Raw genomic sequence first — 50,974 nt, 5'->3', positions numbered from 1 at the left:
GGCGACGTCCGCGGCGCCGATCGGCGTGGTCGCCGCCCTGCCGGTCACCGCCAGCGGCGCGCGCCTGGGCCCCGCCGAGACCCTGCCCCCGGCCGAGCTCGAGGCCTTCGTCGATGGCGTTGTGCGCAGCGCCATGGCCCGCGACCACATCGCCGGCGTCACCGTCTCGGTGGTGCAGAACGGCCAGGTGGTGCTGAAGAAGGGTTACGGCTTCGCCAGCCTCAGCCCCGCCCGCAAGGTCGATCCCGACGCGACGCTGTTCCGCATCGGTTCGATCTCCAAGACCTTCACCTGGATCGCCCTGATGAAGGAGATCGAGGCCGGCCGCATCCGCAAGGACGCCCCGGTCAATCTCTACCTGCCCGAACAGCTGCAGATCCGCGACCAGGGCTTCCGCACGCCGGTGCGAATCGTCAACCTCATGGACCACTCGCCGGGCTTCGAGGACCGCGCCCTGGGCCATCTGTTCGAGCGAAGCTTCGCCCGCGAACGGTCGATGGACGAGTACCTGCGGCAGGAACGTCCGCGCCGGGTCCGCGCGCCGGGCGAGGTCTCCAGCTATTCCAACTACGGCGCGGCCCTGGCCGGCGAGGCGGTGTCCTACGTCTCGGGCAAGCCCTTCGAGCGACTGATCGAGGAATCCATCCTGCTGCCGGCCGCCATGCGCAACACCAGCTTCCGTGAGCCGCACGAGCCGAAGGCCGGCATTGCCGGCGCCATCCCCGATCGCCTGGCCGGCCAGATCTCCCAGGGCTACCGCTGGACGCCTAGCGGCTTCGAGGCGCGGCCGTTCGAATATATCGGCCACATCGCCCCCGCCGGCTCGGCCTCGTCCACGGCCGGCGACATGGCCCGCTACATGCAACTCCTGCTGAACGGCGGCGTGATCGACGGCGCGACCATCTATGGCCCCGGCGCGGCGCAGGCCTTCCGCACCCCGCTGCGCAAGACCCCGGCCGGGATCAACGGCTGGCGCCACGGATTCATCGACTACAACCTGCAGGGAGGCCGCCGCGGTTTCGGCCACGACGGCGGCACCCTGTCGTTCCACTCGAACATGGTGGTGGTCCCCGACCTCAGGCTCGGCATCTTCGTCAGCACCAACACCGACACCGGCGGCGACCTCGCCCACGGGCTCGCCGACCAGGTGGTCGGCCAGTTCTACACACCGCCGCAGGTTTATCCGCGCCCGGGCTCCGAAGCGTTGAAGGATCGGGCGCGGGACTTCGAGGGCTACTTCGTCGGCACGCGCCGGGCCTATCGCGGCCTTGAGTCCATCGTCGGCCTAGTGACCACCGGCATGACCGTGCGGGTGGACAACAGCGGACGGCTGGTGACGTCCGGCTTCAACGGCGCGCACACTTGGGTTCCGGACGGCGATCTCGCCGGGGGCCGCTTCATCTCCACGACCGATGCGAACCGGCTGGCCTTCTCCATGTCCGACGGCCGGGCGCAGAGCTTCCAGACCGGCGGCGGCGGCCAGACCTTCGAGCGGGCCGGATTCTGGAAAAATCCTTCCACGGCCTTGACCCTGGCGATCCTCACCGGCGTCGCGGCGGCCGCGACCCTGGCCGGCATCTTCCTGCGCAACCGCCGGGAGTTCCGCGAGACCCCGGTGCAGAGCCGCGCCAGCCTGATCCAGAACATCCAGGCCGCCCTGTGGCTGACCATGCTGATCCTGTTCGGCCTCTGGCTCTCGCGGACCGGCGACGTGGCCAATGTGATGTACGGCTGGCCGGGACCGTTCCTGTTCATCGCCTCGGCCTGCGCCCTGGTCGCCGCGGCCCTGACCCTGGCGACCCTGCTCCTGCTGCCGGCCATCTGGCGCGGCGGCCGGCGGGTGGACTCCTGGACGCCACTGCGCAAACTCGCCTTCTCGGTGACGGTGCTGCTCTATTCCGCCTTCGCCGTGGTGCTGTGGTTCTGGGGTGTCCTCAGTCCCTGGAGCGGCTGATTCGGGCCCACGGGCTGGAATTCATGAACGCCGGCCCGCTCCGCCCGAGGCGAAAATAAAGGTTACTGAATAAATTCAGTACGATTTGCCGCAGCCTTCACCACGACCTTAAACGCGTCGTTTACCAAGCACTGGGTAAATCCTGCCTAGCGGCGGGCGGCTTTCAGCGTTCGTCCCGCGTATCTCGGGAAGGACGCCCGCGTTGAATAGCTTCGTCGCCGCCCTGCAGAAGTTCGGAATCGGACGGCTGGCGGCCATCCTGGGGATCGGAGCGGGCGTCGCCGCGGCGCTGTTCGCCCTGACCATGGGATTGGGCGAGCCCAAGGCGCTGCTCTATTCGAACCTCGACCTGAAGGAAGCCGGCTCGATCACCGCGGCCCTCGACCAGGGCGGCGTGAAGTACGAGGTCAAGGGCGACGGCTCCACCATCATGGTCCCGCGCGACGAGGTCGCCGCGACGCGCCTGATGCTGTCGGGCAAGGGCCTGCCGACCTCCGGCTCGGTGGGCTACGAGATATTCGACGGCGGCAACACCATGGGCCAGACGGACTTCGTCCAGCAGCTCAACCGCCAGCGCGCCCTGGAAGGGGAACTCGCCCGCACCATCCAGAGCCTGGACGGCGTGGCCTCGGCCCGCGTTCACCTGGTCCTGCCCAAGCGCCAGCTCTTCGAAGAGGAGGCCGAGCAGCCTTCGGCCTCGGTCACCCTGGGCGTGGGCGGGCGCGAGCCCAGCCAGGACCAGGTCCAGGCCATCCAGAACCTGATCGCCAGCGCCGTGCCGAACCTGAAGCCCGGCCGCGTCACCGTGGTCGACCAGCACGCCAAGCAGCTCTCGGCGGGCGAGGACGGCTTCGCGGGCCAGGCCGCCGACGGCCGCCGCAGCGAGGTCGAGCAGCGCATCGCCAAGACCGTCAAGGGTCTGGTCGAGGGCGTGGTCGGGACCGGCAAGGCCCGGGTCAACGTCACCGCCGATCTCGATCTCGCCCGGGTCACCGTCCAGCAGGAGACCTTCGATCCGGACGGCCAGGTGATCCGCTCGGAATCGACCAATGAGGAGAGCGCCAAGGAGAACGCGGCCGACGCCAACGGCGGCGTCTCGGCCAGCGCCAATATCCCCAGCGGCGCCGGCGCCAATGACGAGGGCCTGACGGGCTCCACCAGCGCCACCACGACCTCCACCACCAATTACGAGATCTCCAAGACCACGCGAACCGAGGTCAACGAGCCCGGCCAGGTGAAGCGCCTGTCGGTCGCCGTGGCCATTGACGGCGCCACGGCCGCCGGCGCCGACGGCAAGCCCGGCGCCTACACCCCGCGTTCGGCCCAGGAGATGGCCCGTATCGAGCAGCTGGTCCGCACCGCCGTCGGCTACAACGCCGACCGTGGCGACCAAGTCACGGTGGTCAATGTCCGCTTCCCCACCGTCGCCGACGCCGGCGGCACCGAAGCGGCCAATCCGCTGATGGGCTTCGACAAGAACGACATCATGCGCGCCGTGGAGCTGGCGATCCTGGCCCTCGTCGCCATCCTGATGATGCTGTTCGTGGTCCGCCCGCTGTTGCGCAACAGCGGCGGGGGCGGTGGCGGCGGCCGCTCCCTGTCCCATCTGACCGCGGCCGGCCCGGGCATGACCCGGGTGGTGACCACCACTGACGGCCAGCAGATGCAGGTCCAGGTCGATCCCAACACCGGCCAGCCCCTGGCCCTGCCCGGCCCCGGCAACGAACTGGAGCAGCGCATCGACATCGCCCGCATCGAGGGCCAGGTGAAGGCCTCCTCGGTCAAGCGGGTCGCCGAGTTCGTCGACAACCATCCGGAGGAGTCGGTCTCGCTCCTGCGCACCTGGCTGCATGAGACCACATGAACGCCAGGCTCAAAACCATCAGCGATCCAGCCCGGCTGAGCGGCCCCGAAAAGGCCGCGGTGATCCTGCTCGCGCTCGGCGAGGATCACGGCACCATCTGGCAACAGCTCGACGAGGAGGAGATCAAGGAGATTTCCCAGGCCATGGCGGGCCTCGGGAACGTCTCGGCATCGGTGGTCGAGCAGCTCCTGGTGGACTTCATCTCCGGCATGTCGGGCGCAGGCGCGATCATGGGGTCGTTCGAACAGACCCAACGCCTGTTGGCCGCCTTCCTGCCGGCGGACAAGGTCGACACCCTCATGGAGGAGATCCGCGGTCCGGCGGGCCGCACCATGTGGGACAAGCTCGGCAACGTGAACGAGGCCGTGCTCGCCAACTATCTGAAGAACGAATACCCGCAGACCGTCGCGGTGGTGCTGAGCAAGGTGAAGTCCGAGCACGCCGCCCGCGTCCTGGCCGCCCTGCCAGAGGATTTCGCGCTGGAATGCGTCACCCGCATGCTGCGCATGGAGCCGGTGCAGCGCGAGATCCTGGACAAGATCGAACAGACCTTGCGGACCGAGTTCATGTCCAACCTGGCGCGCACCTCCAAGCGCGACAGCCACGAGATGATGGCCGACATCTTCAACGCCTTCGACCGCCAGACCGAGGCGCGCTTCATCGCCGCCCTGGAGGAACGCAACCGCGAGAGCGCCGAGCGCATCCGCGCCCTGATGTTCGTCTTCGAGGACCTCAGCAAGCTCGATCCCGGCGGGGTCCAGACCCTGCTGCGCGGCTGCGAGAAGGACCAGCTGGCCCTGGCGCTCAAGGGCGCCTCGGACGGCCTGCGCGAGATGTTCTTCTCCAACATGTCCGAACGGGCCGCCAAGATCATGCGCGAGGACATGGAGAGCATGGGCCCCGTGCGCCTGCGCGACGTCGACCAGGCCCAGATGGCCATGGTCCAGGTCGCCAAGGACCTCGCCGCCAAGGGCGAGATCATGCTGGCCGGCTCCGGCGGCGACGATGAGTTGATCTACTGATGGCCGACGCACCCCACCAGAGGTTCGGCTTCGACACCGTGTTCGACGGCGCGGGCGACGTCGCCTACGCCCCGCCGCGGCCCAAGCGCCTGTTCACGATCGAAGAGGTCGAGCAGGTCCGCGCCCTGGCCTTCGGCGAGGGCGAGGCCCAGGCGCTGGCCTCCATGGCCGCCCTCCAGGCCCAGGCGCTCTCCAGTGTCGCCGCATCGGTCAGCGCCGCCTTACCCAAGCTGGCGGGCGTGGCCCATGACCACCGGGTAGGCTCGGCCGAGCTGGCGCTCGCCTGCGGCAAGGCCATCGCCGACGCGGCGCTCGCCAAGTTCCCCGAGGCCCCGATCCGAGCCGCCATGGAGAACCTCGCCCGCGAGATCGAGGCCGCGCCGCGCCTGATGGTCGCCGCCGCCCCCGACCTGGCCGAGAACCTCCAGGCCGTGCTCGAAGAGGCCGCCCAGGCCATCGGCTACGGCGGCGCGATCCAGGTGCGCTCGGCGCCCGGCATGGCGCCCGCCGCCTTCACCCTCGATTTCGGCGACGGCGCGGCGGCGTTCGACCCCGCTGCGGCCGCCGCCCGCGTGGCCGCCGCTCTCGACGCGGCGCTCGCCGCCGAGGGCCTGCACGCCGAACCCCTCATTCCCGGAAGCGAGAGCTGACAGCCATGTCCGACACCGAACTCAAGCTCGACGAATTCGCGCCTTCCGAAGCCCCGATGGCCGAGATGTCCATCGAGATGGAGGAGAAGACCGGCACCGATCTGCAGGCCGTCTACGACGTTCCGGTCTCGATCTCCGCCGTGCTCGGCCGCGCCAGCATGTCGGTCGCCCAGCTCCTCCAGCTCCAGTCCGGCAGCGTGCTCGACCTGGACCGCAAGGTCGGCGAGGCCATCGACATCTATGTCAACAACCGCCTGGTCGCCCGGGGCGAGGTCGTCATCGTCGACGACCGCCTGGGCGTGACCATGACGGAAATCATCAAGGACGGCGACGCCCAGGCCTGAAGCCTGAGCGTCGAAGGGAGATACGAGTATGCGGCTTCTGGTCGTCGGTAAATTGAACGGACAGCTCTCCACCGCCGTGAAGATGGCGATGGCGGCGGGCGCCAAGGTGAGTCACGTCGAGACCATCGCCGCGGCCACCCACGCCCTGCGCGCCGGTCAGGGCGCCGACCTGCTGCTGGTCGACTATGAGCTGGACATCGCCGCCCTGATCGAGGCCAACGAGGCCGAACGCATCCGGGTGCCGGTGGTGGCCTGCGGCGTCGACGCCGACGCCAAGAAGGCCGGCGACGCGATCCGCGCGGGCGCCAAGGAATTCATTCCCCTGCCGCCGGACGCCGAGATGATCGCCGCCGTCCTGGCCGCGGTGTCTGATGACGACAAGCCGATGATCGTGCGCGATCCGGCCATGACCGCCATCCTCGCGGTCGCCGACCAGGTCGCCCCGTCCGAGGCCTCCATCCTGATCACCGGCGAGAGCGGGTCGGGTAAGGAAGTCGTCGCCCGCTACGTCCACCAGAAGTCCCGGCGCGCCAGCCGGCCGTTCATCTCGGTCAACTGCGCCGCCATCCCCGAGAACCTCCTGGAGAGCGAACTTTTCGGCCACGAGAAAGGCGCCTTCACCGGCGCCGTGGCCCGCCGGATCGGCAAGTTCGAGGAGGCCTCGGGGGGGACCCTGCTGCTGGACGAAATCTCGGAGATGGACGCGCGCCTGCAGGCCAAGCTGCTGCGCGCCATCCAGGAACGCGAGATCGATCGCGTGGGCGGCTCGCGGCCGGTCAAGGTCGACATCCGCATCCTGGCCACCTCCAACCGCGACCTGGCCCAGGCCGTGAAGGACGGGACGTTCCGGGAAGACCTGCTCTACCGCCTGAACGTCGTGAACCTGCGCCTGCCGCCCCTGCGCGAGCGCCCCGGCGACGTGGTCGCGCTGGCCGAGTTCTTCGTGAAGAAGTACGCCAAGGCCAACGCCGCGCCCGAGCGGCCGCTCTCGGCCGAGGCCAAGCGCCGCCTGGCCGGACATCGCTGGCCCGGCAACGTCCGCGAGCTGGAGAACGCCATGCACCGCGCGGTGCTGATGGCGTCGGGTCCGGAGATCGAGGAGACCGCCATCCGCCTGCCCGACGGCCAGCCCCTGGCCCCGCCGGACATGGCCAGCCGCGCGGCGTCCCACGCCGCCGTGGCCGCCGAAGCCGTCACCCGCGCCTTCGTCGGCCAGACCGTGGCTCAGATGGAGCAGCAGCTGATCATCGACACCCTCAGCCATTGCCTGGGCAACCGCACCCATGCGGCCAATATCCTGGGGATCTCGATCCGCACCCTGCGCAACAAGCTGAAGGAATACACCGAGGCCGGCGTCTCCGTGCCCGCCCCGCAGATGGGCGCGAGCGCGGCCTAATCCATGGCCAACGCAGGATCATACGTCGCCGAACGGCCCAGCCCGCGCCAGATGCTGGGTTGGCTGATGAAGGGCGAGGTGGCGATGGCCGTCGGCGTCATCGGCATCGTCATCCTGCTGATCCTGCCGATCCCGCCGTTCCTGCTGGACATGCTGCTGGCCATCTCGATCATCACCTCGGTGCTGATCCTGATGACCTCGCTGCTCATCAAGAAACCGCTGGAGTTCACCGCCTTCCCGACGGTGCTGCTGGTCACCACCCTCTACCGGCTGGGGCTGAACATCGCCTCGACCCGGCTGATCCTCGGCCACGGCCACGAAGGCGCCCACGGGGCCGGCAAGATCATCGAGGGCTTCGGCAACCTGATGATGGGGGGCAACTTCGTCATCGGGGTGATCGTCTTCGCCATCCTGGTGATCGTGAACTTCGTGGTCATCACCAAGGGTTCGGGCCGGATCGCCGAAGTCGCCGCCCGCTTCACCCTCGACTCCATGCCCGGCAAGCAGATGGCCATCGACGCCGACCTGTCGGCGGGACTGATCGAGGAAGACGAAGCCAAGACGCGCCGCAAGGAGCTGGAGCAGGAATCGACCTTCTTCGGCGCCATGGACGGCGCCTCGAAGTTCGTGCGCGGCGACGCCGTCGCCGGCCTGATCATCGTGGCCATCAACATCATCGGCGGCATCCTGATCGGGGTCGTCCAGCACAAGGTTCCGCTCGGCCAGGCCGCGGCCACCTACACCCTGATGACCATCGGCGACGGCTTGGTCAGCCAGATTCCCGCCCTGATCATCTCGATCGCCGCGGGCTTCCTGGTCTCCAAGGCGGGCGTCGACGGCTCGGCCGACAAGGCCCTGGTCACCCAGCTGGCCATGAACCCCATCGCGCTGGGCATGGTCGCCGCCTCGGCGGGCGTCATCGCCTTCATCCCCGGCATGCCGATCATCCCCTTCGCGGCGCTGGCCGCCGGCGCGGGCTACCTCTCCTGGCGCCGATCGCAGGACGCGCAGGAGGCGGCCTACAACGCCGTCGAACTGGTGCCGACCACCGCCCCGGTCGCGCCGGAGGACGAGCCGATCAGCCAGTCCCTGGCCATCGACGAGATCAAGATCGAACTGGGCTACGGCCTGCTGCCGCTGATCAACGACATGGAGGGCCGCCGGCTCACCGACCAGATCAAGGCGCTGCGCCGGACGCTGGCCGCCGACTTCGGCTTCGTCATGCCGGCGGTGCGCATCCTCGACAACATGCGCCTGCCCTCCCAGGGCTACATGATCCGCATCAAGGAGATGGAGGGCGGCCAGGGCGAGGTGCGCCTGGGAGCGCTCATGGCCATGGACCCTTCGGGCGGCCAAGTGGAGCTTCCGGGCGAGCACATGCGCGAGCCGGCCTTCGGCCTGCCCGCCACCTGGATCGACGACAACCTGCGCGAGGAGGCCACCTTCCGCGGCTACACCATCGTCGACCCGGCCACGGTGCTGACCACCCACCTGACCGAGATCCTCAAGGAGAACATGCCCGACCTGCTCTCCTACGCCGAGGTGCAGAAGCTGCTGAAGGACCTGCCGGGCGAACAGAAGAAGCTGGTCGAGGACCTGATCCCCAGCGTGGTCACCGCCACCACCCTGCAGCGCGTCCTGCAGGCCTTGCTGCGCGAGCGGGTCTCGATCCGCGACCTGCCGGCCATCCTGGAAGGGGTCGGCGAAGCCGCCCCGCACACCCAGTCGATCGTTCTGCTGGTGGAGCAGGTCCGTTCCCGCCTGGCCCGCCAGATCTCCTTCGCCCATCGCGGCGATGACGGCGCCCTGCCGATCATCACCATGTCGGCCGAGTGGGAGAACGCCTTCGCCGACGCCTTGATCGGGACTGGCGACGAGAAGCAGCTGGCGCTCGCTCCGTCACGTCTGCAGGACTTCATCCGCGGGGTTCGCGAGAGCTTCGAGCGCGCGGCCCTGGCCGGCGAGAGCGCGGTGCTGCTGACCAGCCCGCAGATCCGCCCCTATGTCCGCTCGATCATCGAGCGCTTCCGCGGCCAGACCCCGGTGCTCAGCCAGAACGAAATCCATCCCAAGGCCCGGCTGAAGACCGTGGGCTCGATCTAGGCCGGCTCAGGCCAGCGGCTTGACGAAGATGAACTGGGCGCTGTCGCCTTCCTCGTGTCGCTGGCCGGTGTCGACGAAGCCGATCTTCCGGTAGGCGGCGATGGCAGCCTCGTTGCGTGCGTTCACCGCCAGCATGAGCTTGGGCTGGACGGGCCGCTCACGGGCGAACCAGTCTTCCAGCAGGGCGATGCAGCGGCGCCCGACCCCCTGGCGCTGCATTCCGGGTCGGACCCGGAAGCTGTGCAGGCTGACCGTGCCGGGCGGCGCCCAGGGCGGGCGGCGCAGGCCTTCGCGCAGCACGAAGAAGCCCACCACGCCCCGGTCGTCGGGCGCGACCACCGCGAAGCCCTGCTCCAGGCCCACGGCGTCGGGCTCGTTCAGCCGACCGAACACCTCGTCCAGCGAGCCTGCGAACTCCTCCTGCTCAGGCGGCAGGCTGATCTGTTCGACAAGCTCGCGATCCGAGCCGGAGATGGGTTCCAGGCGCCAGTCGGCGATGTCTATGGTTCTTGTTTCTTCTCCCATGACGCGGAGGCTAACACGCAATGGGCGACAAATGTCAGGTCGCCCGCGACGTCTGCCCCGTTGCAGCCCGGCGTGGCGGCTGGTAGCGGTTTGGCCCCAGGGTGACGATCGTCCGTCGCCGAGCGTTGGATGACGAATGCGGCCACCTGCTTTCAAGAACCGGAACGGCCCGGGCGGGACCATTTTCTGGGACCTGCTGACCTTCGAGAAGCTGATGACCAACCAGGTCATCCACCTGATCTATTGGTCGGGCTTGGGGGTGATCGCCCTGGTGGCCTTCGGCATGGTGGGCGCCGCGGTCGGCGTGGCCCTGCGCGAGGAAAGCTGGATCGGCGTGATCCTGGCCGTCCCGGTCCTGGTGGCCGGTCTGCTGGTGGTGGCCGCCCTGGTGCTGCTGTGGCGCTCGTTCTGCGAGCTCTATGTGGCCCTGTTCCGTCTCAGCGACGACCTGCACGCCATCCGCCAGGCCACCGAGGCCGAGCAGGCCCGCACCCCTAGGCCCTGAGCCCGCCGATCCAGGCGGTCGTGGCCGCCTTGGGCCGGCCCGCATCGTCGAACAATAGCGGCGCGTCCGCCGGGTTCTCCCGCTTCAGCCACGAATCCTTGTCGCGCAGCCCCCAGTGGGTGAAGGCGAACCGCTGGGCCGCCGGCAGGCCGGAAAAGGCCTCCGCCGCCTCGGCGTATAGTCTCGCTTGGCCGGTCAGCAGCTTGGCGCGGTCCTTCAGCACCCCGCGCGAACGAGTCAGCGACACATCCATCTCCGACAGATGGACGGCCAGGCCCAGGCTCGCCAAATCCTTCAGGGCCTTGGTGAGCTCGCCGGGCGCCAGGTCGGCCGCCAGGTGGGTCTGGGTTCCCACCCCGCCGATCGGGGCGCCGGCCTTCAGCAGGGCCTCGACCAGCTTCATGAAGGTGGCGCGCTTCCTCGGGATGTTCTCGAGATTGTAGTCGTTGAGGAACAGCACTGCGTCGGGATCGGCCTCGCGGGCGTGCTGGAAGGCCAGCACCATGTGCTGCAGCTTGCCCAGCTTCTGGGACCACAGGCTGTCGCGCCAGCCGTTCCCGTCCTCGGCCACGGCCTCATTGACCACGTCCCAGCCCACCGCCTGGCCGCGATAGCGCCCGGCCACGGCCAGGATGTAGTTGCGATAGGCGTCGCCGAATTTGATCCGCTTGCCGTCCAGCCGCTCGAAGGCGCCGGGGACCTGGGCGTACCAGATCAGGGTATGGCCGAAGAGCCGCATGCCGTTGGCCTTGGCGAAGGCGGCGATGCGGTCGGGGGCCTCGAAGCGGAAGGAACCGTCGTCCTTGACGATGTACTCCATCTTCATCTCCCACTCGGGCGTGAGCTGGGAGATCTGGGAGGCGATCAGCGGCACGAGGCTCGGATCGCCCAGCTGTTCCTCCTGCACGCAGACCCCCACCGGGAAGGCCGCGGCGCTGCGCAGGGACGGGATCGCGATCGGAGTTTGGGCGTCGGCGCGGCGGTCGCAGGCGGCGAGCGCCAGCCCGCCTCCCAGCACGATCCGCCGATCGAGGGTCACCGCCCGCCTGCCGCGGCCCGGCGCAGGCCGAGCTCGTCCATGGCGGCGGTTTCCAGCCGGGCGCGTTCCTTGAGGTCGGCCAGGCGCATGCGCTCGGCCACCTGCTCGTATTTCTTCTGTTCCTCGAAGGCCAAGGCCAGCGCGTCGCGGGCCCCCTCCTCCTCGATGGCGATGCGGTCGATCTCGGCCTGGGCCAGGGCCTTGCGGGTGCGCAGCCCTTCCAGGAAGCCCAGCTGGTACCAGCCGTGCTCGGCGTCCTGCCGGCCCTTCTCGGCCTCGGCCTCGCCCTCGGCCTCGAGCAGGACCAGCTTCATCTCCGCCTGCAGTCGCCGGTCGGCGATCTCCGCCAGGCGCTTCTGCAGCACCTCCACCTCATAGGTCGAAAGCTTGATCAGGGATTGGGCCCAGCTCATGTCGCTTCACTCATCAGGATCTGCGACAGGGCCTCGAAGCTCTCGTCGATGGTCGAGCTCTCGTCCTTGTCCTGGGCCAGGAAGGCTTCCAGCGCCGGGTTGAGCTGGATCGCGCGGTCCACCTGCGGATCGGCCCCGGCGCGGTAGGCGCCGATGCGGATCAGCTCCTCCATGTTGGCGTAGGCCGAGAGCGACTGGCGAGCCAGCTTCACGATCTCGCGCTCGTTGGGGGCGTGGCAGCCCGGCATGGTCCGGCTGATCGATTTCAGCACATTGATCGCCGGGAAGCGGCCGCGCTCGGCGATGGCCCGCTCCATGACGATGTGGCCGTCGAGGATACCGCGCACGGCGTCGGCGATGGGTTCGTTGTGGTCGTCTCCGTCCACCAGCACGGTGAAGAGGCCGGTGATCGGCGCGGCCGTGGTGCCGTCGGGGCGCACCGGCCCCGGTCCGGCCCGCTCCAGCAGCTTGGGCAGCTCGGTGAAGACCGTGGGGGTGTAGCCCTTGGTGGTCGGCGGCTCGCCGGCGGCCAGGCCGATCTCGCGCTGGGCCATGGCGAAGCGGGTGACCGAGTCCATCAGGCAGAGGACCTCCAGGTCCTGGTCGCGCAGGAACTCGGCGATGGCCAAGGTCATATAGGCGGCCTGGCGGCGCTTCAGGGCCGGTTCGTCGGAGGTGGCGACCACCACGATGGCGCGCTTCAGGCCCTCCTCGCCCAGGGTCTCCTCGATGAACTCCCGAACCTCGCGGCCCCGCTCGCCGATCAGGCCCACGACGACGGCGTCGCAGTCGGCCTCCTTGGCCAGCATGGACAGCAGCACCGACTTGCCGACCCCGGAGCCGGCGAACACGCCCAGGCGCTGGCCGCGGCAGCAGGTGGTGAAGACATTCATCGAGCGCACGCCCAGGTCCAGGCGCGCGCCGACCCGTCCGCGCGCGTGGGCGGCCGGCGGGGCCGCGCGCAGGGCGTAGGGGACGATGCCCTGCGGCAGGGGCCCCTTGCCGTCGATGGGCTCGCCGAAGGCGTCGATGATGCGGCCGAGCCAGGCGGTGGTCGGACGCACGGCCGAACCCATGGGCTCGATGCGGATCTCGGCGCCGGGCGCCACGCCCTCGACCGGACCGAAGGGCATCAGCAGGGCGCGGGTTTCGCGGAAGCCCACCACCTCGGCGGCCAGCGGCTTGTCGGCGCGGCGTTCGATCTCGGCGCGGGCGCCCACGGCCAGTCGGGTCAATCCGCCGCGGGCCTCGATCAACAGGCCGTTCACGGCCGCCACGCGGCCGGAGACGGTCAGGGGATCGATCCGCTCGACGGCGGCGACGAGGCTACGCAAAGGCTGGAATCCCAGGGCGGAGTTGAGCAAGTCGAGAATCCGCCCAACGCCGTTAACCCGCGATGAAGATTGCCTCGCCGCGGGCCCGTACAACCCCGCGCACGCGTTAAAATCGCAAGCTTTGCCGGAAGGCTCATTCGTTAACGATGTCCAATCACGAAAGATTCAACGCCCCTGCGACTCCCTGTCCAACGCCCGCCCTTGCTGGCGATTCCCAAAACGAGTTAACGATTCTGGCAGAGGCCTTTCACTATTAACCGGTCTTAAATTAACTCGCTGGCAAGTTAACGGCGAGGGTCGAGGCGGATTCCCAGATTCCCAGGGAAACTAGCGCTACCGTTCGAGGAGGAACAGATGCGCGTACTATTGATTGAGGACGACAGCGCCACGGCGCAGAGCATCGAGCTGATGCTGAAGTCCGAAGGCTTCAATGTTTACACGACGGATTTGGGCGAAGAGGGCGTCGATCTCGGAAAGATCTACGACTACGACCTGATCCTGCTCGACCTGAACCTGCCCGACATGAGCGGCATGGACGTGCTGCGCACCCTGCGGGTGGCGAAGATCAACACCCCCATCATGATCCTGTCCGGCACCGCCGAGATCGACACCAAGGTGAAGACCTTCGGGGCCGGCGGCGACGACTACATGACCAAGCCCTTCCACAAGGATGAGCTGGTCGCCCGGATCCATGCGGTGGTCCGTCGCTCCAAGGGCCACGCCCAATCGGTCATCAAGACCGGCGACATCACCGTCAACCTCGACGCCAAGACCGTCGAAGTGAACAACAGCCGCGTCCACCTGACCGGCAAGGAATACCAGATGCTGGAGCTGCTCTCGCTCCGCAAGGGCACGACGCTCACCAAGGAAATGTTCCTGAACCACCTCTATGGCGGCATGGACGAGCCCGAGCTGAAGATCATCGACGTGTTCATCTGCAAGCTGCGCAAGAAGCTGGCCGCGGCCGCCGACGGCAAGCACCACATCGAAACCGTCTGGGGCCGCGGCTACGTGCTGCGCGACCCGCAAGAGGGCCAGGTCGCGGCCTGAGAGCCCCGCCCACACCTCTGAAAGACCCGAACGCCCGCCGCTCCTTCCGGCGGGCGTTTTCTTTTGCCAGTCCGCGCCCTGAGGCGGCGAGCATTCGCCTCCTCTCCCCCCGAAAGGCGGGTGGAGAGGAGGAAGCTGAACCGCATCGCCTCACACTCCGCCCTCCCGCTTCGCTTAGCCGCAAGGACCGGCTAGGTTGCGCCCCACTGATATCGCTGGGGAGGCGGGGCCGTGGGAAGACTGATCGCGCTGGCCGTCTGCCTGGCCGTCGCCCTGGGCCTGGCCTGGCGTTTCGAGCAGACGCCGCCGCCCGCCCCGATCACCGCGCCCCAGGCCGAGTTTTCAGCCGCCCGCGCCCTGCCCGACGTGGTCGCCATCGCCCGGACGCCGCACCCCATCGGCTCGGAAGCGAACGCCAAGGCGCGCGACTACCTGCTCCGCCGCATGACCGCGCTCGGCCTGGAGACCCAGGTCCAGGTCGCGGACGCCGCGGCCCGCCACGAATTCGGCGAGGAGGTCTATGTCGTCGGCGGCCGGGTGGAGAACCTGATCGGCGTCCTGCCCGGCGCCGACCGCACCGCCCCGGCCCTGGCGATCATGGCCCACTATGACAGCGTCCCGGGCTCCCCCGGCGCGGCCGACGACGCCACCGGCGTGGCCACAGCCCTGGAGATCGTTCGCGCCCTGAAGACCAGGGGCCGGCCCGCCCGCGACGTGGTCCTGCTGATCACCGACGGCGAGGAGGCGGGCCTGCTGGGCGCCGAGGCCTTCTTCGCCGACCACCCGTTGGCCAAGCGCATCGGCTTCGTCATCAACATGGAGGCGCGTGGCGGCGGCGGCCGGGCGCAGATGTTCCAGACCGGCCCCCAGAACGGCCAGGTGATCGACCTCTTCCGCAGGACGGCGGTCTCTCCGGCCTCCTCGTCCCTGACCGTGTTCCTGTACGAACAGATGCCCAACGACACCGACTTCACGGTGTCGAAGGCCGCCGGCGTACCGGGGCTGAACTACGCCTTCATCGGCCGCCAGTTCGACTACCACTCTCCCACCTCCACGCCGGCGAACCTCGACAAGGGCTCGCTGCAGCACATGGGCGTGCAGACCCTTTCGGCGGCCCGCGAACTCGCCTTCGCCGAGACCCTGCCCGGCAAGGCGCCTGACCTGGTCTACGCCAACACCTTCGGCGACCACATCCTGGCCTATCCCCAGCCCGCCGGCTGGGCGGTCCTGGCCCTGGCCGTCATCCTGCTCGGCCTAGGCGTCTGGCAGGCGCGGCGCGCCGGGGCCCTGCCCTGGCTCGACGTGGCCAAGGGCCTTGGCGCGGCCCTCTACCTGATCGCGATCTCCGCGGCGCTGTTGCGCCTGGGTCGCCGGGCGACCGGCGCCGATTTCGGCTTCATGGAGCAACGGGTGTTGCTGGCCCAGATCAACCGCTGGGAGATCGCCGTCCTGATCTTGGGCGTCGGCGCCCTGGTCACCGCCGCGGCGGCGGCCGGACGCGGACGCATGCGACTGGCCGCCGCGGTGCTGGCTCTGGCCGCGGGCCTGGGATGCTCGATCTTCGCCGGCTGGGACCCGATCGGCGCGGGCCTGGGCGCCGCGGGCGCGGTGCTGGCCCTGGCGAGCTTCGGCCGACCGACCGGCGTGGCCGGCGCCTGGACCGGCCTGCTGATCAGCGGTCTGCTCGCCGCCGCCGGGCTGCAGGTTGTCGCCGCCCCCGCCGGCTTCCTGGTCGCCTGGCCCCTGACAATCGGCGCCGCGGCCGCCGCGCTGAGCGCGCTCGGCGCCCGCCGGTCGGGGGCGGGCCTGACGCTCATCGCGGCGCTCGGGGCCTTCGCCCTCAGCTGGCTGCTGGGCTTCGGCCACGGCATCTTCCAGGGTCTGGACCTGCCCGAGCTGCTGGCCCTGATCGTCTGGCTGGCGGCCATGGTGATCTGGCCCCTGGTCCAGCCCCTGGAGAACGAGAAGAACGCCCGCACCTTGGGCCTGGCGATCCTGCTGTTGGGTTTCGTGGTGGTCGCCGTGGTGCGCCACGATCCGCCGTGGAGCACGCGCCATCCACGGGCGAGCCAGGTGCTCTACTATGTGGACCTCGACGCCAACCGCGCCCTGCGGGTCAGCCGTACGCCGGACATCACGCCCTGGGCCAGCCAGGTCCTGACCGCCGACGGCGGCGAAATCAGCAGGGAGAAGCTGCCGCTCATCTATCGGCGCGAGCTGCGGGTCGCGCCGGCCAAGCCCGTCAAGGTGGCCGGTCCCACCCTGGCCTTCACGGCCGGACCCGACGGCGCCAAGAGCCTGAGCCTCACCCTGCCGCCCGGCGCTCGGATCGCCGCACTGGATCTGAAACCCTCGACGGCGCTGACCAGCGTGAGCGTGAACGGCCGGCCAGTGAAGGCGTTGGACAAGGCCGGCCAATGGACCCGGGTCCGGTGGCAGAGCGCGCCGCAGGGCGTGACCGTCGCCTTCCGCGCCGGCGGCCCGGGCGGTGTGGAGGTCCGCTACGCCACGACCACCGAGACCTGGCCGGCGGACGCCAAGCCGCCGCCGCCCAGACCGGCGGACGTGATGGCCTTCGACACGGACAGCGCGACGGTCGCGGCGGCGTCTCGGCGGTTCACCTGGTAGGCCGGGCGGGCTAGAAGGGTCGGATGAGCGACATCGTCATCTATCACAACCCCGACTGCGGGACCTCGCGCAACACCCTGGCCCTGCTGCGCGACAAGGGCTTGGAGCCCACCGTCGTCGAGTACCTGACCACGGGCTGGAGCCGCCAGCAGCTGGAAGCCTTGACCCTGAAGATGGGGGTCAGCGCCCGCGAGATCCTGCGCGAGCGCGGCACGCGAGCCGTGGAGATGGGGCTCACCGATCCCTCGACCTCGGACGAGGCGATCATCGCGGCGATGATCATGGACCCGATCCTGGTGAACCGCCCGATCGTCACCACGCCCAAGGGTGCGGCGCTGTGCCGTCCTGCCGAACTGGTCCTGGGTCTGCTCTAACGGCCGTGCGAATCCGTCGCGCCAATCACGGAAAAGACTTACCCGGGATTAACCAAACCCGTTGACGATGTGGAGGCCCGGGACACGCTACCCTGCCGCCGGACGCATCGTTTTCGACACCCGTCTAGAAGGCTCGCGATCCGGGCCGGGGGCGTCGTCAGTATTGTGGGGGCTTAGATTGCAAGAGTTCGATCCGCGACGTCCGACCTTCCGCGTCACGCCTCGCCTGATGGTCGGCGTGGCCGGCCTGGCCGCCCTGGCCCTGGGCTGGCGCCTGACCGCCACGGAAAGCCTGGCCCCCGCCAAGCCGCCGCTCGACCCCGCCGCCATCGCGGCCCTGCAGCATGCCGCCTTCACCCAGGCCGAGGCCCAGCCGGGCTTCACCCGGCCCGAGAGCATCCCGGTCAAGATCCAGCGCGGCGAAACCTTCGAGGACGCCGTCCAGCGCGCCGGGGTCGCCCCGGATGAAGCCCGCCAGGCCGTCGAGGCGCTCGGCGAGGCCATGGACACCGTTCACATCAAGGCCGGCATGGCCTTCGACGCCGCCGTCGCCCACCCGCGCGGCCAGCGTGGCCCCGCCCGCCTGGTCGGTCTGTCGCTGCGCACGGGCCCCGCCAACTCCATCACCCTGTCTCGCACCTTCGACGGCGCCATGCGCCTGCGCGAGATGGAGGAGAAGATCCGCGACGAGCAGATGGTCGCCCGCGGCGAGATCACCGGCTCGCTCTACGAGAGCGCCTCGCGGCTGGGCGCCAACCCCTCGATGGTCGGCAGCATGGTCAAGCTTTTCGCCCACAAGGTGGACTTCGACCGCGACCTGAAGCCCGGCGACGACTTCACCCTGGTCTTCGACCGCACGGTCACCGAGAGCGGCCGCACCATCGGCACCGGCGAGCTGGAATACGCCTCGATCAAGGGCATCGAATTCTACCGCTTCAACCGGGCCGGCGGCGAGGTCCAGTACTTCGACGCGACGGGCAAGAACATCAAAGGCTTCCTGCTGCGCACCCCGGTCGACGGGGCGCGGATGACCAGCCGCTTCGGCATGCGCCGCCACCCGATCCTGGGCTTCAATCGCATGCACCAGGGCATCGACTTCGGGGCCGGCTCCGGCACCCCCATCGTCGCCTCGGGCGACGGGGTGGTGGTCGAGGCGCGCCGCTGGGGTGGCTACGGAAACTGGCTGCGCATCCGCCACTCGGGCGGCTGGGAGACCGGCTACGCCCACCTCTCGCGCTACGGCAAGGGCGTGCGGCCCGGCACGCGGGTCCGCCAGGGCCAGGTCGTCGCCTATGTCGGCTCCACGGGCGCCTCCACCGGCCCTCACCTGCACTATGAGATCTGGAAGGGCGGCAAGCGGGTGAACCCCGTCGGCGCCAAGGTGCCTCAGGGTACGGTCCTGGCCGGCTCCGAACTCGCCGCCTTCCGCGCCCAGAAGAACCGCATCGACCGCATGGTGCGCGGCGAGGAAGCCGAGCAGGAAGCCGACACCCAGAAGCTGGCCCTGGCCGAGACCGACCGCGTGGGCCTGCGCCGCTAGGGCGCGACTTCGGCGTGCGCCCGGCGGCGCCTGGCCAAGCCGATCATTTCCACGTCCTCATGAAGGCGCTGTGCGGCCTTCTCCCAGGCGACCGCCTGGGTTCAGCCTCCGCTGCGGGTGTCCGCGAGGCGATGGCGCGCTCCACGCGTGATGACCAGCGCCGCGTGCACGCAATCAAATTTGGGCGCCCGGCCATCTCCAATAGGCGCCAGCCGTTACTGTGATACGCTCTGGAGTTGTCGAACTTCACCATTGCAGTGTCCACGTGTTCCGGCCGCGCAAGGTGGTCCCAGCCACTGCGGGGTCGACGCAGCGGAAGTCTTCGGGCGACTTGGATTGGACGGCATGACGCAAACCTCCGACGCCGTGGTTCTGCCCCGCGCCGCGGGCGTCGTGCTGGTCGCTTTTTTTCTCATTGGCGGGGCGCTGCTGGCGGTCGGCCGAGCGGACTACCCCGACCTCCACACCATCTTGGACACCGGCCTGGCGTTTTTGTCAGGGATCCTGGCGCTGCTGCTGTGGGACATGGGGGTTCAGTCCGCGCGGCCATTCCCAAAGTGGGTCGCCATCGGCTTCACGGCGACGTTGGTGTTGAACCTCGTCCATGTCCTGGTGACGGTCGAGTGGTCCGGACCGCTGGCGGTGATCGCGCAGGCGAAGGGTGTCCTGCGGCCCGCGACCTGGCCGCCGTCCACACACCTGTTGCCGCTCTCAATCGCGGCGGCCCTTTTTCTGCTCCGGCGCGGCGGCGTCGGCCTCGGCGGATACGCCGTGGCGATCGTCGCCCTGGCGGCGGCGTTGTTCGCCGTTTTCCAGCTCGCTCCGACCTACCTGCCGCCCGGGCCGCTGGGGATCACCCGCCCGGCGCTGATTGCGGCGCCTTTGCTCTGGGCGGCGGTCTGTGCGGCGGCCTGGCGGACTCGCTCGGCCGACCCGCTGCTGCGACCGGTCGCATGGATGGCGGCCACCCTGGCGGCGGCCAATATCGTCATGCTCTATTCGAGAGCGCCCCACGACGGGCAGGCGATGGTCGCCCACCTGGGGCGGATCTCGGGCTACCTGGTCCTTTTCCTCACGGTGATGCAGATGGCCTCGCGCGAGACGCGCGAGCGCATCCTTGCGGAAGCCCGGCTCGCCCGGCTGAACGCGGAGCTGGATCAGCGCGTGCTGCAGCGGACAGCCGAACTCGAAGCGGAGATGAAAGCGCGCCGGCAAAGCCAGCAACTGCTCGAAGCTGTGGTCGAGAACAGCCCGGCCGTCATCTACGTCAAGGACCTCGCGGGGCGGTACTTGATGGTCAATCGCCGCTACGCCGACATCTTCCACGTCGACCGCGACGCGATGGTCGGCAGGACGGACCACGACATCTTCCCAAGGGAGATCGCCGAGACCTTCCGAGCGATGGATGCGCGTGTCGCCGCGGCTGATGCGCCGCTCACGGAGGAGGAGGTCGCGCCCCAGGACGACGGGTCCCACGCCTACATCTCGGTGAAGGCTCCCCTCCGGGACGACACCGGCCAAACCTACGGCGTGTTCGGGATCTCGACCGACGTCACCGAACAGAAGCGCGCCCAGGACGCTCTCGCCGCAAGCGAGGAGCGCATGCGCCTCATCGTCGAGACGGCGCTCGACGCGGTGGTCACGATGGACAGCGCGAGCGTGATCACCGACTGGAACCCGCAGGCGGAGCAGGTCTTCGGCTGGACCCGTGATGAGGCCGTGGGCCAGACCGTCGAGGCGACGATCATGCCGGAGCGCTATCGCGAGGCCCACCGGCAGGGACTGGACCGCTACCTCGCCACCGGCGCGACATCCCTCCTCAACAAGCGCATCGAGATCGCCGCGCTGCATCGGGACGGTCATGAGTTCCCGGTCGAGTTCGCGATCACGGAGATCCGCACGGGCGAGGCGGTCACCTTCGCCGGTTTCGTTCGGGACATCACCGAACGCCAGCAGGCGGACGCCAAGCTGCGAACCCAACTCGAACGCTTGGCTCTGCTCGACGAAGTCACCCGCGCGATCGGCGAGCGCCAGGATGTCCAGAGTATCCTCCAGGTCGTGGTCCGCAGCATCGAAGCCCAGCTGCCGGCCGATTTCGCATGCCTGTGCCTCTATGACGGCCTGGACCGGGTGTTGACGGTCGCGGCCGTCGGCGTGGGCAGCCAGCCGCTCGCCCTCGACCTGGCGATGCCCGTGCGGGCGCGGGTCGACATCGACGAGAACGGCCTGTCGCGCTGTGTGCAAGGCCAGTTGGTCTATGAACCGGACATCGCCGATCTGGATTTCCCGTTCCCCAAGCGGCTTGCCGGGGGCGGCCTCCGCTCGCTGGTCGCCGCGCCCCTGCAGATCGAAAGCAAGGTCTTCGGCGTCCTGGTCGTGGCGCGCTTCCAGGCGCAGGGATTCGTGAGCGGCGAGTGCGAGTTTCTGCGACAGCTGAGCGAGCACGCTGCGCTCGCCATACACCAGGCCCAGCTCTACGACGCCCTGCAGCACGCCTACGACGACCTACGCCAGTCGCAGCAGGCGGTGATGCAGCAGGAGCGCCTGCGTGCGCTCGGCCAGATGGCCAGCGGTATCGCCCACGACATCAATAATGCGCTCTCGCCGGTCGCGCTCTACACCGACTCCATGCTCGAGACGGAAACCGGCCTCAGCCCCACCGCCCGCGGAAACCTGCAGGTCATCCAGCGCGCCGTGGAGGACGTGACCCAGACGATCGCGCGAATGCGGGAATTCTACCGTCCGCGCGAACCGCAGCTGGCCCTGACGACGGTGAAGCTCAACGAGCTGATGCAGCAGGTCATGGACCTCACCAAGGCGCGGTGGAGCGACATGGCCATGCAGCGAGGGACGGTCGTTGAAGTACAAACCGAGCTCGCTGCCGATCTGCCCCTGGTCATGGGCGTGGAGAGCGAGATCCGCGAGGCGCTGATCAACCTCGTCCTGAACGCCATCGATGCGGTTCCGAACGGCGGCACGCTGACCCTGCGGACCAAGGTGGCCGCTGCCGGCGGAGGCGCCCGCATTGTCGAGGTCGAGGTGGAGGACGACGGCGTCGGCATGGACGAGGCCACGCGCCTGCAATGCCTGGAGCCCTTCTTCACCACCAAGGGCGAGCGCGGCACCGGCCTGGGGCTGGCGATGGTTTACGGTGTCGTCCAGCGGCACGGCGCCGAGATGGACATCCGCTCCGCGCCCGGGACCGGCACGACCGCTCGCCTGAGCTTCCCGGCGCCGGCCAACATACCAGCCGCGGCGTCCGAGAGCGCGGGCCCGGCGACGCCGCTTCCGCGGCTGCGCCTCTTGCTGGTGGACGACGATCCCGTGCTGCTGAAGGCGCTGGGCGATGCGCTCCAGACCGACGGGCACCTCATCGTCATCGCCAACGACGGCCAAGCCGGGATCGAGGCCTTCCGCGCAGCCCAAGCCCGCGGTGAAGCCTTCGCCGCCGTGATCACCGATCTGGGTATGCCTTATGTCGACGGCCGCAAGGTGGCGGCGGAGATAAAGGCCCTCTCGCCCTCAACCCCGGTGCTGCTGCTGACCGGTTGGGGCCAGGGCCTGATCGCCGAGGCCGATCTCCCTCCGCACGTGGACCAGGTGCTCAGCAAACCGCCCAAACTCGGCGAAATCCGCGAGGCCCTGGCGCGGCACTGTCCGGCCGCGCTGGCGGGTGAGCTCCGAATGGCGGGCGGCGCGTGACGGTGTCCGCTCCGCATCAACCCCGCATCCTCATTGTCGACGACGATCCGGCGATCGTGGCCGCGCTCTGCCAGACGCTGCGTCTCCAAGGGTACGAGGCCGTTGGGCTCACCGATGTGAACGCGGCCCTCGACGCCTTGCAGGCGAGCCCGTTCGAGGTGCTGCTCGCCGATCTCACCATGCCGCGGATGAGCGGCCTCGAGCTGCTGCGCGAAGCGCGTCGGCGTGATCCTGCGATCGTCGGCGTCATCATGACCGGCGAGGGCACGATCGGCACGGCCGTCGAGGCGATGAAGACCGGCGCGCTCGACTATGTCCTCAAACCGTTCAAGGTCGGGGACATTGTGCACGTCCTCGCGCGCGCCTTGACCACGCGACAGCTACGCCTTGAAAACCGGGACCTCCAGGACAGCGTACGCGAACGGACCGCGGCGCTGGAGACCGCCTTGCGGGACCTCGAAGCGCAGACGGCCGAGCGTCTCAAGGCCGAGCAGGCGCTGATGCAAGCCCAGAAGATGGAGGCGATCGGGCGGCTAACCGGCGGGGTCGCACATAACTTCAACAACCTGCTGATGGCCATCGACGGCGCCTTGCACCTGCTCGACAAGAAGCTGGACCCGGACCACGCTGGGCGGAAGTACATCGACGGCGCGCGCCAGGCGACCGAGCGTGGCGCCAAGGTCACCAACCAGCTGCTCGCGTTCTCGCGCACGCAACGGTTCGACCTGCGGCCGATCGACGTCTGTGGAGCGCTTCGGAACGCCGCGCCGATCTTCGCCCAGGCCCTTGGCCCCACCATCTCGTTGAAACTTGACCTGCCGATGGACGGCGCCTGGGCGATGACCGACCCGGACCAGCTCGAACTGGCCGTCATCAACCTCACCATCAATGCGCGAGACGCCATGCCCGATGGCGGCGAGGTGACCCTGGGCGTGGCCCGCGAGGTGGCGACCGGCGACAGCCCGGAGATCATCGCCGTCTGGCTGCGCGACAGCGGCGTGGGGATGTCGGACGAGACGCTCGCACGGGCGCTTGAGCCGTTCTACACCACCAAGGAACGCGGCAAGGGCACTGGCCTCGGCCTCGCCCAGGTCTATGGGTTTGCGAGCCAGTGCGGCGGCGAGGTCGGGATCGAAAGCACTCTTGGCGCCGGCGCAACCATTCGGATCCGGCTGCCGCTGGCGGAACCATCGGCGACCGAATCGCCCGCGATCGACAAGACTGAGCTCAACGGAAGCCCAGAAGGCGCGGCCGGTGTCCGGTTGCTGGTGGTGGACGACGACGACGCTGTGCGCCAGGTCCTGGTCGATGGCCTCCGCCTCCAGGGTTTCCAGGTCTTCGAGGCGGCGGATGGTCCTTCGGGCCTGGTGGCGTTGGCGCGCGAGGCGCCCGACGCCCTGGTGCTCGACTACGCCATGCCGGAGATGAACGGGGCCGAAGTGGCCCGACGCGCGCGCGCCCTACGTCCCGGCCTGCCGGTGGTGTTCTGCAGCGGCTATGCCGATACCCTGGCCCTGGAAGGCGTCGATGACGCCCTGATCGCCCGCAAGCCGATCACTGTGCCGGCCCTCGCGCGCATGGTCTCCGGATTGCTTGCGCCGCGCCCAGGGCCGATCTGACGGTTTCGGATGCAAGCCAAGCGTGCGTAAGTCCCGCGGCGCTGGGAAGGCTGTATCGAACCACGAAGACCTCGACGGAAGCCAATCGGGCGCCAACCCGCCAACCCTGGGTCGGGGCTTCACAACGACCTGTTGCGAAGCCGGCGCCCCTGGAGCGACTTCCCGTTGCGGTAGCTTTCAACCCGGATCGCGCCGAACTAAGGTCGCGCTTCTTGTGATGTTTTCGGCGGAGAATCCAACTTGACCGCAGCCGTCCAGCCCAAGGCCCGCGCGCGCTACGCGGCCAAACGGGACGCGATCATGGCCGCCGCCACCAAGGTCTTCAACGACCACGGGGTCAGCGGTTTCACCCTGGCGGCCGTGGCCAAGCGGATGGACCTGCATCCGGTCAGCCTGACCTACTATTTCAAGCGCAAGGAAGATCTGGCCGCCGCGGTGCTGCACGAGACCATGGCGCGGTTCAACGCCATGCTGGAGCAGGCCGAGGTCCAGACCACGCCCGCCGCGCGCCTGCGCGCCTTCGTCACCGCCTATTACGAGACCCGCCGCCGGGTGGCGCTGGGCCAGGAGATCCCCCTGGCGCCCTTCAGCGAGATCTCCCTGATCGAGGGCGAACAGCACCAGCCGTTGATCGAGGCCTTCACCGGCCTCTATATCCGCATCGGCCGGCTGATGAAGAGCCCCGACATGCCGTGGATCACCCCGGCGCGGCGCCAGGCTCTTTCGCGGCTGGTGGTGTTCCAGCTCACCTGGTCCGACACTTGGCTCGACAGCTATGAACCCGAGGACTATGGCCGGGTCGCCGCCCGCGTCGCCGACGTGATGATTGACGGCCTGGCCGGCGAGGGCCAGGTCTGGCCCGACCTGCCCCTGCTGCCCCTGGGCTCGCCCGTTGCGCAGAACGACGAGGTGACCCGCGACCGCTTCCTGGTGGCGGCCACCAAGCTGATCAACCGCGAGGGCTATCGCGGCGCCTCGGTGGACAAGATCTCGGCCGAGCTGAAGGTCACCAAGGGCTCGTTCTACCACCACAACGCCGACAAGGATGAGCTGGCCGCCGCCTGCTTCGCCCGCACCTTCGAACTGGTCGACGACGCCAAGCGCCGGGCCCTGGCCGTCGGCACGACAGGCTGGGAGCGCCTGTGGCTGGCCACCGTGTCCCTGGCGATGCACCAGGCCTCGGCCGAGGGCGGCCGGATGCTCCGCCACCCCGCCTTGGCCGCCGTGCCCCACGCCATGCGCCGCAGGGTGTTGATCCGCTTCCAGCAGATCGGCCATTCGTTCGCGGGCCTGATCTCCGACGGCGTGGCCGAAGGCTCGGTCCGGGCGGTGGATCCGCTGCTGGCCGCCCAACTCGTGCTCGTGGTGTTCAACGCCTCCTTGGCGCTGGACTGGCGCAACCAGCCCGGCGACGTCACCGGGCTGATGGAGGCCTATGTGCGACCGGCCCTGTTGGGCTTCTTCGTCGAGTAGTCCCTACGCTGCTTCGTCGTACGTGCCGTCCATCACCGAGCGCATCAGGTCCGGATCGGTGAGGATGGGCGGCGGTTCGCCGAACCGTTCCTCCCACAGGCGTGCGACCGCCAGTATTTCTTCGTCGTGGTCCCGTGACATATTTTGGGAAGTCCCCTTCGAGCGACGCCACCGCAGGATGGGGAACCCCCGGCGGGCTCGGGGGTTTCACTCCCTCACAGGTTTTTCTAGGGTTAACAATGACTTAACCATGACGATTGTTCCAAATCGACAATCCGAAAACAAAAAACCCTCCGCCAAGGCGGAGGGTTTTTCCATATTCTTTCTGTCGAATTCGATCAGTCGAAGACGATGACCGACCGGGCCAGCTCGCCCTTCTTCATCTCGGCGAAGCCCTCGTTGACCTGGTCCAGCTTGATACGCTGGGAGACCATCTCGTCCAGCTTCAGCTTGCCCGACATGTAGAAGTCGACCAGCCGGGGCATGTCGACCGGGAAGCGGTTGGAGCCCATCAGCGAGCCCTGGATACGCTTCTCGCCGAGGAAGGCGGCGCCCATCAGAGTGATGGTCTGGCCGACCGGGATCATGCCGATGACGTTGGCGGTGCCGCCCCGGCGCAGCATGTTGAACGCCTGCTCGGCGGTCTTGCTGAGGCCGATGGCCTCGAACGAGTGGTGGACCCCGCCCTTGGTCATCTCGATCACTTCCTTGACCGCGTCGGTCTGGGAGGCGTCGATGAAGTCGGTGGCGCCGAACTCCCGGGCCAGGTTGCCCTTCGAGGCGACCATGTCGATGGCGATGATGCGGCCGGCGCCGGCGATGGCCGCGCCGTTCACCGCCGCCAGGCCGACCCCGCCGAGGCCGATGACCGCCACGGTCTCGCCCGGCCGGACATTGGAGGTGTGGATCGCCGCGCCCACCCCGGTCATCACCGAGCAGCCGATCAGGGCGGCGCGGTCCAGAGGCATGTCCTTGCGGATCGCCACGCAGGCGTGCTCGTGGATCAGCATCTGCTCGGCGAAGGACGACAGGTTCAGGTATTGGATCATCGGGCCGTTGGCCGTCGACAGCCGCGGCTCGTCGTCCGGACCGCGCTTGGTCTCGGGCGAGACGCACAGCGACAGGTGGCCCGTCAGGCAGGATTCGCAGTGGCCGCAATAGGCCGACAGGCAGGTGATGACGTGGTCGCCGACCTTCACCGTGCGAACTTCCGAGCCGATCGCCTCGACCACCCCGGCGCTCTCATGGCCCAGCACCGCCGGCAGCGGATGCGGATAGGAGCCCTCCATGAAGTGCAGGTCGGAATGGCAAAGGCCGGCGGCCTTAGTGCGGATCAGCACCTCGTGCGGGCCGGGCTTGTTGATCTGGACGTCTTCGATCTGAAGCGGCTTGCCCACTTCGCGCAGCACTGCGGCCTTCATGACGGCGTTTCCCCTAACCGGCGCCCCCAGGGGGCTGATTTCTCGAAGTCGCGGTATGGCCGCAGCATTCGCGAGCCAACCTTATCGCTGTTCAGATGGCGCGGGCCAAGAGATTTTCCGTGGCGAAGCCCGGATTCGGCGAAAACGAAAAAGGCCCTGGCGCGAGCCAGGGCCTTGGATTTCGTTCGCTGAATGGAGTCTACTTCGGACCCCAGATGTCGGCCTTGGACGCGCTCGAGACCAGGGCGCCGCCGGAGACCGAGAGGCTGGAGGCCGGAACCGAAACGGTCTTGCCGTTGGCGCTCAGGGTGACCTGGGCCTTGCCGTCCGCCTTCTTGGTGACCTTGGAGATCTTGCCGATTTCCGCGCCGGTCGAGTCGGTGACCGTGGCGCCGGTCTTCAGATCGGCCTCGGTGGCCGAGGTATTGGCGGCCGTGCCGGTATCGGCCTGGGCCGAAGCGCCGACCGAACTCGACGCCGCGCCGGCGGTCGGGTCCGGATTGACCGGCGGCGTGGCGGCCGGCGGCAGGGCGCTCGTCGCCGACGTGGCTCCCGCAGGGGGCGCAACCGCCGGGGCCTGAGCCATGGCCGGGAAGGCGAGCACGGCGAAAGCGGCGCCAGCCAGAAGAAGCTTGGTCGTCATTGAGATGTTCCCTCGGTTACCCCGCCAACCGTGGGCACAACGAGGGGATGCGCCCGGAGGTTCCCTTCAAGCCGGTGCGGCGGTCTGACGCTGCCGCTCCGGGCGGGGCTTGAACCAGCCGAAAGAGGATAGTTTCGGCAGGCCAGGCAGCTTCGGCAGCTTGAGGACGACGGGCTGCGGAATGCAGGCCTCGATATGCTGCAACAGGGTCTCGGTAGGCCCTTCGTTCATGAAATGGGTCGCGCCCGGCACCCGCGCGAAGCGCATGGGGCGCCGAGTGCGGGTCTGCGACACCAACCGTTCGGCGATCTCGATGGGGGCGAAATCGTCCTTGTCCCCGTGAACCACATGAACCGGGACCCGGAGGCGGGCGAGCGCTGCGTGCATGCCGTCCAGCTGGGTCGGCTGGTTGGTCACTTCCATCACCGCGTGGCGGAGATCGCGGGGGATGAACTTCAGCAGGCGCGAGCCGACGTCGAGCAGCCAGCGGGCGGTGGGGCCGGATTCGCCGAAATAGCCTGACAGCAGGACCAGGCCCGCCACCTTGCGCGGGTTCTCGGCCGCCATCAGGGAGGCGATGGCCGCCCCATAGGACTGCCCGACCAGCAGCACCCTCTGGCCGAACCTGGCCTCCAGAAGCGGGGCGAGCGCCCTGGCCTGGATGCGGATGTCGCCGACATATTCCACCGGCTCGGAGCCGGCATAGCCCGGCCGGTCCACCACGATCATCTCCCGGTCCTGCGGCAGGGCGGCCAGGGCCGGCGCCCAGTACTCGGCCCAGGACGGGGCCCCGGTCACCACCACGATCTTCCAGGGCGCGGTCTTCGTCCTCGGGGTGGTGAGGGCCGAGATCTTCCAGCCAAGGCCCGCGCCGGCGTGGAAATGCATGCGGCGCACCACGGTGTCGGGATAGTCGTCGGAGGTTGGAACGTGCTCCGTTCGTCCGGCGGCGGCCGCCTCGATCACGGCCCAGCCCATGGAAAGCACGCCCTTGGGTCTCTTACGCGCCACAGCCGCAACTCCCAGATCCTGCCCTCTAGACGTGGGAGTTGAACGCGGAATCGCAAGCCAGGTTCGCTCCCGGCCAAGATTGTTTCAGGAGAGGGTGGCGATCTGGTTACGCAGTTGGCGTTTCAGCACTTTTCCGGTCGGTCCGATGGGAAGTTCATCGACGATCCGCACCTCGTCCGGGGTCCACCATTTGGCCACGCGTTCGGCGACATGGGCCTTCAACACCTCGGGGTCGACGCTCTGGCCCGGCCGCAGCGTGACCAGCAGCAGCGGGCGCTCGTCCCACTTGGGATGCGGCACCCCGATGGCGGCCGCCAGCGCCACGGCCGGGTGGGACGAGACCGCGTCCTCCAGGTCCAGGGTGGAGATCCACTCCCCGCCCGACTTGATCACGTCCTTGGCGCGGTCGGTGAGCCGCAGATAGCCCTCGGGATCGATGGTGGCGATGTCGCCGGTGTCGAACCAGCCGTCCTCCAGGAACACCTCGGCGCCGTCGTTCTTGTAATAGGCCGAGGAGACCCACGGGCCGCGCACCTGCAGGGCGCCGACGCTGACCCCGTCGCGCGGCTGGACGGTTCCGTCGTCGCCCATGATCCGCAGATCGATCCCGAACATGCCGCGGCCCTGCTTCAGCTTGCGGGCGTAGCCGGCGTCGGCGTCCTCGGCGGCGTGCCGCGGCAGCGGGGTGTTGATCACCCCCATGGGGCTGGTCTCGGTCATCCCCCAGATCTGGCGCACCGTGGCCCCGAGCTGGTCCTCCACACGGCGCATCAGGCTCGCTGTGGGCGCGGAGCCGCCGATGGCGACATTGCGCACGCTGGTGAGCTTCTGGCCGGTCCTGTCCAGGTGATCGAGCACACCGACCCAGATGGTCGGCACCCCCAGCAGGAAGCTCGCCTGCTCGGCCACCGCTAGCTCGCAGACCGACGGCCCGTCCAGGTGGCGTCCGGGCAGGATCAGCTTGGCCCCGACCAGGGGGGCGGCGTAGGGCGTGCACCAGGCGTTGGCGTGGTACATCTGGGCGCAGGGCAGGACCGCGTCGCGGGCCGAGAGATCGAAGGCGTCGGGCGCCACCAGGGCCATGGCGTGCAGCACCGTTGAGCGATGGCCGTAGAGCACGCCCTTGGGATTGCCGGTGGTCCCGGATGTGTAGCAGAGGCCCGAGGCCTGCCGCTCGTCCAGTTCCGGCCAGTCGAAGTCCGGCGAATTGGCTTCGATCAGCTCCTCGTAGACCAGGGTCCCGGCAGGCGCTTCCGCCGGCAGATGTTCGCGGTCGGTCATGGCCACGAAGGTCTTCACCAGCGGCAGCTTGGGCGCCAGCTCGCCCACCAGCTCGCCGAAGCTGATGTCGAACAGCAGGACGCAGTCCTCGGCATGGTTGGCCACCCAGGCCACCTGGTCCGGATGCAGCCGGGGATTGATGGTGTGCAGGATCGCCCCGATCCCGGAGACGGCGTAGTAGAGCTCGAAGTGGCGATAGGTGCTCCAGGCCAGGGTCGCGACCCGGTCGCCGGGCTTCACGCCCAGGGCCGTGAGCGCATTGGCCATGCGCTTGGCGCGGACCAAGGCGTCGGCATAGCTGTAGCGGTGGATCGGCCCCTCGAGCGTACGGGTCACCACCTCGCGGTCGCCATGATAGGTCGCGGCGTATTCCAGGATCGACGGCAGGCTCAGCGCCCGGTCCATCATCAGAGCCAGCATCGGCGACCTTCTCCCTTATCGTTGTTCAGCTGAGGGTAGGACGCGGCGCCGGACCACGCTAGGCGCCGCGGCGAGCACCGGGCGTATCAGCTGACAGGTTGAGTCCGTATCGCGCCAGACGATCGCCCGGACCCAGCCTATGGCTCGCGCATCGCATCGGAGGATAGCAATGAACGAGACCGACAAGCAGGCGTTCGTCGACAGGTTCGCGGCGGCCTGGGCCGCCAAGGACGGCCAGGCGTTTCTCGCGCTCTGGCACGCCGACGGAAAGCTGTACTACCCCTTCGCGAGCCGGGTGATCCGGGGCGGCGAGATCGGCAAGCTCAACGACCTGACCAAGGCCAATGCGCCGGACCTCACCTGGAAGCTCATCGACTGGACCTCGCGCGGCGAGGTGATCGTGATCGAGTGGGAGAGCTCCAACCGGTACGGCGAGCATGTCGTCACCTGGCGCGGCGTCGACAAGCTGACCCTGCGCGACGGCAAGGTGATCGAGGAGATCGTCTATGCCGACACCGCGCCGCTCCAGGCGATGCGGCGGGGCGAGACGTTCGACGCCCTGATCCAGTTCCCGGACTGATCGCCCACGAGAAGCGGCTCACGCGAGCCGCTTCTCGACCGCGGATCAGGCCGCCATCCGGGCCTTGAAGACGCCGTCCGGGAGGTTGGGCGCGCGCGAGGGATGGACGAAGAAGTAGTCCTTCCACGGCACGTCGGGCGCCACCGTGGTGCGCTCCTCGAGCCGGTCGCCGTTCAGCGCGAACATCCGGTAGCCGCGCGAGCGGAACAGATCGACCACCGCATCGGCGGAGCCGCCAAACCGGCTCTCCAGCATGATCGGGTGGATCTCCAGCAGCACGTGGGGCAGGTCGCGGTCGATGACGTGCTCGGCGCCCTTCAGCGCCTTCTGCTCGGCGCCCTCGATGTCCATCCGGATGAAATCGACTCGGGTCACCCGATGCTGCCGGCAATAGTCGTCCAGGGTGACCACGGGGGTCGGCTGGATCTCGACCCCGGTGTCCTCCAGGTCGGGACGAACCTTGCCCTCGGGAGCCGCCTCGGCGACGAAGGCGTAGGCTCGGCCCATGCGGCCGGAGGTCTTCTTCGGCGTCACCAGCAGCAGTTCGCCGGGCATGTCGGAGACCGCGGCGTGGATCGGCGTCACCTGGTCGGCGATCCCGTGCCATTTCAGGCAAAGCTTCAGCACCTCGAAGGTGAAGGCCGAGGGTTCGAAGGCGTAGATGCGCGCGTCGGGGGCGACCTGGGTCATCACATAGGAGTGGCGCCCGTCGCTGGCGCCCACGTGCAGGCAGACCGGCGATCCGGATAGCAGGTCGGCGAGGTAAGGCGTTTCGGGCTCGTGCTTGGCCCACTTAATATTGCGCCGCCAGGCGCGGAAGGCGTGACTCAGCACGCGTATCGAAGGCATGGATACTTCCCCTTGAGGGCGCTCTTTACGCCACGTCGCGGGTGACCGTCATCATGTAGTTGATGTCGCAGTCCGACGAACGGGACCAACGCCCGCCCAGAGGATCATAGGCGACGCCGAACGGACCCTGCACCGCCACCGGTTCCCCTTCCAGGAAGCCGCGCAGCTCCTCGGGCTTGAGGAACTTGTTCCAGTCGTGGGTGCCGGCCGGAACCCAGCGCAGCACGTATTCGGCTCCCACCTTGGCCAGGGCGAAGGCCTTCAACGTGCGGTTCAGCGTGGCCACGATCATCAGGCCGCCCGGCGCCAGCAGCCGCGCGCAGTCGCGCAGGTAGGCGCGTGGATCGGCCACGTGCTCGATCACCTCCATGTTGAGGATCAGGTCGAAGGGGCGTTCGCCGGCGGCCAGCAGGTCCTCGGCGGTGGAGGCGCGGTAGTCGATGGAGAGCCCCTGCTCGTCGGCGTGGGCGGCGGCCGTGCCGATATTGCGCGGCGAGGCGTCGACGCCGGTCACCGCGAAACCCAGCCGGGTCATGGGTTCGCTGAGCAGGCCGCCGCCGCAGCCGATGTCCAGCAGGCGCAGGCCCTCGAAGGGTTTGCGGGCGGCGGCGTCGCGGCCGAAGCGGACCAGGGCCTGTTCGCGGATGAAGGCCAGGCGCACGGGATTGAACCTGTGCAGGGGCGCGAACTTGCCCCGCGGATCCCACCATTCGGCGGCGATGCGGGAGAAACGCTCGACCTCTTCCGGGTCGATGGAGGTGGCGGCGGCGGTCATGGCCGCCCTTTTCCACCCGCGCGGCGCGGCGCGCTAGTCCCCATGCGACGTTGGCCCGATGGCGGGCGACATCTTGCCGGAATGCAGGGTTTTGACCGGCGTGAAAGGCAGACATTGCCCCCTGCGGCGCGCGCCGCTATGAGGCGCAGCCCTATCCCTCACACGGAGCTCTCGCCCTGTCCCGGCTGGTGATGAAATTCGGCGGCACGTCCGTGGCCGACCTGGAGCGCATCCGGCGCGTCGGACGGTTGGTCGCCGCCGAGGTCGAGGCCGGGCACCGCGTGGCCGTGGTGGTCTCGGCCATGTCCGGCAAGACCAACGAGCTGGTCGCCTGGACCGACGGCGCGGGCGCCGCGGCGCAAGGGTTGAACCCGTCCGACGACGAATACGACACCGTGGTCGCCTCGGGCGAACAGGTGACGGCGGGCCTGCTGGCCATGACCCTGCGCAACATGGGCCTGCCGGCGCGCTCCTGGATGGGCTGGCAGATCCCGATCATCGCCGACGACGCCCACGGCCGCGCCCGCATCGACGACATCCCGCCCGAGAAGCTCTCCGCCGCGCTCGACGCCGGCGAGGTGGCGGTGATCGCCGGCTTCCAGGGCGTGACCCGCGACGGCCGCATCGCCACCCTGGGCCGGGGCGGCTCGGACACCAGCGCCGTGGCCATCGCCGCGGCGGTGAAGGCCATCCGCTGCGATATCTACACCGACGTCGACGGGGTCTACACCACCGACCCGCGCATCGAGAGCAAGGCCCGCAAGCTCAACAAGATCTCCTACGAGGAGATGCTGGAGATGGCGTCCTTGGGCGCCAAGGTGCTGCAGACCCGTTCGGTCGAGCTCGCCATGGCCAAGAACGTGCCGGTGCGGGTGTTGTCCAGTTTTGTCGAGCCCGGCGAAGCGCCCGGCCAAGGCACCATCGTGTGCGACGAGGAAGAGATCATGGAAAAGCGGATCGTGAGCGGCGTCGCCTATAGCCGCGACGAGGCGAAGATCAGCCTCTTCGGCCTGCCCGACCATCCCGGCGTGTCGTCGGAGATCTTCGGCGCCCTGGCCGACGCCAACGTCAATGTGGACATGATCGTCCAGAGCCACGCGCGCACCGCCGACACCGCCAATATGGAATTCACCGTCGGCAAGCGCGACGCCCAGCGCGCCGTGGAGATCGTCCGCGCCGCCCAGCCGAAAATCGGCTTCGACGACGTGCAGGTGAACGAGGACGTGGCCAAGGTCTCGGTGATCGGGGTGGGCATGCGCAGCCACACCGGCGTGGCCAAGACCATGTTCAAGGCCCTGGCCGACAAGGGCGTGAACATCCAGGTGATCTCCACCAGCGAGATCAAGATCAGCGTGCTGATCGACGCGGCCTATACCGAACTGGCCGTCCGCGCCTTGCACGCCGGCTTCGGCCTGGACCAGCTCTAGGGCGAAATCCTCAGCAGCACCCGCCCCTGCTTGCCGCGGGCGGCGAAGCGGTCGAAGGCGGCGTCGGCGTCCTCCAGGTCGAAGACGCTGTCGATGGCTGGGCGCAAGGCCCCCTGCCCGCGCAGTTCGATCAGCCGCGACAGCTTGGCCGGCGTGGTGGTCAGCATCATCAGATAGCCCGCCTTGCGCGACGACACCGCCGAGCGGACGAAACCCATGGGATCGGCGAGCGGGTTGGTGCTGACATACATCCCGCCCTTGGCCAGGAAGGGTGCGGCCTCCCGGAACGACGACTTGGCCGGACAGTCGACGATCAGGTCGAATCGATCGCCCGGCCGGTATCGCGCTTGGCTCTCGTAGGGCCGGACGTCGGCGGCGCCCATGGATCGGACCCAGTCGGCGTTGGCTGCCGAGCAGACCGCGGTGACCTCTGCGCCCTGGCGGCTGGCGAGCTGGACCGCATAGACCCCGACACCACCCGCGGCCCCGATCACCAGGCAGCGCCGGCCGGCGTCGAGACGCTTCAGACCTTCCAGGATTTCGATAGCGGTCAGGCCCATGACCACCAGGGCGGCGGCGTCCTCATCGCCCATGTCCGCCGGGACCGCCTGAAGGTCGTTCTCGTCGATACAGGCATGGCCGGCATGGACGCGCGGGCCGCTCAGCACGTGGACATAGCCGATCACCCGCTGGCCGGTCCGGATGCGGCCGGCGTCGCTGCGGGTCACTCCGGCGAACTCGAACCCCGTGAGCACCGGCCCGACCTTGCGGAACCGCTTCACCTGAGACTTCCAGCCCCCCGCGCGAACCTGGACGTCCATCTCGTTGACCGCCGAGACCTTGATCTCCACCAGGACCTGGCCCGGGCGCGGAACCGGAATAGGAGCCTCACCCAACCCCATCCGGCCTTCGGTCAGGGTCAGGGTCAGGGCGCGCATGATCCCGGTCATGGGGTGGTCTCCGTCTCGATGCGGACCCCGAAGGCTTCGAAGCGCCTCAAGGCCGCCCATGCGTCGAGAAAGCTCTCCGGAAAGGCCAGGCCGCCAGGCGGCGGCAGTCCGCCGTCCAGGCCCAGGATACGCTCGACGCCAACCAGCACGCCCAGGGCCGTCAGGTGCGCCTGGCCGCGCGGGTCGGTGACGGTGGTGCGTCGTGTGACGATTTCGCCGCCTTCGAGTTCGCCGGTGATGTCGATGAAGAGGTCGTGCGAGGCCGCCAGGCCGGCCTGGGTCCCGCGCGACTCGCCAGTCCCCAGGTCGAAGCGGACATCCCGCGCGCCGGTCACCGCCGCCAGGCTGGGGACGTCGAGCACCCCCATGGGCATGGCGTCGAAGTCCGGCTGGCCCCGCCGCGCGACCTGGCGAACCGCCTCCGGCGCGTCGACACTGGTCCAGAGCCCGCCGCGGCGGATCAAGGCGCGGCCGACGAAGCCCGCGCTGTCGCCGGCGGTCATCGGACCGATGGGATCGGCATAGTCATAGAGGGCGGCGAGCTCAATACGGTCGATCCGGGCGAAGGCCCGCGCCGCGGCCTGGGCCGCCAAGGTCAGGACCCCGGCCTGCCAATGGCCTAGCATCAGGGCCGGCCGCGCGGGCGCGGCGGCGCAGACGGCGATGGCGCTGGAGGCCATGGTCTCCGCCGTCCGCACGATCCCGATGTGCGCGGCCCCCGCGCCCAGAGTCGCGGCCAGAAGGGCGTCGCCAGGGTCCTGCAGCGCCGCCACCACGAGGTCGACGGGACCGACCGCCGCCAGGCCGGGTTCCGGATCGTCCACGTCGAGATGCGCCGTGGCCGCGCCGAGCTCCCGGGCCAGGGCCTCGCCTTCCGCAGGCCGCCGGCCGGCCAGGATCAGCTCGACCCCGTGGCCCGCCGCGCGGATGTGGCGGGCGATCAGGCCGCCCACCAGGCCATAACCCCCGGCGATCAGGATGCGCGGCGTCACAGGGTCACCGCCATGCGCAGCTCGCTGGGGAAGCCGTGGTCGCGGGACAGCTCGGGCGAGCGGGTCTCGGCCAGGATGCGCAGGCCGTTGGCCTGGTAGAAGCCCACCGCCGGATTGTCGGCCAGGACGTCCAGCTGCAGTTCGCGATAGCCGGCGGTCCTGGCCCGATCGATGGCGGCGGCGAGCAGGGCCTTGCCGGCGCCCTTGCCCCGATGGCGTTCCGGCGTCGACAGGGCGTGCAGATAGTAGACGCCCTCCGGCACATGGGCGTTGAGATAGCTCGCCGTCTCGGCCCGGTCACCGAGGCCCTTCAGCTCGTCGAAGGTGACGACGCCCTGTGCGATCAGCCTGCCCGCCAGGGCCACGAGATTGTCCTTGAACCGGTAGAAGTTCGGCCCCTCGAAACCGAGCTCCAAGCCCAGCAGCTCCTCGCCGTCCGTGGCCACCGTCGTGCAGGCCGCGGCGAACAGGGTGTCGGCGACCGGCCAGGACGCCAGCACCACCCGGTCCAGCAGGCCGCTCCCCGCGCCGAACTGATAGTCGTAGCTGACCGGGCCGGTGGCGCGGATCAGGTCCGGAACCAGGCCCCCGAAGGCCTTGGCCTGGGCCGGGGTGATCGCTGCGATCTGAAGGGACTTGGCCGTCATGGGCGCCTCCGCTAGAACTGCTGACATATTACGATCCGTAAGTTACGATTAGTAACATAGGCGGAGCGGTCACGCCGTCAAGCGGCTTCGAGAGGACCTTCGTGCCGGCTAAGCGCATGCCTAAGGAGCAGCGGCGGACCCAGCTGCTGGAGACCGCCTCGGCTATCGTGCGCGCCCAGGGCACCGATGCGCTCACCCTGGCCCATTTGGCCGAGCAGGCCGGCGTGACCAAGCCCATCGCCTATGAGCATTTCGGCACGCGTGCGGGCCTGCTGATCGCCCTCTACCGGGACTATGACGACCGCCAGGCCAAGGCGGTGCAGGCGGCCCTGGAGGCCCAGGCCCGGACCCTTGAGGACGTGGTGGCGATCCTCAGCGCGGCCTATGTGGACTGTGTGCTCACCGCCGGTCCGGAGTTCGGCGCTATCGCCGCGGCGCTCTCGGCCAGCGAGGAGATGGAGGGATTCCGCGACAGCCTGCGCGAGGGCTATGTGGATCTCTACGGCGAGGCCCTGTCACGGTTCGCGGACCTGCCGCGGCCCGGCGGCCGAGCGCTGCTGCTGGGGATCATCGGGGCGGCCGACGCCCTCTCCCAGGCCGCGGCCAATGGCAGGATGCCACGCGCCGACGCGATCGACGCTCTATCTCAGATCATGCTTGGGGCTTTGTTGATCGCTCGTCGCTGAGCCGCCAGGCGGCCCAGACGCCGAGCATCGAGACCGGGGCCACGGCCACGAACACCCAGAGGCCCGCGGAGACGGCGCTGGCCTCGGATAGGCCGGCCGAGAACCCGACTAGGTTGGCGACCGCCGCCGAGGCCGCCGCCCCCACGGCCGAGCCGGTCAGGCGCACGGTGGTCATGGCCGCCGCGCCGATCGCGCGCTCGTCGCCCTCGGGCAGGCTGGCCAGCAACTGCTGGCTCATGAACGCCCAGGACAGGCCGAACCCGCCGCCCAGGAACATGCCGGCCAGCACGACCCCGGGAACCGAACCCCCTGGAAAGACCAGGGCGCTGCCGATGACGCCCAGGGTCGCCATGACCGCCCCCGCCCGGATCAGCCGCCGCGGCCAGGGCCCGGTCAGGTGGGCGACGGCGAGGCCAAGCACCGTCCAGGCCAGGGCCTCGACGGCGATGATGTAGCCAGCCCCCAGCGCGGAGAGGCCCGCCAGGGTTTGCAGGATCGCCGGGCCATAGATCGAAAAGCCCATCGAGGCCGCCGTCAGCAGGAACATGGCGGCGAAGCCCGAACCGGCGATGGTCCGCAGGTCGCCCGACCCCTTGGGCAGCAGGCGCACGGCCGCGCGGCCGTCCAGGGCGACCATGGCGATCAGCAGGCCGACGCCCAGGGCCGTCAGGCCCATGGACCGGGCGAAGTCGTGGACGATGTCGGCCAGGCCGATGGCGCCGACCCCGGCGGCGATGAGGCCGAGCTGCGGCCAGGCCACGCGGCTATCGCCGGCCTCGCCGTCGGCCGGCAGCAGCGCCCAGGCGGCCCAGGCCACGCCCAGCGCCTGGACGGCGAACAGCCAGAACACCCAGCGCCAGGCCTCCAGGTCGGCGAAGACGCCGCCGATCAGCGGGCCGAGCAGGCTGGCGATCCCCCAGATGCCGGTGACGGCGGCATAGACCCGCGGCAACAGGCGGTCGGGGAACATCAGGCCGATGGCGACGGAACAGAAGCCCACCACCCAGCCGCCGCCCAGCCCCTGCAGCACCCGGCCGATCAGGAAACTGTAGATGTCGGGGCCGGCGGCGCTCATGGCGCAGCCCGCTGCATAGAGCAGCGCCGCGGCGGCCGTGGCGCGGCGCAGGCCGAAGCGCAGGGCCAGCAGGCCCGAGCTGGCGCCAGCCAGCACCGAGCCCAGCAGGAAGCCCGCGGTCGCCCATCCGAAATAGGCGTAGCCGCCAAGGTCGGCGCCGACGCTGGGCATGATGGTCGCGGTGACCAGCGAGTCGGCGGCGCTGATCCAGACGCCCAGGCAGATCAGGACGAAGCGCGGCAGACGGCCGTCGCCCAGCACATCGGCCCAGCTTCCGTCCGCCCGCGCCCCTGCCATCATTTGACAATCTCCGAGTTTACAAATCCGAGGTAGACCTGGCCCGTAAATTTTGCAATACGTTGATTGTCAAATGCACACGACATCCGACCAGATCCTGTTGCAACTCAAGACCAGGGGGCCTGTCCAGACCAAGGACGTGGCCGCCGCCGTCGCCGTGACCCGCCAGGCCGCGCGCCAGCACCTGGAACGCCTGGCCGCCGAGGGCCTGGTCGAGCACGTCACCGAGCGCATGGGGGTGGGCCGGCCCCGCCGCTCCTGGTCGCTGACCGCCTTGGGAAACCAGCGCTTCCCCGACACCCACGCCCAGATGACCGTCGAGCTGATCGAGGCCGTGCGCGGCGAGTTCGGCGACGAGGGGCTCGACCGGCTGATCAAGCGCCGCGAGGCGGCCACCGAGGTCGGCTATCGCCAGGCCCTGGAGGGCGCCGTCGCCCTCGAGGCGCGCCTGGACCGCCTCGCCCAGATCCGGGCCGCCGAGGGCTACATGGCCGAGTGGAGCCGGCGCGAGGACGGCGCCTATCTGCTGATCGAAAACCATTGCCCGATCTGCGCGGCGGCTAGCGCCTGCCAGGGATTCTGCCGTTCGGAGCTGGCCCTGTTCCAGATGTTGCTGGCCCCGGCCAAGGTCGAACGCACCGAGCACATCCTGGCGGGGGCGCGGCGCTGCGCCTATGTCGTCACCCCATGGACGCCGTCGACGTCCGAGCCTTGACCGCCGGCGAGGCGTCCGGCAGGCCCTAGCCGCGTCCCGGGATCGGTAGCTGGAAGTCCGGCGACCAGTGGGTCGCCGTACCGGAGACCACATACCAGGTTATGAATAGGGCGCAGATCAGGGCGCCCGGGACGTAGGAATTGGTCCGCCGGTAGGTGAAGACCGCGATCACCCCCACGATGGCCAGCAGGGGCACGAACTGGATACCGATGATGGTGTTCAGCGGCTGGTCTATGGCCAGGACGCCGGTGGCGAACAGGCTGGCGTACTGGAGGCTCAGCAGGACAATGAAGCCCAGGCACATGGCGAGCGCGGCGGTCAGGTACTGGCCCTTCCCCTCCCCTTTCCGTCCCAGGTTGGCGTGCAAGGCCCGCAGCGCGACCAGGAAGAAGGCCGTCCACAGCGGCAGATAGGCCAGGGCGTAGGTGAGATGCAGCCCGTCCAGCGGCTTCAGGCCCAACACCCAGAACCGATAGTCGACGTGCCAGAGCGCATCGACCAGGGCCAGCGAGGCGTAGCCGACCGCCACCGTGGCCACGGCGATGGCGGCGCTCTTCAACCAGTCGGTGGCGAAGGCGGGCTTGGCGGATTTCAGCACCAGGCCTAGCAGCAGGGTGATGACCGCGTTGGCCAGGGCCCAGACCAGCAGTTGGTTCGTCACCCACTGCGGGAAGCCCGGGATCGGCAGGAAGGCCTGACCGACGAACATCAGCGGCAGGTAGGTGATCGCCGGGATCGACGCGGTCAGGACGAAGGCCATCCACCAGCGGCGATCCCGCGTCTCGGCCGCGGGCGCGGCCGGTTGGACGAGGCCCGAGAACCACGGGGCGGCCAACAGCAGTTGGAAGGTTCCCAGCAGCAGCACCACCAGGCCCGCGAAGGCGATCAGGGTGCCGACCTCCTTCCAGATCCAGATCTGTTCGGTCGGCGGCAGGGGATTGGCCTCGCCATCGAGGGTCTGCTGGAACCAGTCGACGGCCGGCGCCACGCCCGCCACGGAGAAATGCTCCCAGGGATGGGTGATGGCCGGGTTGTATAGAACCCGCGCCGTGCCCGCCTTGAGGTCGCCATAGACCCGACCCTCGACCACCGGGGCCGTGGTCCCGAACAGGGCCTGTAGGGCCTTGGACTTGGCGACGTCGGAGCCCCGCTCCACCTGCCACATCAACGGCGCGAATTCGTCATAGCCGCCGAACACCAGGGCGAGATTGCGCAGTTCGGCCTTGGCCTGGCTGCCGAACACCGCGCCGATGGCCGGGGTCGAGCCTTCCAGCACCGCGGACCTGTAGCCGTCCGGATCCGAGGCCGCGGCGCCCACCACCGGGCCGCCGCCCAGGCTGTGGCCCTCCAGGCCGATATTGCCACGATCCACCTGGGGCAGGCTCTTGAGGTAGCGCAGGGCCGCGGGACCGCCGAAGTCGTTGCTGCCGACGATGCCGGTGGAATAGCCATGGCCGGACTGGTCGATGGCCAGAACCACGAAGCCGCGTCGGGCCAGCTCGATCGCGAAGGCCGACTGCATCTCGCGGGTGTTGATATAGCCGTGGCTGACCAGCACGGCCGGCGCCGGCTTGGTCGCGCTGGCGCCCGGCGGGGTGTAGACCAGGGCCGACAGGGTCGTGCCCTTGTCGCCCGGGAAGCGCACGTCCTCGACGGTCACGCCGCCGGTGGTCTGGATCGCGTGGGCCAGCAACGACCCGGCCAGGATCAGCAAAACGCCCACCGCGAACGGCAGCCAGGTCTTACGCATCGTCGCCTCCCCAGACGCAGCTTGTTCTTGGGCGCGACTATGGGCGCCCGCGGCCCGCCGCGCTAGAGCTTCAGGGCTCGCAGCCGCAGGGCGTTGCCAACGACGCTCACCGAGGACAGCGACATGGCCAGGGCCGCGATGGCCGGCGAGAGCAGCAGGCCGAAGGTGGGGTAGAGCAGGCCCGCCGCCAGGGGCACGCCCGCCAGGTTGTAGGCGAAGGCGAAGACCAGGTTCTGGCGGATGTTGCCCATGGTCGCCCGCGAAAGCCGGATGGCGCGGTCAAGGCCGGCCAGATCACCGCCCAGCAGGGTGACGCCCGCGCTCTCCTTGGCCACGTCGGCCCCGGCGCCCATGGCCACGCCCACGTCGGCGACGGCCAGGGCGGGCGCGTCGTTCACGCCGTCGCCGGCCATGGCGACCACGCCGCCCTCGGCCTTCAGCTTCCGAACCGCCTCGGACTTGTCGGCGGGGGAGACCTCGGCCTGGACGTCGTCGATACCGAGCTTGGCCGCCACGGCGCGGGCGGTGACGGCGTTGTCGCCGGTCAGCATCACGATACGCACGCCGCGCTTGTGCAGGGCGGCGATGGCCGCTGCGGCCGAACTCTTGATCGGGTCGGCGATCGCGATAAGCCCGGCGAAACGCCCGTCGAGGCCGACCAGGACCACGGTGGCGCCTTCAGCCCGCAGGGCGTCGGCCTGCGGCGCGGCGGCGGCGACACCCTGCTCGCCCAGGAAGGCCGCGCTGCCGATGACGACGTCGCGCCCGTCGACGCGCCCGAGCACACCCTTGCCGACCGGCGAGTCGAACGCGCTCGCCTCCGACAGTTCGATCCCCTTCGCGGCGGCGACGATGGCCCGGGCCAGGGGGTGTTCGCTGGAGCGCTCCAGGCTCGCGGCCAGGCGCAGCAGTTCAGCCTCTTCGAAGCCCGGCTCGGGCCGGATGGCGGTGACCTTCGGCTTTCCCTCGGTGAGGGTGCCGGTCTTGTCCACCACCAGGGTGTCGACCTTCTCCAGCCGCTCGAGGGCCTCGGCGTCCTTGATCAGCACGCCCGCGTGCGCGCCGCGCCCGACGCCCACCATGATCGAGATGGGCGTGGCCAGGCCGAGCGCGCAGGGACAGGCGATGATCAGCACCGAGACGGCGGCGACCAGAGCGTAGGCCAGCCGCGGCTCGGGCCCGATCATGGCCCAGGCGGCGAAGGCGATCGCCGCCACGGCGACGACGGCGGGCACGAACCACCCGGACACCCGGTCGGCCAGACGCTGGATCGGCGCGCGGCTGCGCTGGGCGGCGGCCACCATCTGGACGATCTGGGCCAGGACGGTTTCGGCGCCGACCCGCTCGGCGCGCATGATGAAGCCGCCGGTGGCGTTGACGGCGCCCGCGGTGACCGGATCGCCCGGCGCCTTGGTCACCGGCATGGACTCGCCCGTTATCAGGCTCTCATCGACCGCGGCACGGCCCTCGACCACCACGCCGTCTACCGGGATCTTCTCTCCCGGACGGACCCGCAGCAAATCGCCGGGATGGATGTCGCCCACCTCGACCTCCTCGTCGCGGCCGTCCCGGACCCGCAGCGCCGTGCTGGGCGCCAGGTCCATCAGGGCGCGCAAGGCGTCGGACGTACGCTCACGGGCTCGCAGTTCCAGCAGCTGTCCCATCAGCACCAGGACGACGATCACCGCGGCGGCCTCGAAATAGAGTGGCGGTGTTCCGTGCGCGTCCCGGAAGGCGGCCGGGACCAGGCCCGGCGCCAGCAAGGCCAGGGTGCTGAACAACCAAGCGACCCCGGTTCCAAGCGCGATCAGGGTGAACATGTTGAGGTTGCGGCTGACCACGGAGGCCCAGCCGCGGGCGAAGAACGGCCCCCCGGCCCACAGCACCACCGGCGTACCGAACAGGAACTGCAGCCATGGCCCCCAGTCATGCGGAATCGGCAGGGATAGACCCAGGTGGCCGCCCATCTCCAGCGCCAGCAGCGGCGCGGTCAGCACCATCCCCACCCAGAACCGGCGGCTGAAGTCGGCGATCTCCGGATTGGGTCCGACGTCGGCCGAGAACACCTCAGGCTCCAGGGCCATGCCGCAGATCGGGCAGGCGCCCGGCCCCTCCTGGCGGATCTCGGGGTGCATGGGGCAGGTGTAGATGGTCCCGGGAGGCGCCGGCGGATCGGACTCGCGCGGCGACAGGTAGCGATCCGGGTCGGCGATGAACTTGGTCCTGCACCCGGCGGAGCAGAAGTGGAAGGTGGCGCCGTCGTGCTCGGAGAATGGCTTGCCCGCCGTGGTGTCGACACTCATTCCGCAGACCGGATCGATGGCCAGGTGCGCGGTATGACCGTCGGCATCGTGATCGTGATGATGATGCGACATGGCGCGACCTCCGCTGGTTCTCGATTTCGCCTAGCCACATATACCCCCATAGGGCATATTGCAATTACCCTGGGAGGGTATGATTTCCGCGGCGAGAGGACATTCGGATGAAGCGCGACGACAAGCCCAAACTGCTCAACCGCCTGAGCCGGGTCGAAGGCCAGGTGCGCGGGATCGCGCGCATGGTGGAGGAGGATCGCTACTGCATCGACATCCTCACCCAGCTGCAGGCGGTGCGCGCGGCCCTGTCGCGGGTGGAGGCCGAGATGCTGAAGGACCACCTGAGTCACTGCATCGAAGGGGCCATCATCAGCGGCGATGTGCAGGAACAGCGCAAAAAGGCTGGCGAGCTGATCGAACTGCTCGGTCGCGTCTCACGTTGACGCTAGGACCGCTTTTCCATCTCCGTTCCGACATCCAAAGCTGCTAGGAGCGGACTGAACGAGGGAGAGAAACGGCCGATGGCCTTGCAGGGCGTCGCCATCCGGGGGCAGCGGAGCCTACTGCGTCAGATCCGCGAGGCTCTGGCGTCGGGCGGGCCCGCGCAGGCGCGCCTCGACACGGTGGTGCGGATCATCGCCCGCTCGATGGTGGCTGAAGTCTGCTCGCTCTACATGCGCCGCGCGGCCGGCGACATCGAGCTGTTCGCCACCGAAGGCCTCGATCCCGAAGCCGTCCACGTCACCCGCATGAAGCCCGGCGAGGGCCTAGTCGGCGAGATCATGCGCCTGGGCCGGCCTCTCAACCTGTCGGACGCCCCGAACCATCCGGCCTTCTCGTACCGCCCGGAGACCGGCGAGGACCCGTTCCACGCCTTCCTCGGCGTGCCCCTGCTGCGCGGCGGCCGGGCCATCGGGGTGCTGGTGGTCCAGAACCGCACCGAACGGGTCTATGTCGACGACGAGGTCGAGGATCTGCAGATCGTCGCCATGGTCCTGGCCGAGATGGTGGCCGGCGGCGAGCTGATCTCCGAGGGCGAACTGAAGGGCGTCGAACTCGCCCCGCACAAACCCGAGCGGCTGAAGGGCGCCAAGTTCGCCGACGGCTTGGCCCTGGGCGTGGCGGTCCTGCACGAACCGCCGGTGGCGCCCTCGCAACTGCTGGCCGACGACGTCGTCGCCGAGGAGGCCCGGCTCAACACGGCCGTCGCCAGCCTACAGGCCCAGATCGACGAGATGCTGGACGGCCAGCACGGCCTGCTGGCCGACGTCTCCTACGAGGTGCTCGACACCTACCGGATGTTCGCCCACGACCGCGGCTGGAACCGCGGCCTGGAAGATGCGGTGCGCAATGGCCTGACCGCCGAGGCGGCCGTGGAGCGGGTGCGTTCCGAGCACCGCGCACGCCTCGGCCAGGCCCGCGACCCCTATTTGCGCGAACGGCTGCACGACTTCGAAGACCTGGCCGACCGGCTGCTGCGCCACCTGTCAGGCGACGCCCATTCGGCCCGGGAGCTGCCCGAGAACGCCATACTGATCGCCCGCAACCTGGGCCCCGCCGACCTGCTGGAATACGACCGCACCAAGCTCAAAGGCCTGTTGCTGGAGGAAGGCTCCTCGGCCAGCCACGCGGCCATCGTCGCCCGCGCCCTGGATATTCCCTGCGTCGGCCGGCTTTCGGGCCTGCGCGACCGGGTTTCGGAAGGCGACGCTGTGATCGTCGACGCCGAGACCGGCGAGGCCTATCTGCGTCCGCGCCTCGACGTGGTGAAGGCCTTCAAGGCCCGGCTCGAAGTCCGCCTGCAGCGGCGCGCCGAGTTCGCCAAGCTGCGCGACACACCGGCCTTCACCCGCGACGGCGCCAAGATCACCCTGCTGATGAACGCCGGCCTCGACGTCGACCTCGACATCCTGGCCGAGACCGGGGCGGAGGGCATCGGCCTGTTTCGCACCGAGTTCCAGTTCATGGTCGCCGAGGAGATGCCGCGCTTCAACGCCCAGACGGCGCTCTACGGCCGGGTGATGGACGCGGCCGGCGACATGCCGGTGACCTTCCGCACCCTCGACCTCGGCGGCGACAAGATCCTTCCGTACATGGAGGCCGAGCGCGAGGAGAACCCGGCCCTGGGCTGGCGCGCCATCCGCATGGGGCTGGACCGGCCAGGACTGCTGCGCCTGCAGCTCCGCGCCCTGATCGCCGCCTCGCGCGGCCGGCCGCTGCGGATTATGTTCCCCCTGGTGGCCAGCGTCGACGAGTTCCGCGCCGCCCGCGCCCTCGTCGACCACGAGGTGGCCTGGGCCCAGCGCCGCGGACGGCCGGCCCCCTCGCGCCTGGACGTCGGCGCCATGATCGAGGCCCCGGCCCTGATCTGGCACCTGGACGCCCTGCTGCCGATGACCGACTTCGTCAGCGTCGGCACCAACGACCTGATGCAGTACCTGTTCGCCGCCGACCGGGGAAACCCGCGAGTGGCCGACCGCTACGACTTCCTGTCGCCACCGGCCCTGCGCGCCCTGGAGGCGATCCAGCGGGCCTGCGCCGAGACCGGCACGCCCGTCTCCGTCTGCGGCGAGATGGCCGGCCGGCCGCTGGAGGCCTTCGTTCTCGTGGCGCTGGGTTTCGACCGGCTCTCCATGCCGCCGGCCGGGATCGGGCCGGTCAAGCAGATGGTGTTGTCCTGCGACCGTGAGGCCGCCCGCCGGGGAGTCTCGGCGCTGATCAAGGGCTCGGCCGGATCGATCCGCAACGAGATCGAGACCCTCGCGCGAAAATTGTACCTCGCCATCTGACCGGGCGGCCGGGCGAGCTTGGCAATTGGTCACATTTCGATCCCGATTCACCGCCAGAACTCGGCCGGTCGATGCGCTGGGGAAGCCGTTTCGCGGCCTTGCCGCGGCGCAATAGCACATTGAATTTTGGGGCCAAAACTGGTATTCGCAACAGACTGTTAAAGACTGTGTGCCATCAGATCGGGCTGTCTTCGCGCGCCTCTGGTCGCGGATGAGAGAAGGGGCTTCGGGTAGCCATGGCGCTCGATACTGGCCGGGTTACGGATCTGCATTTGCGGAGCGATGGGCCTGTTGATCCCGGTCCGGTTGAATCCTACATGCCCACCTTGAGCAGCGGCCCGAATATCGGCGCGGCCTTGAAGGCGGTTCGCGAATCCCGCGGGCTGAGCGTGGAGGCGCTGGCCGAGATCACCCGCATCCGCCGCGCCTATCTGGCGGCGATCGAGGAGATGCGGCTGGAGCAGCTTCCGTCGCGCCCCTTCACCATCGGCTATGTCCGCGCCTACGCCAACGCGCTCGGGCTGGACGGCGAAGCCGCGGTCGATCGGTTCAAGCTGGACGAACCCACCCCCGACACCGCCCTGCGCGAACCGGTCGGCGTCAGCAACGAGAAAGACCCGCGCCTGACCCTGGTCCTGGTGGTCGGGACCCTGATGATCGGCGCCATCGTCCTGTGGAACGTCGCCCAGCGCGCGATGAGCGACCAGCAGCCGCCCCCCGCCGCAGCCGCCCCGCAAACGGCTGCGGTCAGCCCGGCCGCCGCCGCGCCGACGGGGCCTGTCTCCCTCGGTGCGCCCTTGCCGGCGCCCGTGGAATCCACGACGCCCGCGCCCTATGAGACACCCGGCCTTGCTGACGCCACCGCCGCCGGCGGCTCATCCGACGCCGTGATCGCCGCCAAGCAGGCGGCCAAGGCCAATCCCGACGCCCAGCCGGTCGTCCCGGCCGAGTCCCTGCCGGCCACCTTCGCCGCCAGCGGAACGGTCTACGGCGCCGAGCCCGGCTTGTCGGTGGTGACCCTCCAGGCTCGCAAATCAACTTCGCTGATCGTGCGCGGCGCCGACGGAGCGGTCTATTTCGCCCGCCAGCTCGCGGCGGGCGAGGCCTATCGCGCCCCAGCGCTCAAGGGCCTGACGGTGGAGGTCTCCGACCCAGCCGCCGTTCAGGTCTTCGTCGGCGGCCAGTCCAAGGGCCTGATGCCGGCCCCGACCGCGGCGCTGGAAAAGCTGGCGCTCTAGCGCGGCTATTTCGCCGGGACGTCGCACCGAGGACGAACGAGACGCCCCCGGGTTCCGACAGGGTCCTGAGGTCTTTCCCTAGGGCTTGAGATCGATCGCGGCCTTGAAGCCGCCGTCCATGTAGAAGGGCGTCGAGCTGTGCTCGTGGACGATCCGCCAGGCGCCGTCGACGCGCCGCAGGCAGACCGTGGAGCGGAACCACAGATCGACCTCCTCGCCATCGATCTTGGTCCCGGCCAGATGGATCAGGCCGAAGGCGAAGGCCAGATCGCCTGAAGCCGCGATCTGAAGGTCACGCGGCTCGTTGCGGATCGGCGTGCGCCAGGTGGCGAACCACTGGTCCAGGCTGGCGCGAGCCCGCGCCGGGCCGCCGACATGGGCCAGGGGCGGATCGAGGTCATAGTTCACCACCTCGTCGGCGAGCGTCGCGACCGCCGCGGAGGCGTCACGGGCATGGAGAGCGGCGGCGCGGACCTGCAGCAGGGTTCGGATCTGTTCGGCGTCGGTCATGGAGAGCTCCTGGTTGGAAGGGCGTCGCGCCCCGGGGATCGCCCGGAGGACGACGGCGACCGCCCCGGTCCCGACATTTTGCGCCGCAGATTTTTCTCCGCCGCCGGATCAACGCGGCGGCGGGCTTGGGATTTGGCGCGAAAGGCCCTATTTTCCGCCCGCCATGACCGCCCAAGATCACACCCACCTCCGTCCCTGGCGCGCCGTCGCGCGCCGTCCCTCGCGCAAGATTCGGGTGGGCGACGTCGAGGTGGGAGGCGACGCGCCGATCACCGTCCAGTCGATGACCAATACGCTGACAGCCGACGCCGCGGCCACCATCGACCAGATCCGTCAGCTGGAAGAGGCGGGAGCCGACATCGTCCGCGTCTCCTGCCCGGACGAAGCCTCGACCGCGGCCCTGAGCTCCATCGTCAAGGCGTCCAAGGTCCCGATCGTCGCCGACATCCATTTCCACTACAAACGCGGCATCGAGGCGGCCAAGGCCGGCGCGGCCTGCCTGAGGATCAATCCCGGCAATATCGGCAACCCGGACCGCGTGCGCGAAGTCATCCAGGCCGCCCGGGACCACGGCTGCTCCATGCGCATCGGGGTCAATGCCGGCAGCCTCGAGCCGCACCTGCTGGAGCGCTATGGCGAGCCCTGCCCCGAGGCCATGGTCCAGAGCGCGCTCGACCACGCCAAGATCCTGCAGGACCACGACTTCCACGAGTTCAAGATCAGCGTGAAGGCCTCCGACGTCTTCATGACCGTGGCCGCCTATCAGCAGCTCTCCGAGGCCATCGATTGCCCGCTGCATGTGGGCGTCACCGAGGCCGGCGCCCTGCGCAACGGAACGGTGAAGTCGGCCATCGGCATGGGGAACCTGCTCTGGGCCGGCATCGGCGACACCATCCGGGTCAGCCTGGCCGCCGATCCGGTGGAGGAGATCAAGGTCGGCTTCGACATCCTGAAGTCGCTCGGCCTGCGCCATCGCGGCGTCAACATCATCGCCTGCCCGTCCTGCGCGCGGCAGGGCTTCAACGTCATCAAGACGGTCGAGACCCTTGAAGCGCGGCTAGCGCATATCTCCCAGCCCATGAGCCTGTCGATCATCGGCTGCGTGGTGAACGGGCCGGGCGAGGCCCTGATGACCGACATCGGCTTCACCGGCGGCGGCAAGGGCGCGGGCATGGTCTACATGGCCGGCAAGGCGCACCATAAGATGGACAACGAGGCGATGGTCGAACACATCGTCGAATTGGTCGAGGCCAAGGCCGCCGAACTCAAGGCGCAGGACCAAGCCCTCGAGGCGGCGGAATAGCCGCGTAAATCCGAACATTGCACGGATGACATGAAAATGACGCCCGCGTCACTCTTGCGCCCGGCGCAAGGGCTTGATTAGGTGGCCTCCGCCTAATCAGGGAGGGACACCATGTCCGCGGACGGCAACTGGAAGATCACCATCAACTCGCCCATGGGCGCGCAGGAAGTCGAGGCGGCCATCACCACCAGCGGTGACACCTTCACAGGCTCCACCAAGGGCCGCATGGGTGAGCAGACCATCGAAGGCAAGGTCAACGGCGATACGCTGACCTGGTCCACCTCGATCACCCAACCCATGCCCATGACGCTGGAATTCTCGGCCACCGTGGCCGGCGACAGCATGACCGGCAACGTGAAGCTGGGCGCGTTCGGCAACGCCCCGCTGACCGGCGTCCGCGCCTAAGCGACTTCGCGAAAGCAACCTGAGGGCCCTCGCCTCGCGGCGGGGGCCTTTTCGTTTGCCGGGGTGTTTGGCTTCTTGGCGCGGGAGCGTTAGAGGAAGCCTCCCATTTTCCATCGGTGATCAAACCCCGTGCGACTTCCCCAGGCCAGACTGGACCAGGTGCTCGACCGCTTCCGCGAGATCGAGGCGCGGATGGAAGCCGCCACCGACGGGACCGAGATCGTGAAGCTCTCCAAGGAGCACGCGGAGCTGAAACCCGTGGTCGAGGCGGTCAAGGCCGTGGCGCGCGCCCGCGACGAGCTGCCTGAGCTGGAGGAGATGGCCAAGGCCGGCGACCCGGAGATGGCGGGCCTGGCCCAGGAAGAACTCCAGAAGCTGAACGACAGCCTGCCCGAGCTGGAACGCCAGGTAGCCCTGCTGCTGGCCCCAAAGGACAAGGACGAGAACGCCTCGGCCATCCTGGAAGTCCGCGCCGGCACCGGCGGCGACGAGGCGGCCCTGTTCGCCGGCGACCTGTTCCGCATGTACCAGCGCTACGCCCAGGCCCAGGGCTGGAAGGTGGAGATCGACTCGGTCTCCGAGGGCGAGGTCGGCGGCTACAAGGAGATCATCGCCTCGATCAACGGCGATGGAGTGTTCGGTAAGCTGAAGTTCGAGAGCGGCGTGCACCGGGTGCAGCGCGTGCCCGACACCGAGGCCGGCGGGCGCATCCACACCTCGGCCGCCACCGTGGCGGTCCTTCCCGAGGTCGAGGACGTGGAGATCGACATCCGCGACGCCGACCTGCGCATCGACACCTACCGCTCGTCCGGCGCCGGCGGCCAGCACGTCAACAAGACCGACTCGGCGGTGCGCATCACCCACCTGCCCACGGGCATCGTGGTCACCTCGTCGGAGAAGTCGCAGCACCAGAACCGGGCGCGGGCCATGAAGGTGCTGCAGGCCCGGCTCTACGACCAGCAGCGTGAGGCGCTCGACACCGCCCGCGCCGACGCCCGCAAGAGCCAGGTGGGCTCCGGCGACCGCTCCGAGCGCATCCGCACCTACAACTTCCCACAGGGCCGGGTGACGGACCACCGCATCAACCTGACCCTCTACAACCTGGCCAAGGTGATGGAGGGCGAGGGCCTCGCCGACGTGATCAATCCGCTGATCGCCGAGGATCAGGCCGCCCGGTTGGCCGCCTTGGAAGACGAGTTCGGCTGACGCCGGAGCGCCTGCGCCGCCGCTCGGCCTGGCGCTGGCCGTCGGTCCAGGGCGCGACTGTCAGGGCCAAGGCCCCGGCGCGGTTTCCGATCCAACCCAAGGCGGCCCTGCAGTCCAAGCTTGGGGGCCCTTTGCGACGCCACAGCCCGACCAC

General features: G+C 69.1%; 43 protein-coding genes. 25 read left to right on the top strand and 18 right to left on the bottom strand.

Annotation, left to right across the window (positions count from 1 at the left end; genetic code table 11):
• The 7 genes from V6M51_RS09495 to flhA all read left to right on the top strand — a co-directional run.
• The coding region (locus V6M51_RS09495) for a serine hydrolase domain-containing protein (protein ID WP_332766623.1) at nt 1–1,954 on the top strand (1,954 nt) is incomplete at its 5' end.
• 202 nt (nt 1,955–2,156) lie between these two features.
• Entirely contained in the window at nt 2,157–3,818 is a 1,662-nt protein-coding gene (gene fliF / locus V6M51_RS09490) for a flagellar basal-body MS-ring/collar protein FliF (RefSeq protein WP_332766622.1), read from the top strand.
• Entirely contained in the window at nt 3,815–4,840 is a 1,026-nt protein-coding gene (gene fliG, locus V6M51_RS09485; RefSeq protein ID WP_254836219.1) for a flagellar motor switch protein FliG, read from the top strand. Before fliF ends, fliG begins: the two co-directional genes overlap by 4 nt.
• The gene (locus V6M51_RS09480) at nt 4,840–5,490 is read left to right on the top strand and encodes a flagellar assembly protein FliH (protein WP_332766620.1); all 651 of its coding nucleotides are present in this window, start codon (nt 4,840–4,842) and stop codon (nt 5,488–5,490) included. Before fliG ends, V6M51_RS09480 begins: the two co-directional genes overlap by 1 nt.
• 5 nt (nt 5,491–5,495) lie before the next feature.
• A complete protein-coding gene (gene fliN / locus V6M51_RS09475; protein ID WP_332766618.1) occupies nt 5,496–5,834 on the top strand; it encodes a flagellar motor switch protein FliN in 339 nt (112 codons plus the stop codon).
• A gap of 28 nt (nt 5,835–5,862) precedes the next feature.
• Complete coding sequence (gene flbD / locus V6M51_RS09470; RefSeq protein WP_332766616.1) at nt 5,863–7,230, top strand: sigma-54-dependent transcriptional regulator FlbD; 1,368 nt, start codon at nt 5,863–5,865, stop codon at nt 7,228–7,230.
• A 3-nt stretch (nt 7,231–7,233) separates the two neighbouring features.
• Nucleotides 7,234–9,333, top strand: coding sequence for a flagellar biosynthesis protein FlhA (gene flhA / locus V6M51_RS09465; RefSeq protein WP_332766614.1), 2,100 nt, complete (start codon nt 7,234–7,236; stop codon nt 9,331–9,333).
• A gap of 6 nt (nt 9,334–9,339) precedes the next feature.
• Here flhA and V6M51_RS09460 read toward each other — a convergent pair whose 3' ends face one another.
• Nucleotides 9,340–9,858: a GNAT family N-acetyltransferase gene (locus V6M51_RS09460; RefSeq protein ID WP_332766612.1), complete on the bottom strand. Its 519-nt coding sequence runs from the start codon at nt 9,856–9,858 to the stop codon at nt 9,340–9,342.
• A 136-nt stretch (nt 9,859–9,994) separates the two neighbouring features.
• On the opposite strand from V6M51_RS09460, the gene V6M51_RS09455 reads away from it, so the two are divergent.
• Nucleotides 9,995–10,363, top strand: coding sequence for a DUF4282 domain-containing protein (locus V6M51_RS09455; RefSeq protein WP_332766611.1), 369 nt, complete (start codon nt 9,995–9,997; stop codon nt 10,361–10,363).
• On the opposite strand, the gene V6M51_RS09450 is transcribed toward V6M51_RS09455, so the two are convergent.
• From V6M51_RS09450 to fliI, 3 genes are read right to left on the bottom strand one after another with little or no spacing between them, the layout of a single operon-like run.
• Nucleotides 10,353–11,402, bottom strand: a complete 1,050-nt coding sequence (locus tag V6M51_RS09450; RefSeq protein ID WP_332766610.1) for an endo-1,4-beta-xylanase — start codon at nt 11,400–11,402, stop codon at nt 10,353–10,355. The two genes, V6M51_RS09455 and V6M51_RS09450, sit on opposite strands and share 11 nt — an antisense overlap.
• Complete coding sequence (locus V6M51_RS09445; protein WP_332766609.1) at nt 11,399–11,815, bottom strand: flagellar export protein FliJ; 417 nt, start codon at nt 11,813–11,815, stop codon at nt 11,399–11,401. Before V6M51_RS09445 ends, V6M51_RS09450 begins: the two co-directional genes overlap by 4 nt.
• Complete coding sequence (gene fliI / locus V6M51_RS09440; protein ID WP_305677197.1) at nt 11,812–13,149, bottom strand: flagellar protein export ATPase FliI; 1,338 nt, start codon at nt 13,147–13,149, stop codon at nt 11,812–11,814. Before fliI ends, V6M51_RS09445 begins: the two co-directional genes overlap by 4 nt.
• A 354-nt stretch (nt 13,150–13,503) precedes the next feature.
• Here fliI and ctrA point away from each other — a divergent pair, with 354 nt between their 5' ends.
• The 7 genes from ctrA to V6M51_RS09405 all read left to right on the top strand — a co-directional run bounded on the left by ctrA (nt 13,504) and on the right by V6M51_RS09405 (nt 25,535).
• The gene (gene ctrA / locus V6M51_RS09435; protein ID WP_254836209.1) at nt 13,504–14,199 is read left to right on the top strand and encodes a response regulator transcription factor CtrA; all 696 of its coding nucleotides are present in this window, start codon (nt 13,504–13,506) and stop codon (nt 14,197–14,199) included.
• 231 nt (nt 14,200–14,430) lie between these two features.
• Nucleotides 14,431–16,827 (top strand): M20/M25/M40 family metallo-hydrolase, encoded by a 2,397-nt coding sequence (locus V6M51_RS09430; RefSeq protein ID WP_332766605.1) that lies wholly within the window; start codon nt 14,431–14,433, stop codon nt 16,825–16,827.
• Between the two features lie 23 nt (nt 16,828–16,850).
• Entirely contained in the window at nt 16,851–17,201 is a 351-nt protein-coding gene (arsC, locus tag V6M51_RS09425; protein ID WP_332766603.1) for an arsenate reductase (glutaredoxin), read from the top strand.
• Nucleotides 17,202–17,379: 178 nt separating this feature from the next.
• Nucleotides 17,380–18,741 carry a M23 family metallopeptidase gene (locus V6M51_RS09420; RefSeq protein ID WP_332766601.1) on the top strand — a complete coding sequence of 454 codons (1,362 nt, stop codon included), beginning with the start codon at nt 17,380–17,382 and terminating at the stop codon, nt 18,739–18,741.
• Between the two features lie 345 nt (nt 18,742–19,086).
• On the top strand, nt 19,087–22,443 hold the full coding sequence (locus V6M51_RS09415) for a hybrid sensor histidine kinase/response regulator (protein ID WP_332766599.1): 3,357 nt from the start codon (nt 19,087–19,089) through the stop codon (nt 22,441–22,443).
• Nucleotides 22,440–24,062, top strand: a complete 1,623-nt coding sequence (locus tag V6M51_RS09410; RefSeq protein ID WP_332766597.1) for a response regulator — start codon at nt 22,440–22,442, stop codon at nt 24,060–24,062. Before V6M51_RS09415 ends, V6M51_RS09410 begins: the two co-directional genes overlap by 4 nt.
• A 240-nt stretch (nt 24,063–24,302) precedes the next feature.
• On the top strand, nt 24,303–25,535 hold the full coding sequence (locus tag V6M51_RS09405) for a TetR/AcrR family transcriptional regulator (protein WP_332766595.1): 1,233 nt from the start codon (nt 24,303–24,305) through the stop codon (nt 25,533–25,535).
• A 3-nt stretch (nt 25,536–25,538) separates the two neighbouring features.
• Here V6M51_RS09405 and V6M51_RS09400 read toward each other — a convergent pair whose 3' ends face one another.
• The 5 genes from V6M51_RS09400 to V6M51_RS09380 all read right to left on the bottom strand — a co-directional run bounded on the left by V6M51_RS09400 (nt 25,539) and on the right by V6M51_RS09380 (nt 30,311).
• Nucleotides 25,539–25,676: a hypothetical protein gene (locus V6M51_RS09400; RefSeq protein ID WP_305673895.1), complete on the bottom strand. Its 138-nt coding sequence runs from the start codon at nt 25,674–25,676 to the stop codon at nt 25,539–25,541.
• A gap of 197 nt (nt 25,677–25,873) precedes the next feature.
• Nucleotides 25,874–26,956 (bottom strand): Zn-dependent alcohol dehydrogenase, encoded by a 1,083-nt coding sequence (locus V6M51_RS09395; RefSeq protein ID WP_332766593.1) that lies wholly within the window; start codon nt 26,954–26,956, stop codon nt 25,874–25,876.
• Nucleotides 26,957–27,155: 199 nt separating this feature from the next.
• Complete coding sequence (locus V6M51_RS09390; RefSeq protein WP_332766591.1) at nt 27,156–27,599, bottom strand: hypothetical protein; 444 nt, start codon at nt 27,597–27,599, stop codon at nt 27,156–27,158.
• Nucleotides 27,600–27,665: 66 nt separating this feature from the next.
• Nucleotides 27,666–28,610, bottom strand: a complete 945-nt coding sequence (locus V6M51_RS09385) for an alpha/beta fold hydrolase (RefSeq protein WP_332766590.1) — start codon at nt 28,608–28,610, stop codon at nt 27,666–27,668.
• An 84-nt stretch (nt 28,611–28,694) separates the two neighbouring features.
• A complete protein-coding gene (locus tag V6M51_RS09380) occupies nt 28,695–30,311 on the bottom strand; it encodes a long-chain fatty acid--CoA ligase (RefSeq protein ID WP_332766589.1) in 1,617 nt (538 codons plus the stop codon).
• Between the two features lie 169 nt (nt 30,312–30,480).
• On the opposite strand from V6M51_RS09380, the gene V6M51_RS09375 reads away from it, so the two are divergent.
• Nucleotides 30,481–30,891, top strand: a complete 411-nt coding sequence (locus tag V6M51_RS09375) for a nuclear transport factor 2 family protein (protein ID WP_332766588.1) — start codon at nt 30,481–30,483, stop codon at nt 30,889–30,891.
• Between the two features lie 45 nt (nt 30,892–30,936).
• Here V6M51_RS09375 and V6M51_RS09370 read toward each other — a convergent pair whose 3' ends face one another.
• Together V6M51_RS09370 and ubiG are read right to left on the bottom strand one after the other, a co-directional pair.
• Nucleotides 30,937–31,740: an FkbM family methyltransferase gene (locus V6M51_RS09370; protein WP_332766586.1), complete on the bottom strand. Its 804-nt coding sequence runs from the start codon at nt 31,738–31,740 to the stop codon at nt 30,937–30,939.
• A gap of 25 nt (nt 31,741–31,765) precedes the next feature.
• Nucleotides 31,766–32,515: a bifunctional 2-polyprenyl-6-hydroxyphenol methylase/3-demethylubiquinol 3-O-methyltransferase UbiG gene (gene ubiG / locus V6M51_RS09365; protein WP_332766584.1), complete on the bottom strand. Its 750-nt coding sequence runs from the start codon at nt 32,513–32,515 to the stop codon at nt 31,766–31,768.
• Nucleotides 32,516–32,691: 176 nt separating this feature from the next.
• Here ubiG and V6M51_RS09360 point away from each other — a divergent pair, with 176 nt between their 5' ends.
• The gene (locus tag V6M51_RS09360; protein ID WP_305673903.1) at nt 32,692–33,942 is read left to right on the top strand and encodes an aspartate kinase; all 1,251 of its coding nucleotides are present in this window, start codon (nt 32,692–32,694) and stop codon (nt 33,940–33,942) included.
• Here the strand turns inward: V6M51_RS09360 and V6M51_RS09355 are convergent.
• From V6M51_RS09355 to V6M51_RS09345, 3 genes are read right to left on the bottom strand one after another with little or no spacing between them, the layout of a single operon-like run.
• Nucleotides 33,939–34,892, bottom strand: a complete 954-nt coding sequence (locus V6M51_RS09355) for an NAD(P)-dependent alcohol dehydrogenase (protein ID WP_332766582.1) — start codon at nt 34,890–34,892, stop codon at nt 33,939–33,941. The genes V6M51_RS09360 and V6M51_RS09355 overlap by 4 nt on opposite strands.
• On the bottom strand, nt 34,889–35,884 hold the full coding sequence (locus V6M51_RS09350) for a hypothetical protein (protein WP_332766580.1): 996 nt from the start codon (nt 35,882–35,884) through the stop codon (nt 34,889–34,891). Before V6M51_RS09350 ends, V6M51_RS09355 begins: the two co-directional genes overlap by 4 nt.
• The gene (locus V6M51_RS09345) at nt 35,881–36,531 is read right to left on the bottom strand and encodes a GNAT family N-acetyltransferase (RefSeq protein WP_332766578.1); all 651 of its coding nucleotides are present in this window, start codon (nt 36,529–36,531) and stop codon (nt 35,881–35,883) included. Before V6M51_RS09345 ends, V6M51_RS09350 begins: the two co-directional genes overlap by 4 nt.
• A 116-nt stretch (nt 36,532–36,647) precedes the next feature.
• Between V6M51_RS09345 and V6M51_RS09340 the strand changes: the two genes are divergently transcribed.
• The gene (locus tag V6M51_RS09340) at nt 36,648–37,217 is read left to right on the top strand and encodes a TetR/AcrR family transcriptional regulator (protein WP_332766576.1); all 570 of its coding nucleotides are present in this window, start codon (nt 36,648–36,650) and stop codon (nt 37,215–37,217) included.
• On the opposite strand, the gene V6M51_RS09335 is transcribed toward V6M51_RS09340, so the two are convergent.
• Nucleotides 37,183–38,592 carry an MFS transporter gene (locus tag V6M51_RS09335; RefSeq protein ID WP_332766575.1) on the bottom strand — a complete coding sequence of 470 codons (1,410 nt, stop codon included), beginning with the start codon at nt 38,590–38,592 and terminating at the stop codon, nt 37,183–37,185. The two genes, V6M51_RS09340 and V6M51_RS09335, sit on opposite strands and share 35 nt — an antisense overlap.
• 70 nt (nt 38,593–38,662) lie before the next feature.
• On the opposite strand from V6M51_RS09335, the gene V6M51_RS09330 reads away from it, so the two are divergent.
• A complete protein-coding gene (locus V6M51_RS09330; protein WP_332766573.1) occupies nt 38,663–39,304 on the top strand; it encodes a helix-turn-helix transcriptional regulator in 642 nt (213 codons plus the stop codon).
• 25 nt (nt 39,305–39,329) lie between these two features.
• On the opposite strand, the gene V6M51_RS09325 is transcribed toward V6M51_RS09330, so the two are convergent.
• Together V6M51_RS09325 and V6M51_RS09320 are read right to left on the bottom strand one after the other, a co-directional pair.
• Nucleotides 39,330–41,054, bottom strand: coding sequence for an alpha/beta hydrolase (locus V6M51_RS09325; RefSeq protein WP_332766571.1), 1,725 nt, complete (start codon nt 41,052–41,054; stop codon nt 39,330–39,332).
• A gap of 62 nt (nt 41,055–41,116) precedes the next feature.
• A complete protein-coding gene (locus V6M51_RS09320) occupies nt 41,117–43,429 on the bottom strand; it encodes a heavy metal translocating P-type ATPase (RefSeq protein WP_332766569.1) in 2,313 nt (770 codons plus the stop codon).
• 107 nt (nt 43,430–43,536) lie between these two features.
• Here V6M51_RS09320 and V6M51_RS09315 point away from each other — a divergent pair, with 107 nt between their 5' ends.
• The 3 genes from V6M51_RS09315 (at nt 43,537) to V6M51_RS09305 (ending at nt 47,396) form a co-directional block, all read left to right on the top strand.
• Nucleotides 43,537–43,812, top strand: a complete 276-nt coding sequence (locus V6M51_RS09315; protein WP_332766567.1) for a metal-sensitive transcriptional regulator — start codon at nt 43,537–43,539, stop codon at nt 43,810–43,812.
• A gap of 78 nt (nt 43,813–43,890) precedes the next feature.
• Entirely contained in the window at nt 43,891–46,158 is a 2,268-nt protein-coding gene (gene ptsP / locus V6M51_RS09310) for a phosphoenolpyruvate--protein phosphotransferase (protein WP_332766565.1), read from the top strand.
• A gap of 317 nt (nt 46,159–46,475) precedes the next feature.
• Nucleotides 46,476–47,396: a helix-turn-helix domain-containing protein gene (locus V6M51_RS09305; RefSeq protein ID WP_332766563.1), complete on the top strand. Its 921-nt coding sequence runs from the start codon at nt 46,476–46,478 to the stop codon at nt 47,394–47,396.
• 78 nt (nt 47,397–47,474) lie between these two features.
• Here V6M51_RS09305 and V6M51_RS09300 read toward each other — a convergent pair whose 3' ends face one another.
• Entirely contained in the window at nt 47,475–47,906 is a 432-nt protein-coding gene (locus V6M51_RS09300) for a YybH family protein (protein WP_332766561.1), read from the bottom strand.
• Nucleotides 47,907–48,069: 163 nt separating this feature from the next.
• Between V6M51_RS09300 and ispG the strand changes: the two genes are divergently transcribed.
• The 3 genes from ispG to prfA all read left to right on the top strand — a co-directional run bounded on the left by ispG (nt 48,070) and on the right by prfA (nt 50,820).
• Complete coding sequence (ispG, locus tag V6M51_RS09295) at nt 48,070–49,209, top strand: flavodoxin-dependent (E)-4-hydroxy-3-methylbut-2-enyl-diphosphate synthase (RefSeq protein ID WP_332766559.1); 1,140 nt, start codon at nt 48,070–48,072, stop codon at nt 49,207–49,209.
• Nucleotides 49,210–49,320: 111 nt separating this feature from the next.
• Nucleotides 49,321–49,614, top strand: coding sequence for a hypothetical protein (locus V6M51_RS09290; RefSeq protein ID WP_332766557.1), 294 nt, complete (start codon nt 49,321–49,323; stop codon nt 49,612–49,614).
• A 129-nt stretch (nt 49,615–49,743) separates the two neighbouring features.
• Nucleotides 49,744–50,820: a peptide chain release factor 1 gene (prfA, locus tag V6M51_RS09285; protein WP_305673874.1), complete on the top strand. Its 1,077-nt coding sequence runs from the start codon at nt 49,744–49,746 to the stop codon at nt 50,818–50,820.
• The last annotated feature ends 154 nt before the right edge of the window (nt 50,821–50,974 follow it).

The sequence above is a fragment of the Phenylobacterium sp. genome, from assembly GCF_036677185.1.
In the GTDB taxonomy this organism is placed as follows: Bacteria; Pseudomonadota; Alphaproteobacteria; order Caulobacterales; family Caulobacteraceae; genus Phenylobacterium.
This window is presented reverse-complemented; position numbering and strand designations above follow the sequence as displayed.

Coding starts and splice junctions, on each gene's coding strand:
- fliG (WP_254836219.1), top strand. CDS start 3,815: ATGAACGCCAGGCTCAAAACCATCAGCGATCCAGCCCGGCTGAGCGGC.
- V6M51_RS09480 (WP_332766620.1), top strand. CDS start 4,840: ATGGCCGACGCACCCCACCAGAGGTTCGGCTTCGACACCGTGTTCGAC.
- fliN (WP_332766618.1), top strand. CDS start 5,496: ATGTCCGACACCGAACTCAAGCTCGACGAATTCGCGCCTTCCGAAGCC.
- flbD (WP_332766616.1), top strand. CDS start 5,863: ATGCGGCTTCTGGTCGTCGGTAAATTGAACGGACAGCTCTCCACCGCC.
- flhA (WP_332766614.1), top strand. CDS start 7,234: ATGGCCAACGCAGGATCATACGTCGCCGAACGGCCCAGCCCGCGCCAG.
- V6M51_RS09460 (WP_332766612.1), bottom strand. CDS start 9,858: ATGGGAGAAGAAACAAGAACCATAGACATCGCCGACTGGCGCCTGGAA.
- V6M51_RS09455 (WP_332766611.1), top strand. CDS start 9,995: ATGCGGCCACCTGCTTTCAAGAACCGGAACGGCCCGGGCGGGACCATT.
- V6M51_RS09445 (WP_332766609.1), bottom strand. CDS start 11,815: ATGAGCTGGGCCCAATCCCTGATCAAGCTTTCGACCTATGAGGTGGAG.
- ctrA (WP_254836209.1), top strand. CDS start 13,504: ATGCGCGTACTATTGATTGAGGACGACAGCGCCACGGCGCAGAGCATC.
- arsC (WP_332766603.1), top strand. CDS start 16,851: ATGAGCGACATCGTCATCTATCACAACCCCGACTGCGGGACCTCGCGC.
- V6M51_RS09415 (WP_332766599.1), top strand. CDS start 19,087: ATGACGCAAACCTCCGACGCCGTGGTTCTGCCCCGCGCCGCGGGCGTC.
- V6M51_RS09400 (WP_305673895.1), bottom strand. CDS start 25,676: ATGTCACGGGACCACGACGAAGAAATACTGGCGGTCGCACGCCTGTGG.
- V6M51_RS09395 (WP_332766593.1), bottom strand. CDS start 26,956: ATGAAGGCCGCAGTGCTGCGCGAAGTGGGCAAGCCGCTTCAGATCGAA.
- V6M51_RS09390 (WP_332766591.1), bottom strand. CDS start 27,599: ATGACGACCAAGCTTCTTCTGGCTGGCGCCGCTTTCGCCGTGCTCGCC.
- V6M51_RS09380 (WP_332766589.1), bottom strand. CDS start 30,311: ATGCTGGCTCTGATGATGGACCGGGCGCTGAGCCTGCCGTCGATCCTG.
- V6M51_RS09375 (WP_332766588.1), top strand. CDS start 30,481: ATGAACGAGACCGACAAGCAGGCGTTCGTCGACAGGTTCGCGGCGGCC.
- V6M51_RS09370 (WP_332766586.1), bottom strand. CDS start 31,740: ATGCCTTCGATACGCGTGCTGAGTCACGCCTTCCGCGCCTGGCGGCGC.
- ubiG (WP_332766584.1), bottom strand. CDS start 32,515: ATGACCGCCGCCGCCACCTCCATCGACCCGGAAGAGGTCGAGCGTTTC.
- V6M51_RS09355 (WP_332766582.1), bottom strand. CDS start 34,892: ATGACCGGGATCATGCGCGCCCTGACCCTGACCCTGACCGAAGGCCGG.
- V6M51_RS09345 (WP_332766578.1), bottom strand. CDS start 36,531: ATGACGGCCAAGTCCCTTCAGATCGCAGCGATCACCCCGGCCCAGGCC.
- V6M51_RS09340 (WP_332766576.1), top strand. CDS start 36,648: ATGCCTAAGGAGCAGCGGCGGACCCAGCTGCTGGAGACCGCCTCGGCT.
- V6M51_RS09335 (WP_332766575.1), bottom strand. CDS start 38,592: ATGATGGCAGGGGCGCGGGCGGACGGAAGCTGGGCCGATGTGCTGGGC.
- V6M51_RS09330 (WP_332766573.1), top strand. CDS start 38,663: ATGCACACGACATCCGACCAGATCCTGTTGCAACTCAAGACCAGGGGG.
- V6M51_RS09325 (WP_332766571.1), bottom strand. CDS start 41,054: ATGCGTAAGACCTGGCTGCCGTTCGCGGTGGGCGTTTTGCTGATCCTG.
- V6M51_RS09320 (WP_332766569.1), bottom strand. CDS start 43,429: ATGTCGCATCATCATCACGATCACGATGCCGACGGTCATACCGCGCAC.
- V6M51_RS09315 (WP_332766567.1), top strand. CDS start 43,537: ATGAAGCGCGACGACAAGCCCAAACTGCTCAACCGCCTGAGCCGGGTC.
- ptsP (WP_332766565.1), top strand. CDS start 43,891: ATGGCCTTGCAGGGCGTCGCCATCCGGGGGCAGCGGAGCCTACTGCGT.
- V6M51_RS09305 (WP_332766563.1), top strand. CDS start 46,476: ATGCCCACCTTGAGCAGCGGCCCGAATATCGGCGCGGCCTTGAAGGCG.
- V6M51_RS09300 (WP_332766561.1), bottom strand. CDS start 47,906: ATGACCGACGCCGAACAGATCCGAACCCTGCTGCAGGTCCGCGCCGCC.
- ispG (WP_332766559.1), top strand. CDS start 48,070: ATGACCGCCCAAGATCACACCCACCTCCGTCCCTGGCGCGCCGTCGCG.
- V6M51_RS09290 (WP_332766557.1), top strand. CDS start 49,321: ATGTCCGCGGACGGCAACTGGAAGATCACCATCAACTCGCCCATGGGC.